Source organism: Duganella sp. GW821-FHT07G03 (genome assembly GCF_059418605.1).
The window spans coordinates 415,816-472,872 of record NZ_JBWKQE010000001.1 but is presented as its reverse complement, the minus strand read 5'-3'; the positions used below and the strand labels follow the sequence as shown (position 1 = coordinate 472,872).

Below are 57,057 nucleotides of genomic sequence, written 5' to 3'. Positions count from 1 at the left end.
CTTCAGCTCGCCTGCGGGTGAAAAAAAATCCCTGGGGATTTGAGGATTTCCTCGGAAGTGACGGCGATGCCACACCAGCAGGGGACTGGCTTGCTTATTGTTGATGGGATGTTACTACTTTGCCCGGTTTCCGTTACTTTTGGTGATAAAGCCGGCGGGGCCGTGGGCGGCGAGCGCCGCCCACGGAGGTGCGATGTCTTAGATCTTGGCGGCGATCAGCTTGCCCAGGATCTCGATGCCGGTGCGGATGCGGTCCGGCGCCACAGTGACGAAGGACAGGCGCAGCGTGTTGGTTTCCGGCTCGTTGGCGTAGAACGGCGAGCCGGGCACGAAGGCGACCTTCTGGGCGATGGCTTCGTCGAGCAGCTTCATGGCGTCGATGTGCTTAGGCAGCGTGACCCAGATGAACATGCCGCCTTCCGGCTTGGTCCACTCGACGCTGGCCGGGAAGTGCTGGGCCATGGCGTCCAGCATGACCTGGCACTGGTCGCCGTACAGGGTACGGATTTTCGGGATGTGGCGCTCCAGGAAGCCGTCCTTGATCACTTCGTGCACGACCATCTGGGTCAGCTGCGAGGTGTGCAGGTCGGCGGCCTGCTTGGCCAGCTCCAGGCGGCGCACCAGCGGCAGCGGGGCGACCACGTAGCCCAGGCGAATGCCGGGGGTCAGCACCTTGGAGAAGGAGCCCATGTAGATCACGCCGTCCGGGTTCATCGCCACCATCTTCGGCAGCGGGTCGCCCTTGTAGCTCAGGGCGCCGTACGGGTCGTCCTCGATCAGCGGCAGGCCGAGGCGGGCGCAGGTTTCCACCAGCTCCAGGCGGCGCTCGACGGACAGGGTGCGGCCGGTCGGGTTCTGGAAGTTCGGCAGCGCGTACAGCAGGCGCGCGCCCTCGGCGACGGCGTCCAGCGACGACGGCACCAGGCCGTGTTCGTCGGTGGCGACCGATTTGAATTCAGGACGGTAGACCGAGAACGCCTGCAGCGCGCCCAGGTAGGACGGCGTCTCAACCAGCACGCGGCTGCCTTCGTCGATCAGCACTTTGCCCAGCAGGTCCAGCGCTTGCTGGGAGCCGGAGGTCATCAAGACCTGTTCCGGCACGATCTTGGCGCCGTTGGTCGACAGCGAATCGGCGATCCACTGGCGCAGCGGCAGGTAGCCGTCGGTCGGGCCGTATTGCAGGGCGACCTTGCCGTTTTCGCTCAGCACCTTGTCGAAGGCGGCTTTCATTTCGTCGATCGGGAAGGTCAGCGGCGACGGCAGGCCGCCGGCGAAGGAGATGATCTCCGGTTGCTGGGTGATCTTCAGGATCTCGCGGATGAACGACGATTGCAGCTGGTCGGCGCGTTCGGAGAAGCGCCACTGGATCGGATTGGGGTTTTCGATTTTCATACATGTCTCACTAGAGGATGCCGGCGCTGCCGGCTATTCAACAAGCTCGCTTGTGGCGTGCTCTTATAAAAGGAACGACCTCGGATAAGAGGCCGCCCGCTTACGCGACTTCCGCGATCAGTTCGATTTCGACGCAGGCGCCAAGCGGGATTTGGGCGACACCAAAGGCCGAGCGGGCGTGCTTGCCGGCTTCGCCGAAGACTTCGCCCAGCAGCTCGGAGGCGCCGTTGGTGACCAGGTGCTGTTCGGTGTAGTCGGCCGTGGAGTTCACCAGGCTCATGACCTTGACGATGCGCTTGACGCGGGTCAGGTCGCCGCCGACGGCCGCTTGCAGCGTGCCCATCAGGTCGACGGCGATGGCGCGCGCGGCGGCCTTGCCTTCGGCGGTGTCGATATTCTTGCCCAATTGGCCGACCCACACGCTGCCGTCGGCGCGCTTGGCGATATGACCCGACAGGAACACCAGGTTGCCGGTTTGGGCGTACATGACGTAGGCGGCGGCCGGGGTGGCGGGTGCGGCCAGGGTGATCTCGAGCGCTTTCAGTTTTTCGTAGACAGACATGTGCTTATCCAAAGAGTAAGTGGGAAATTCGGGTTCAAGACCGATATTGTACGTCAGCGGCAGGGGCTGCCCACAATCGCGGCGAAATCAAGATAGTCTACGGTTTTAGCCCCGTTTCACCTGCATTTTGCGGCCGGCACCCACCACGGCGATGACGGCGATTGCAAAAACGACAGTGGGCCATTCCAGCGCCTCGCCCAAAACCACGGCCGCGCCGAGCAGCGACAGGAAGGGCTGGACCAGCTGCACCTGGCCGACCCGGGCCACGCCGCCCAGCGCCATGCCGCGGTACCAGAAGAAGAAGCCGATGAACATCGAGAACACCGAGACGTAGGCGAAACCGGACCAGGCGGCGGCGCCGGCGGCGGCCAGCTGCGGGCCTTGCTGCCAGCACAGCCAGCCCACCAGCGGCAGCAGCAGCGGCGCGGACAGCACCAGCGCCCAGCAGATGGTCTGCTGGCCGCCCAGGGTTTGCGACAGGCGGCCGCCGGCGGCGTAGCCCATGGCGGCCAGCAGCACGGCCAGGAAGATGGCCAGGTCGGCCAGGTGCAGGCTGCCGCCGCTCTGGCCCAGCGCGAAGCCGACCACCAGCGCCGAGCCCACACTGGCCATGACCCAGAAGCCGGCCGACGGCTTTTCGCCGGCCAGCAGGGCGCCGAAGACGGCGGTGGCCAGCGGCAGGATGCCGACCAGCACGGCGCCGTGGGCGGCCGGCAGGCTGCGCATGGCGATCGAGGTCAGCCAGGGGAAGCCGATGATGCAGCCGACGGCCACCATCGCCAGCGCCGGCAGGGCGGAACGCGGCGGCAGCGGCGCGCGCTTCCAGGCCAGCCAGCCGCCGGCCAGCACGGCGGCCACCAGCGCGCGGCCGAGGGCGACGAAGGTGGGGGACAGGCCGAGGCCGTGGCTGGCCAACGCGCCGCCCACCGCCAGCCGGGTGAACGGCAAGGTCAGGCTGAAGATGGCGACCGCGATCAGGCCGAGCAGCATGCCGGTGGTTTCGTCGCTCAGCCCGGGCCGGGTGGCGATGGTGGCGGCGGGCGGCGGGGCGCTGTGGGTCATGCGGGTCTCCGGTGGTGTTGTCAATATGGTTATAGGCGGTATGGATGTATGCTACGTGACAAAACCAGTACAGTGCCAGTACACTTGTGCACATAATTTCTCATACTGTGACGGTAAAATGACCAATACACGCTCGCGCACTTCACTTTTGGGCGCCGCCGCGTCGGCCGCGGCGGAGGCGGTGGCCGATGCGCTGGCGGCGGCCGACGCCCGCGCGGCGGCCAAGCTGGCGCCCGGCCGGGCGGTGGCAGCGGCCGCGCCGGGACCGGCGGTGGCGACGGTGATTCCGACTCCGGCGCCACGCGGCGCCGGCAAGGGCGCGCAGAAGGCGGCGCAGCCAGGGATGGTGCTGGGGCTGCTGTCGCGCGAGTCGGGCGAGACGCTGATCGACCAGATCGTGCGCTCGGTGACGGCGCGCATCGACGACCGCCTGCTGCGCGGCGGCGCGCGCATGCCGTCGATCCGCGCGTTCGCGGCGGCGCACGCGGTGTCGGCGTTCACGGTGGTGGCGTCGTACGACAAGCTGGTGGCCTCGGGCTACCTGGAGTCGCGCCGGGGCGCCGGTTTCTTCGTGCGCGAGCCGGCGGCGATGGAGCTGAACCTGGCGCAGCGCCGCCCTGGCGCGCGGCGCCGGCCGGCCGAGGGCGAGCGCGAACACGCCGGCGCCAAGCCGATCGACGTGGTCTGGCTGGTGCGCAATATGTTCCGCCAGATGCCGCACGCGCAGATGCCGGGCACCGGCGTGCTGCCGCCCGACTGGCTGGACGGCGCGGCCATCGCCAACGCGCTGCGCTCGGTCAGCCGGCAGCACCCCAACCTGCTGGTCAGCTACGGCGTGCCGCAGGGCTTCCTGCCATTGCGCCAGCAGCTGCAGCTGAAGTTCGCCGAGCTGGAGATCGCCGCCGCGCCGGAGCAGATCGTCACCACGGCCGGCGTGACGCAGGCGCTGGACCTGGTGGCGCGCGAGTTCACGCGGCCGGGCGACACCATCTTCGTCGACGATCCGGCCTGGTTCCTGATGTTCGGCTCCTTCGCCGCGCTGGGCGCCAAGGTGGTGGGCATCCCGCGCCTGGCCGACGGTCCGGACATCGCGCAGCTGGCGGAGCTGGCGGCGCTGCACAAGCCCAAGCTGTACATCATCAACTCGGTGCTGCACAACCCCAGTTCGACCTCGCTGTCGGCGGCCAAGGCCTTCCAGGTGCTGCGGTTGGCGGAGGAACATGATTTTCTGATCGTCGAAGACGACATCTATTGCGACCTGCATCCGGGCAGCGCGGTGCAGCCGGCCACGCGGCTGGCGGCGCTGGACCAGCTGCAAAGGGTGATCTACCTGGGCGGCTTTTCGAAGACGATGGCGGCCAACCTGCGGGTGGGCTATATCGCGGCCTCGCCGGAACGGGCCGAGCGCCTGGCCGACCGCAAGATGCTGACCATGCTCACCACCAGCGATATCGGCGAGCGGGTGGTGTACAAGGTGCTGTCGGAGGGCCTGTTCCGCAAGCATACGGACCGGGTGCGCGCGCGGCTCGATGCGATCCGCGCCAAGACCATCCGCCAGATGGAGCGGGTGGGGCTGACGGTGGATGTGGCGTCGCCGGCCGGGATGTTCGTGTGGGCCGATGCCGGCTGCGACACCAATGTGCTGACCGAGAAGGCGATGGCGCACAACCTGCTGCTGGCGCCGGGCAGCCTGTTCTCGCCCAAGCAGCTGCCGTCGACCCGCATGCGGCTCAATGTGGCGGCGATGCAGGAGCCGGCGGTGTGGCGCTTCCTCGAAAGAGAGCTGGGCCGCTCTTGAAATCCCTCTTATAATCCCCACTTTCGTCAAACCCTTGCATCAACCACAAGACTATTGAGGCTTCTAAAATGGCAGACAACGACAAGCAAACCCTGGGTTTCCAGGCCGAAGTGAAACAGCTGTTGCAGCTGATGATCCACTCGCTGTACTCGAACAAGGAGATTTTCCTGCGCGAGCTGATCTCGAACGCGTCCGACGCGTCCGACAAGCTGCGCTTCGAGGCGATCAACAACGACGCCCTGTACGGCAACGACCATGAACTGAAGATCAAGGTCTCGTTCGACAAGGCCGCGCGCACCATCACCATTTCCGACAACGGCATCGGCATGAGCCGGGACGAGGCGATCTCGCACCTGGGCACCATCGCCAAGTCGGGCACCAAGGAGTTCTTCGGCAAGCTGTCGGGCGACCAGCAGCAGGACGCGGCCCTGATCGGCCAGTTCGGCGTGGGCTTCTACTCGGGCTTCATCGTGGCCGACAAGATCACCGTTGAAACCCGCCGCGCCGGCGCGGACGCCGCCGAAGGCGTGCGCTGGGAATCGGCCGGCGAAGGCGATTACTCGATCGAGCAGATCGAGAAGACCGGCCGCGGCACCGACATCATCCTGCACCTGCGCGAAGGCGAGGACGAGCTGCTGTCGTCGTGGAAGATCAAGTCCATCATCCGCAAGTACTCCGACCACATCTCGCTGCCGATCGTGATGGCGAAGGAAGAGTGGGACGAGGAGAAGAAGGAAACCGTCGTCAAGGACGAACTGGAAACCATCAACCAGGCCAGCGCGCTGTGGGCCCGCAACAAGTCGGAGATCACGCCGGAGCAGTACGAAGAGTTCTACAAGCACGTGTCGCACGACTTCCAGGCGCCGCTGACGCATACGCACAACCGCGTCGAAGGCCGCAGCGAGTACACGCAGCTGCTGTACATTCCGGCCAAGGCGCCGTTCGACCTGTGGGACCGCAACAAGCGCGGCGGCATCAAGCTGTACGTCAAGCGCGTGTTCATCATGGACGATGCCGAGCAGCTGATGCCGGCCTATCTGCGCATGGTCAAGGGCGTGATCGATTCGGCCGACCTGCCGCTGAACGTGTCGCGCGAGATCCTGCAGGAGTCGCGCGATGTGAAGGTGATCCGCGACGGTTCGACCAAGCGCGTGATCGGCATGCTGGAGGAGCTGGCGAACGCCGACGAGCAGGAGAAGAAGGACAAGTACGTCACCTTCTGGACCGAGTTCGGCCAGGTGCTGAAAGAGGGCATCGGCGAGGACGCGACCAACAAGGACCGTCTGGCCAAGCTGCTGCGCTTCGCCTCGACCGCCAACGAGAACGACGAGCAGAGCGTCTCGCTGGAGCAGTACGTGGCGCGCCAGAAGGAAGGCCAGGACAAGATCTACTACGTCACGGCCGATAACTACGTCGCCGCGAAGAACTCGCCGCACCTGGAGATCTTCCGCAAGAAGGGCGTGGAGGTGCTGCTGCTGACCGACCGCGTGGACGAGTGGATGCTGTCCTTCCTGACCGAGTTCGAAGGCAAGGAGCTGGTGTCGGTGGCCAAGGGCGGCCTGGACCTGGGCGCGCTGGAAGACGAAGCCGAGAAGAAGGAACACGAGGAGACCGAGACTTCGTACAAGGATTTGGTCGGCAAGATGAAGGAAGCCTTGACGGACAAGGCCAAGGACGTGCGCGTGACGTTCCGCCTGACCGATTCGCCGGCCTGCCTGGTGGCGGACGAGCATGAGCTGTCGGGCAACCTGCTGCGCATGCTCAAGGCCGCTGGCCAGAGCGCGCCGGAGTCCAAGCCTATCCTGGAGATCAACCCGAATCACCCGCTGGTGACGCGCCTGAAGTACGAAGAAGCTGGTAGTTCCTTCAGCGACTGGGCCAACATCTTGTTCGACCAGGCCTTGCTGGCGGAAGGCGGTTCGCTGAGCGATCCGGCCACCTTCGTCAAGCGCCTGAACGAGATGCTGCTGAACGGCGCGAGCAAGTAAGGCAATCAGGTAGGACCGGTTCCGGGAGTTGTGCTATTTTTAGGTTTCACTGGCACACTCCCGGGATATACATGAACAAAATCCTTTGGGCGCTGATTGGCGCCCTTGTTGTTTCCGCTCCCGCCGTTCTGGCCCAGCTGCCGGCGTCGACGCCGGGCGTCGCGGCCGCCCCCCTTTATCCCGCCTTGCCCAGCGAGACGCCGGACGAGTTCAAGGCGCCGATCGACGGGCTCGACTACGTCAAGCGCAGCGTGATGGTGACTATGCGCGACGGCGTCAAGCTCAACACCGTGATCATCGTGCCGCGCAAGGCGCGCAACGCCCCCATCCTGCTCACGCGCACGCCCTACAACGCGGCCGAGCTGACCAGCCACAACGAGAGCTCGCAGATGGAGTCCATCCTGCAGGGCTATGACAACGCGGCCGACGTCATCGCCGAGGGCGGCTACATCCGCGTGGTGCAGGATGTGCGCGGCAAGTACGGTTCCGAGGGCGATTATGTGATGAACCGGCCGCTGAGCGGCAGCGCGCTCAATCCGACGCCGGTCGACCACTCCACCGATACCTGGGACACCATCGAGTGGCTGACCAAGAATATCCCCGAGACCAATGGCAAGGTCGGCATCATCGGCATTTCCTACGACGGCTTCCTGCCGCTGATGGCGCTGGTCCATCCGCATCCGGCGCTGAAGGTGTCGGTGCCGATGAACCCGATGGTGGACGGCTGGCGCGGCGACGACTGGTTCCACAACGGCGCGTTCCGGCAGATCAATCTGTCGTATGTGCTGGAGCAGGTGGTCACGCGGCGCAACGAGGCCAAGTGGTACAACAGCCATTTCGACGATTACGATACCTTCATCCGCGCCGGCTCGGTGGGCGAGCTGGCGCGCCAGCGCGGGGTGGAGCAGAGCGGCTTCTGGCGCAAGATGGTCGCCCATCCGAGCTATGACGCGTTCTGGAGCGGGCAGGCGATGGACCAGATCCTGGCGCGCCAGCCGGTCACGGTGCCGACCCTGCTGGTGCACAGCCTGTGGGATGCCGAGGATATCTATGGCGCCATCGCGGTGTACAAGGCGATCAAGCCGCAGGACAGGGACAACAAGGTGTTCCTGGTGCTGGGGCCGTGGAACCACGGCGGCGGCATCGGCGACGGCAGCCGCCTGGGCGCGCTGCGCTTCAACAGCGATACGGCGCTGCACTTCCGGCAGGAGATCTTGCGGCCCTTCCTGGACCGCTATCTGAAGGACGACGCGCCGGCGGCGCAGATCGCGCCGGTGTCGGCGTTCGAGACCGGGACCAATAAGTGGCGTTCGCTCAACAGCTGGCCGAGCGGCTGCGTCAGCGGCTGCGCGATCGCGCCGGCCACGCTGAAGCTGGCGGCCAATGCCCGGCTGACGTTGAGCAACGAGGCGTCGCGGCCGGCCTCCGCGCCGGCGCAGCGCAGCGCGTTCGATGAATATGTGTCCGATCCGGGCAAGCCGGTGCCGTTCCGCGCGCGGCCGATCGCGCCGTATGGCTATGACGAGGCCAAGGGCCAGACCTGGCCGCGCTGGCTGGTGGACGACCAGCGCGAGGCGTCCGGCCGCACCGATGTGCTGAGCTACACGAGCGACGTGTTGACGGCGCCGGTGAAAATCAGCGGCGAGCCGGTGGCGCACCTGCTGGCCTCGACCAGCGGCAGCGATGCCGACTGGGTCGTCAAGCTGATCGACGTCTATCCGGACCAGGTGGCGGCGCAGCCGGAGATGGGCGGCTACCAGCTGATGGTGTCGGCCGATATCTTCCGTGGCCGCTATCGCGAGAGCCTGGAGACGGCCAGGCCGATCGCGGCCAACATGGCCTTGCCCTATACCTTCGCCATGCCGACCGCTAACCACGTGTTCCTGCCGGGCCACCGCATCATGGTGCAGGTGCAGTCCAGCTGGTTCCCGCTGTATGACCGCAACCCGCAGACTTTTGTGCCGAATATCTTCTTCGCCCAGCCATCCGATTACAAGAAGGCGACCCAGCGGATCTACCACGACAGCTATATCGAGTTGCCGCTGGTTGGCGCGAGCCGTTAGTTATGTCTTGCGGCGGCGCCGCGCCATCAGCAGCACGGCCGGCAGGCCCAGGCCCAGCATGCCGAACATGGCCGGTTCGGGCACCGGCGGGGCGGCGGCCGTCAGGAAGCCGCGTATTTCTCCGGTAGGGTAGAGGCTGCTGTGGATGTTGAGATAGGCCTCGCCGCTGGCCAGGCCGGCGGCGAAGGCCGATTCGGCGCCGGCCGTGGTGCCGCCGTGGCTGCTGATGAAGGCCGGGTTCCAGCTGGCCGCCAGCGAGGTGTTGTAGGTGTTGGCATAGGCGCCGCTGGTCACGCCCAGCGGGAAGCCGCCGAAGGTGGGTGTTTCCGTGGCGATGCCGGCGGTGCCGGTGTCCGCCGTGGCGGTGCAGCAGTGGATGTGCGAGGCGGTGGTGGGGCCGAGCAGGCCGCCGAAGGCGACGTCCACTTCAAGGATGTGGCTGGTGGCATCGAATTTGACGAACGCCGCGCCCATGCCGGTCGAGCTGTTGGGCGGTGCTTCCTTCGGGCCGGTGAGGATGGCCGTGTAGTTGGCGGCACTGGCCGTCATGGCGGTGAGCAGCAGGCTTGCGGCCGCCGCGCAATTGCGGATACGCTGGTTCATTTTTATTCCCTCCTTGGTGCGTGATGCACAGGTTAGAGGGGGAGACCTGCGCAGAAGTTCAACAGCATTTGTTCGCCTTCGGGCCAGGGGCCGTAGCCGGCGTCGCCGTTGATGTGGCCGGCGTTGCCGATTTCGACGTAGTCGCTGCCCCAGGCTTGCGCGAACTGGCGCGCGCGTTGCGGGCTGACGTACTGGTCGTCGCTGCTGGCGATCACCAGGCTGGGGAAGGGCAGGCGCTCCAGCAGCATGGGCTGGAAGCCGGTGGTGCAGTCGGGATAGCTGGGGGCGTCGGTGTCGCTGGGGGCGACCAGGAAGGCGCCGGCGATCTTCAGCGGCGAGCCGGAGGCGGCCCAGCGACCCACCAGCGAGCAGCTCAGGCTGTGTGCGGCCAGCACCGGCGGGCGTTTGCAGCGGGCGATGGCGGCTTCGAGGTCGGCCACCCAGTCGTCGCGGTCTGGCGTTTCCCAGTCGCGGTGCTGCATGCGGACCCAGCCGGGGTGCTTGCCTTCCCACTGCGTTTGCCAGTGGGCGGGGCCGGAATTCCACAGGCCGGCCAGGGTCAGTACTTCGTAGTCCATGCGTTTTCCTTGCTGGGTAAGATGGTATTGATCTTACCTCGGCCGGGCGCGTGATCCTTGCCGGCGCTGGCAGTATGCGCAAGCGTGGACAATTGGCAGAGAGGGAGGGGAGACATTTACGCTCCTTCTAGCAAACCTACTGAGTTATTTACTGAATTCTGCTGAATTGAACTTCGTCGGGCTGCTGAGGCCTGACTCAGTAACGCCAAGCAGAACTCAGTAGGATTCAGTAAAAAATTCAGCAGGTTTGCTAGAAGGAGAGCGGGGGTACACCCATGGTGTGTATTCCCGCAGCAATCTTACAGGGCGGTGCGCAGCGCGAACAGTTCGGGGAACAGCACCACGTCGAGCATTTTGCGCAGGTAGCTGACGCCGGCCGTGCCGCCGGTGCCGGTCTTGAAGCCGATGATGCGCTCGACCGTGGTGACGTGGCGGAAGCGCCAGAAACGGAACGCGGTCTCCAGGTCGACCAGCTTCTCGGCCAGTTCGTACAGCGCCCAGTGGCGGGACGGGTCGCGGTAGACTTCCAGCCAGGCGTTCTGGACGGACGCGTCGGCGGCGGTCGGCAGGGTCCAGTCGGCGTTGAGGCGCTCGGCGGAGACCGGCAAGCCGTCGCGGGCCAGCAGCTTGATCGCTTCGTCGTACACCGAGGGTTCGCGCAGCGCCTTGTCCAGCACGGCAAAGGCGTCCGGCGCGGTGGTGTGGACGTTGAGCAGCGCGGCGTTCTTGTTGCCGAGGATGAATTCGATCTCGCGGTACTGGTAGGACTGGAAGCCCGACGACGCGCCCAGATAGGGGCGGATGGCCGTGTATTCGGGCGGCGTCATCGTCGCCAGCACATCCCATGCGTGCACCAGCTGGTCCATGATGCGGGCCACGCGGGCCAGCATCTTGAAGGCCGGGGCCAGGTCGTCGGACTGCAGGTGGGCGCGCACCGCGTGCATTTCGTGCAGCATCAGCTTCATCCACAGTTCGCTGGTCTGGTGCTGGACGATGAACAGCATCTCGTTGTGGTTGGGCGACAGCGGGTGCTGGGCGGTGAGGATCTGGTCCAGGCCCAGATAGTCGCCGTAGCTCATCTTGTTGCTGAAGTCCATTTGCGCGCCGTGCCATTGCGCATCGGCGTCGGTGGCGGGCGCGGCGGCGTGCATTGGGCAGCCGCTGGCGGTGTCTTTGGTATCGCTCATATTGTTTATCTCGTTATTAGGTTACTGCGTCGCGCTTGGCGTCGACGTTGTAGTCCTTGCGGTCCAGGATGTCGCGCAGGATGTCCACCGCGTCCCAGACATCGGCATAACTGGTGTACAGCGGCGTGAAGCCGAAGCGCATGATGGCCGGTTCGCGGTAGTCGCCGATGACGCCGCGCGCGATCAGCGCCGACATCACCGCGTAGCCGTGCGGATGGGTGAAGCTGACCTGGCTGCCGCGGCGCGCATGCTCGCGCGGCGTGACCAGGCCCAGCGGATGGTCGGCGCAGCGCTGCTCGACCAGTTCGATGAACAGGTCGGTCAGCGCCAGCGACTTGGCGCGGATGGCGGCCATATTGGTCTGGCCGAACACGTCCAGGCCGCACTCGACCATCGCCAGCGACACCACCGGTTGGGTGCCGCACAGCGCGCGGCCGATGCCGTCGGTGGGGGCGAAGTCGGGCGCCATGGCGAACGGCGCGGCGTGGCCCCACCAGCCCGACAGCGGCTGGCGGAAGCGCGCCTGATGCTTGCGCGGCACCCAGATGAAGGCCGGCGAGCCGGGGCCGCCGTTCAGGTATTTATAGGTGCAGCCCACGGCCAGGTCGGCGCCGTCGGCGTTGAGGTCGACCGGCAGCGCGCCGGCCGAGTGCGCCAGATCCCAGACCGCCAAGGCGCCGGCGGCGTGCACCAGGGCGCTGGTGGCGCGCATATCGTGCTGGTAGCCGGTGCGGTAGTTGACATGGGTCAGCATGACGACGGCGGTGTCGGCGCCTATGGCGGCCGGCAATTCCTCCACGCTGTCGACCAGCTTGACGGTGTAGCCGCGTTCCAGCCAGCCGCTCAGGCCCTGGGCCATATAGATGTCGGTGGGGAAGTTGGAGCGTTCGGTGACGATCACGCGGCGCTCACGTTGAGCCGGGGCCGGGTCGTTGGCCTGCATGTGCAGCGCGGCGGCCAGCGCCTTGAACAGGTTGACCGAGGTGGTGTCGGTGACCACCACTTCGCCGTCGGCGGCGCCGATCAGCGGGGCTAGGCGGTTGCCCAGGCGCTTGGGCAGGTCGAACCAGCCGGCGCTGTTCCAGCTGCGGATCAGGTCATGGCCCCATTCCTGGGCGATCACCTGCTGGGCGCGGGCCAGCGCGGCCTTGGGGCGGGCACCTAAAGAGTTGCCATCCAGATAAATCACATGGGCGGGCAGGTCGAACTGGTCGCGCAGGGCGGCGAGCGGATCTTGCGCGTCGCGGCCCAGGCAGTCGTTGCGAGTTGTCATTATGTAACTTTCTTGCGAGGTGGTGGAATGCTTTAGGCTTCAATAAGTTGCCAGTGTAACCTGAAAAACCCGGAGCCGGACCCCGAACACGGCCCGCGCTCCAGCCGCAAACCCGCATGAATACTGGCTTGGCGACTTTTTTAAATTATTTTCGATTTTTTTTCAAAAAAACCCTCAAGTTCCCCAAAACGCTGCCGTTACCAGTTTCATGATGAGCGGAAAAGGGCCATCGGGTAGCAAGATGGAGTCGAGAATAATTCAAATTATTTTCACCGGAACCCTAAAGTTCCTCAAATTGCTGCCGTTACCGGGTTAGATGTAGCAAAAAAGAGTCGCTGAACTGCACTATTTTTCGTTTCATGACAGGACTTTTTTGAAGAACTGGAACCTTACAAAGCCTGCGCCGCAAGGGCGTGGATGAGCGATCTGCGAGTGTTTGTCAGACAAACACCGACGGGTCGTGTCCGCTATTTCCGGACGGAAAATACGGAGTACATCCTCTACTCGTATTTTTGTTGCTCCCGCAGAATGTATCTCACTGGAAACGCAAATGTGTTCCGCAGTGCAGATAACGGACTAGGAGATGGAAATGACCGCTAACGATATGATGGCTGAAATTCGCGACGCCAACCTGAGCTACCTGATGTTGGCCCAGCAGATGATACGCGCCGACAAAGTCACCGCGATCTTCCGCCTTGGCATCGCCGCCGACATCGCCGAGCTGATCGAAGGCATGAGCAACGCGCAAATCCTCAAGCTGGCAGGCGGCAACATGATGCTGGCCCGCTTCCGCTTCGACGACAGCGCCATCTTGTCGATGCTGACCAACTACAATAAAGACCGCGTGCTGGCCCAGTCGCACGCCGCCATCCTGATGGCCGGCCAGGCCGTCGAAGAAATCGCCTGACCACCCAGCCGGAGCCGCATCATGTCCAAGAAAAGCGTAGTGACGGAAGCCCAGGAAATCCAGCTGGCCATCGAACTGATCCAGCTGGGCGCGCGCCTGCAGCTGCTCGAATCGGAGGTGTCGCTGTCGCGCGAGCGCCTGCTCAAGCTGTACAAGGAGTTGCGGGGCGTGTCGCCGCCTAAGGGCATGCTGCCGTTCTCCACCGACTGGTTCCTGACCTGGCAGCCGAACATCCATTCCTCGCTGTTCATCAATATCCATAAATTCCTGACCGAGCACGCCGGCGCCAGCGGCATCGAGGCGGTCATGAAAGCCTACAAGCTGTACCTGGAGCAAATGCCGCCGGAAGCGGGCGAGGAGCCGCTGCTGTCGCTGACGCGCGCCTGGACCCTGGTGCGCTTCTTCAGCGGCAAGATGCTGGAGCTGGCCCCGTGCGGCAAGTGCCAGGGCAAGTTCGTGGTCAACTGCATGGACTTGAACGGCAGCTATGTCTGCGGCCTGTGCCACATGCCCTCGCGCGCCGGCAAGACCAAGAAGGCGCGCGACGCCGACGCCCTGGCCGCGTGAGCCGGCCCGGCCCCGACCCCTACCTGAAGCGCATCGCCCGCGCCCCCGCCGTGCGGGCGCTGCTGATCCAATGCGGCGCCGCGCCGCTGACGCTGGCCATCATCTATGTGATGGCCAGTTGTCGTTTGCCGGTCGACTATTGGAGCGTGGCCGCGGTGCAGGGCTTGCTGGCGGCCGGCCTGAGCTGGAAGCTGGGCCTGGCCGTGTGGTGGCGCGCGATCCAGTTGCTGTTCCCGCTCGCGCTGCTGGCCGCGCAGACGCTGCACTTGCCGCCGTCGCTGTTCCTGGCGGTGTTCCTGGTTTTGCTGGGCTGCTATTGGTCGACGTTTCGCACGCAAGTGCCGTACTACCCGTCCACGCCGGCGGTGTGGGATGCGGTACGTCAAATCCTGCCGCCGCCGGCGGCCGGCCGGCCGTTGCGCGTGATCGACATCGGCAGCGGCCTGGGCGGGCTGGTGCTGTACCTGGCGCGCCAGCGGCCGGACGCCGAGTGCAGCGGCATCGAACTGGCGCCGCTGCCGTGGCTGGCGAGCCGGCTGCGCGCCGCCGCCAGCGGCAGCCGCGCCCGCTTCACCCTGGGCGATTACGAGCGCCTCGACTTCGGCCGCTACGACCTGGTGTTCGCCTATCTGTCGCCGGCCGCGATGGCCGGCCTGTGGCGCAAGGCGGCGGCCGAGATGCGGCCCGGCGCCATGCTGGCCAGCTACGAATTCGCTATCGACGCCCGTGCGCCCGACCGGACCATCCGCGCCACAGAGGCCGAGGATGCCCTCTACATATGGTACTTTTAAGCATCATTTCGCGTTAATCACTTGCCCGCTCCCCCCTAGTCACGCTATTGTAGTTCTACATGTAAATTTATTGAAATCGGGCGATTGTTAGGTGAAGGCCGGCCGAGCTCATACCGGGGAGTCAGGGCACTTTGTTAGTCATAATTGGATATGTGGTGGTCTGCGTCGGCGTGTTCGGCGGCTTCGCCATGAATGGCGGGCACCTGGCCGCGCTGCTGCAGCCGCTGGAGCTGGTGATGATCGGCGGCGGCGCGCTGGGCGCCTTCCTGGTCGGCAACAACGCCAAGGCGATCAAGGCCACGCTGGCCGCGATCCCGACGCTGTTCAAGGGCTCGCGCTACACCAGGGACTTGTACATGGAGCTGATGTCGCTGCTGTTCGACGTCCTGTCCAAGGTGCGCAAGGAAGGCTTGATGTCGATCGAAGGCGATATCGACAGCCCGGACCAGAGCCCGCTGTTCAGCAAGTATCCCAGCGTGCTGGAAGACCATCACATCGTCGAGTTCATGACCGATTATCTGCGCCTGATGGTGTCGGGCAATATGGATGCGTTCCAGATCGAGAACCTGATGGACAACGAGATCGAGACCCACCACCACGAACACGCGGTGCCGGCGCACGCGCTGGCCAAGCTGGGCGACGGCATGCCGGCCTTCGGCATCGTGGCGGCGGTGATGGGCGTGGTGCATACGATGGAATCGGTGGGCTTGCCGCCGGCCGAGCTGGGCATCCTGATCGCGCACGCGCTGGTCGGCACCTTCCTCGGCATCCTGCTGGCCTACGGCTTCGTCGGCCCGCTGGCCAGCCTGCTGGAACAAAAACTGGATGAATCGACCAAGATGTACCAGTGCGTCAAGGTCACCCTGCTGGCCAGCCTGAACGGTTACGCGCCGGCGCTGGCGGTCGAGTTCGGCCGCAAGGTCTTGTACTCGACCGAGCGCCCCAGCTTTGCCGAGCTGGAAGACCACATCAAGAAATCGAAGGCCAAGTGAGCGCGCCCATGACAGGCGGCGCCGCAGCAACCATAAGGAATCGCCATGGCTGAAGAAGGCTTGCGGCCGATTATCGTCAAGCGCATCAAGAAGAGCGGCGGCGCCCACCACGGCGGCGCCTGGAAGATCGCGTACGCCGACTTCGTGACGGCGATGATGGCCTTCTTCTTGCTGATGTGGCTGCTCGGCTCGACCACCAAGGGCGACCTCAACGGCATCTCCGAATACTTCAAGACCCCGCTCAAGGTGGCCTTGCAGGGCGGCTCGGGCAGCGGCGACAGCTCGTCGGTGATCCCCGGCGGCGGCAAGGACTTGACCCGGCGCGACGGCCAGGTCAAGGCCAGCGACGACCCGGTGGTCAAGAAAACCTTCAACCTGACCGCCGCCAAGGCCGCGCTGGAAGCCGAGGAAAACCAGCGCCTGAAGGCGCTCAAGGATAAGATCGAAGCCAAGATCGAGGCCAACCCGCTGCTGAAGAAATACAAGGAGCAGCTGCTGCTCGACATCACCAGCGAAGGCTTGCGGATCCAGATCGTCGACGAGCAGAACCGTCCGATGTTCGCGTTGGCCAAGGCCGAGCTGCAACCGTACACGCGCGAGATCCTGCATGAAATCGGCTTCGTGCTGAACGAGGTGCCCAACAAGATCGGCCTGTCCGGCCACACCGACTCGACGCCCTACCTGAGCGATGCCGGCTACAGCAACTGGGAATTGTCGGCCGACCGCGCCAACGCCTCGCGGCGCGAGCTGATCGCCGGCGGCATGGCCGACGGCAAGGTGCTGCGGGTGGTGGGGCTGGCCTCGGCCGCCCACCTGGACAAGGCCGACCCGTTCAACCCGATCAACCGCCGCATCAGCATCATCGTGATGAACAAGCGCACCGAGGAAAACGTGATGCGCGACGGCGCCCGCCAGCTGGAGGTGGGCGCGGAAGAAGCTGCCGCGGCCGCGGCGGCCCAGGCGCCAACGCCGGCCGGACCGCCGGTGCGCAAATAGGCAAGGGTGGCAGTAGGTGAAAGACAAGCGCGGAACAACGAGACTGTTATGACGAGAAAAAAAATCCTGGGCTCACATGTAAAACGCCTGCTGTCCGGCGTGTCGGACCACGGACGCAAGCATCTGACCGAAGTCGAGACCGATCTGATCCAGACCGGCCTGCTGCTGGAGGAGGCGATCGAAAAGCTGTCCTTCAACTTCATGGCCATCCATCAGGCGGTCGAGGCCGAGCAAGCCACCATCCAGCTGTTGCTGGAGGGCGGCACCGCCACGCCCGAGCAGCGCAGCCAGCTGGAAGCCTTGCAGGGCCAGGTGGGCGGCTATGTCAACGCCGCCATCACCAGCCTGCAATTCCAGGACATGACCAGCCAGCTGCTCGACCGCACGCTCAAGCGGGTGACCGGCCTGCGCGAATTCCTCGGCACGCTGGGCGCGCACGGCGCCGAGATGCTGCCCGAGAGCGACAACGAGGAAATCGTCGCGCTGCTGGGCAAGGTCAGCATGGCGCTGGCGATCCAGAGCCTCGAGCTGCGCAGCGTGCTGCGCAAGGCCGTCAGCCAACAACACCTGGAGAGCGGCGACATCGAACTATTCTGAAGCGCCGCAACCTGCCGATTGATACCAACGGGGCCGTGTCCCGCATTTAATGAGTGAGAGCAAAGATGGCCAAGACAATACTTGCAGTTGATGATTCCAGTTCCCTGCGCCAGATGGTGGCCTTCAGCCTGAAGGCCGCCGGCTACCTGGTGGTGGAAGCGGTGGACGGCCAGGACGGCCTGGAAAAAGCCAAGCTGCAAAGCGTCGACCTGGTGCTGACCGACCAGAACATGCCGCGCATGGACGGCTTGCAGCTGATCAAGCTGCTGCGCGAACTGCCGACCTACCAGAAGACTCCTATCCTGATGCTGACCACCGAATCGTCCGACGAGATGAAAGCCAAGGGCCGCGCCGCCGGCGCCAATGGCTGGCTGGTCAAGCCTTTCGATCCGCAGCGGCTCATCGAGGTAGTGAAGAAGGTCATCGGCTGATAAGGCGCATGCAATGAAGCTGAGCGAAACTTACGGAGTATCCCCATGACCATCGATATAAGCCAGTTCTTCCAGGTCTTTTTCGATGAGGCCGAGGAGCTGCTGGCTGAAATGGAGCGCCTGCTGCTGGCGGTCGACGTCGCGCAGCCGGACGCCGAAGACCTCAACGCGATCTTCCGCACCGCCCATTCCGTCAAGGGTGGCGCCTCCACGTTCGGCGTGACCGACATGACCGAAGTGACCCACATCCTCGAGACCCTGCTGGACCGCGTCCGCAAGGGCGAGATGGCGCTGACCTCGGAGCACGTGGACGCCTTCCTGGCGGCCAAGGACATCCTCAAGATGCAGCTCGACGGCCACCGCCACGGCAGCACCGTCGACCAGGACGCGGTCGGCGACGTGCGCATGATGCTGCAGTCGCTGGCGCAGGACGTGCCGCTGGCGGCCATGGCCGCCGTCGCGCCCTCGTTCCACGCGGCCGAGACCAAGGTGGTCGACCACAGCGGCGGACGGCGCTACCGGCTCGAACTGCCGGTCATGGTGCACCGCGAAGTGACCGCCCTGGGCGCCGAGCTGGGCCTGATGGGCCATGTGGCCATCACGCCGCTCGACAAGGACCGCAACGCCATGCTCGTCACCACCCACGAGAGCCTGGACGACATCATCGCCATCTGCTCCTTCGTGCTCAACCCGGACGACATGGTGGTGACCGAACTGCCTCCGTTGGACGCCAAGCAGGCCAAGCTGGAAAACGCCGAGCGCTCCAAGGTCGAGAAGGACCTGGGCTACGGCTTCTTCGACGAGGCCGAGCTGCACCCGGCCGCCGCCGGCGGTGCGCAGGGCTACGGCTTCTTCCAGCCGCTCGACGAGATCCGCGCCGCCGCCCAGGCCGGCAGCGAGGACGCCCAGGGCTACGGCTTCTTCCAGCCGGTCGAGCAGATCCGCGCCGCCGCCGGCATCGTCATCGAGGCGCCGGCGGTGCAGCAGGCCGCCGTCGACGAGGAAAAGAAAGCGGCCAAGAAGGAAGAGAAGGGCGGGGGCGGGGGCGGCGCCGAATCGTCGTCGATCCGCGTGTCGATCGAGAAGGTCGACCAGCTGATCAACCTGGTGGGCGAGCTGGTCATCACGCAGGCGATGATCGAGCAGCGCGTCGACACCCTGGACCCGATGGCGCACGAGCGGCTATTAAATAGCGTCAGCCAGCTGACCCGCAACACCCGCGACTTGCAGGAAGCGGTGATGTCGATCCGCATGATGCCGATGGACTTCGTGTTCTCGCGCTTCCCGCGCATGGTGCGCGACCTCGCGGCCAAGCTGGGCAAGAAGGTCGACTTCATCACCAACGGCGCCGCGACCGAACTGGACAAGGGCCTGATCGAGCGCATCGTCGACCCGCTGACCCACCTGGTGCGCAACTCCATCGACCACGGCATCGAGATGCCCGAGGTGCGCCGCGCCGGCGGCAAGAGCGACGCCGGCCGCTTGTTCCTGTCGGCCTCCCACCAGGGCGGCAACATCATCATCGAAGTGTCGGACGACGGCGGCGGCCTGAACCGGGAGAAGATCCTGGCCAAGGCCGAGCAGAGCGGCCTGCCGCTGCACGAGAACATGAGCGACGCCGAGGTCTGGCAACTGATCTTCGCGCCCGGCTTCTCGACCGCCGAGCAGGTCACCGACGTCTCCGGCCGCGGGGTCGGCATGGACGTGGTCAAGCGCAACATCACCGCCATGGGCGGGGTGGTCGACATCCGTTCGGCCAAGGGCTTCGGCACCACCATCTCGATCTCGCTGCCGCTGACCCTGGCGATCCTGGACGGCATGTCGATCCGGGTCGGCGAGGAGGTCTACATCCTGCCGCTGGGCTTTGTCATCGAATCGTTGCAGCCGGCGCCGGAAGACGTCAAGGAAATCTCCGGCAAGGGCCGGGTCATCAAGGTGCGCGGCGAATACCTGCCGCTGGTGCCGCTGTACCAGATGTTCGGCATCGCGCCGCGCTTCACCGACCCCTGCCAGGGCATCGTGGTCATCATCGAGACCGACGGCCGCAAGGCCGGCCTGTTCATCGACGACCTGGTCGGCCAGCAGCAGGTGGTGGTCAAGAACCTCGAATCGAATTACCGCAAGGTGGCCGGCATCTCCGGCGCCACCATCCTGGGCGATGGCGGCGTGTCGCTGATCCTCGACGTGGCCGCCTTGATACGCTCATCCCGTCAGCTCGCTGACGAACAGATTTTTAGCTAATCCCACCAAGGAAACCATCATGGCAGACGTACTAACCACCGGGGCCAACGAGATCGCCGGCCACGAATACCTGGCGTTCACGCTCGGTTCGGAGGAATACGGCATCGACATCCTCAAGGTGCAGGAAATCCGCGGTTACGAAACGGTGACCCGGATCGCCAACGCCCCCGCCTTCATCAAGGGCGTGATCAACCTGCGCGGCATCATCATTCCGGTGGTCGACATGCGCATCAAGTTCAATCTGGGCGCGCCGGTGTACGACCAGTTCACCGTGGTCATCATCCTCAACATCGGCGGGCGCATCGTCGGCATGGTGGTCGACTCGGTGTCGGACGTGACCACCCTGACGCCGGAGCAGGTCAAGCCGGCGCCGGAAATGGGCACCGCCTTCAGTTCCGACTACATGATAGGCCTGGGCACCATTGATGAGCGTATGCTGATCCTGGTGAACATCGACAAACTGATGTCGAGCGCCGAGATGGGCTTGATGGAGCAAATCGCGGCCTAGGCCGGGCCGCAACCGAAGCACGGCAGCGCCCGACAGAGTGCGCGCCCAGCCACCTACACAAGAACGGGGTCCGCAGGCAGTTCCCGGCGGACGATAGAACAGACAGCATAGGGGAGAAAACCACATGAATTTACGCGACTTCAAAATTGGCGCACGACTGCGCATCGGCTTCGGCAGCATCCTGGCGATCCTGGTGGCCATGGTCTTGATGACCAACTACCTCAACTACAGCAACAAGAGCAAGCTGACCGCCGGCCTGGAGCTGTCCAACGCCAAGAACCTGCAGGCCGGCACGATGAAGAGTTCGATGCTCGAGACCGGCATCGCGATGCGCAACATCGGCCTGCAATCGGACGTCAGCCTGATGCAGAAGGAAGAGCAGAAGGTCAAGGACCAGCGCGCCCGCTACGACAAGGCGCTGGCCGACCTCAAGGCGCTCGGCCTGAACGACGCCGAGAAGAAGGCGCTGGCCGACATCGCCGCGCTGGACGCCGACGTCGACAAGGCCTTCAAGGAAGCCATCGGCCAGGTGCTGGCGTTTAACAGCGAAGGCGCGGCCAAGGTCATTTCCGGCCGCATCGACCCGCTCAACCAGCAGACCCTGACCCTGATTAACAAGCTGGTCGACATGCAGCGCGCCAACGCCAAGGACGTGATGGACGGTTCCGTCACCGCCGACCGCAGCCTGATGATGGTGCTGTTCGTGCTGGGCGCGGTGGCCGTGGCGCTGGGCGTGGTGTGCGCGATGGTCATCACCCGCTCGATCACGGTGCCGCTGTCGGGCGCGGTCGAAGTGGCGCAGAAAGTGGCGGCCGGCGAGCTGACCTCGCAAGTCCAGGTCGAAGGCAAGGACGAGACCAGCGAACTGCTGCAGGCGCTCAAGGACATGAACGACAGCCTGGCCAAGACCGTCGGCGACGTCCGCACCGGCACCGACCTGATCTCGACCGCCTCGCAGGAAATCGCCTCCGGCAACGCCGACCTGTCGGCGCGCACCGAGTCGCAAGCCAGCTCGCTGGAAGAGACCGCCTCGTCGATGGAAGAACTGACCTCCACCGTCAAGCAGAACGCCGACAACGCCCGCCAGGCCAACCAGCTGGCCGTGACCGCCTCGTCGGTGGCGGAAAAGGGCGGCACCGTGGTGTCGCAGGTGGTGGAAACCATGGGCTCGATCAAGGCCAGCTCCAGCAAGATCGTCGACATCATCGGCGTGATCGACGGCATCGCGTTCCAGACCAACATCCTGGCGCTGAACGCGGCGGTCGAGGCGGCCCGCGCGGGCGAACAGGGCCGCGGCTTCGCGGTGGTCGCCTCCGAGGTGCGCAACCTGGCGCAGCGCTCGGCCGGCGCCGCCAAGGAAATCAAGGAGCTGATCGGCGACTCGGTCAACAAGGTCGACGCCGGCAGCAAGCTGGTCGACGAGGCCGGCCAGACCATGGACCTGATCGTCACCTCGATCCGCCAGGTGGCCGACATCATGGGCGAGATCACCGCCGCCACCCAGGAACAGAGCAACGGCATCGAGGAAGTCAACCAGGCCATCACCCAGATGGACGAGATGACCCAGCAGAACGCCGCGCTGGTGGAAGAGGCCGCCGCGGCGGCCGAGAGCATGCAGGAGCAGGCCGAGCTGCTGGCGCAGGCGGTCAGCATCTTCAAGCTGACCCAGGACGACGTCCGTCGCCCGGCCGCCCGCGTGGCCGCGCCGGCGGCCCGTCCGGCGCCCAAGCTGAACGCCCGTCCGGCGCCGCGCGCGGCGGTGACGGCCGCCAAGCCGGCCGCGCCCAAGAAGCTGGCCAGCGCCGCGCCGGCCGCCGGCGACGAGTGGGAAGAGTTTTAAGTAGTCCGCAGCAAAACGGCGCCACCGGCGCCGTTGCAGGCATTGTTAGTTTTAAATGAAGGAATACAGAACATGCCGCAAACCAAAGACACCGTCAAAGAGTTTGATTTCAACCCCAAGGACTTCGAACGCGTCCGCGGCCTGATCTACAAACGGGCCGGCATCTCGCTGGCCGACAGCAAGCAAGAGATGGTGTACAGCCGCCTGGCGCGGCGTTTGCGCGCCACCGGCATCGGTTCGTTCGGCAAGTACCTGGACGATCTGGAGGCGGGCCGCCTGGGCGAGGAATGGGAGTCGTTCACCAACGCGCTGACCACCAACCTGACCTCGTTCTTCCGCGAGGCGCACCACTTTCCGCTGCTGGCGGAGCACGTCAAGCACAAGCGCGAGCCCATCACCATCTGGTGCTCGGCCAGCTCGACCGGCGAGGAGCCGTACTCGATCGCCATGACCGTGTGCGAGGCGTTCAACACGCTCACGCCCAACTGCCACATCATCGCCACCGACATCGACACCAATGTGCTGGCCACGGCCGCCAACGGCGTCTACACGATGGACCGGCTGGACAAGATGTCGCCCGAGCGCTCGCGCCGTTTTTTCCTGAAAGGCAAGGGCGACCGCGAGGGCATGGCCCGCGTGCGGCCCGAGCTGCGCAATATGATCACCTTCAAGCCGCTCAACCTGCTGGCCGACAGCTGGCCGCTGAGCGGCCAGTTCGATGTGATCTTTTGCCGCAACGTCATGATTTACTTCGACAAAGCCACACAGCGTAAAATACTGTCCCGCTTTGTCCCGCTGATGAAACCGGACGCCCTGCTGTTCGCGGGCCATTCGGAGAATTTCCTCTACGTGTCGGAGTCGCTCAAACTACGCGGCAAGACGGTGTATGAGCTGGACGAACAACACCGTGGCGCTGCCCTCAAAGCATCGCAACGCACATGAGAGTAAAACATGGACCTCGAACAATTTGCCACGAACGTATATTTCGATAGAACGTTCGACTGTGAAGCCGCCAAGATCCTGCCGGGCGAGTATTACTTCACCAACAAGGACATGTTGATCGTGACCGTGCTCGGTTCCTGCGTGTCGGCCTGCATCCGCGACCGCGTCACCGGCCTGGGCGGCATGAACCACTTCATGCTGCCCGACGGCGGCAGCGACACCAACAGCCCGGTGTCGGCCTCGGCCCGCTACGGCACCTACGCGATGGAGATCCTGATCAACGACCTGCTCAAGGCCGGCGCCAAGCGCGAGAACATGGAGGCCAAGGTGTTCGGCGGCGGCGCGGTCTTGAAAGGCTTCACCGCCATCAATGTCGGCGAACGCAACGCCGCCTTCGTGCTGAACTTCCTCAAGGTCGAGAAAATCCGCGTGGTGGCCGAAGACTTGAACGACATCCATCCGCGCAAGGTGTATTTCTTCCCGCGCAGCGGCAAGGTGCTGGTCAAGAAGCTGATGCAGACCCACAACGACACCCTGGCCAAGCGCGAGATCGAATACGCCAGCCGCCTGAAGAAGGCGCCGGTGGGCGGCGAGATCGACCTGTTTTAACTTATTTTGAATGTGTAGTCAGGGCCTATTGCCCGGAAAGTAGCGTTTTATGAAGATCAAAGTCCTGATCGTCGACGACTCCGCGCTGATCCGCAGCGTGATGAGCGAGATCATCAACAGCCAGCCCGACATGGAAGTGGTGGGCGCGGCCCCCGATCCCCTGGTCGCGCGCGAGCTGATCAAGCAAACCAACCCCGACGTGCTGACCCTGGACGTCGAGATGCCGAAGATGGACGGCCTCGACTTCCTGGAAAAACTGATGCGCCTGCGGCCGATGCCGGTGGTGATGGTGTCTTCGCTGACCGAGCGCGGCTCGGAGATCACCATGCGCGCGCTGGAGCTGGGCGCGGTCGACTTCGTCACCAAGCCGAAGATCTCGATCCAGGCCGGCATGCGCGAGTACACCGAGCTCATCACCGACAAGATCCGCGCCGCCTCCAAGGCGCGCGTGCGGGCCCGCACCCTGCCGCAGCCCGGCGCCGACGGCCAGGGCGGGCAAACCCAGCTGCCGCAGCTGCGCAATCCGCTGACCTCGTCGGAAAAACTGATCATCATCGGCGCCTCCACCGGCGGCACCGAGGCGATCCGCGAATTCCTGATGCAGATGCCGTCCGACTGCCCCGGCATCCTGATCACCCAGCACATGCCGGAAGGCTTTACCCGCTCGTTCGCCAAGCGCCTCGATTCGCTGTGCAAGATCTCGGTGCAGGAAGCGGCCGGCAACGAGCGGGTGCTGCCCGGCCACGCCTACATCGCGCCCGGCCACTCGCACCTGTACCTGACCCGCAGCGGCGCCAACTACATGACCAAGATCGACCAGGCCGAGCCGGTCAACCGCCATCGGCCCTCGGTCGACGTGCTGTTCCGTTCGGCCGCCCAGTGCGCCGGCAAGAACGCGGTCGGCGTGATCCTGACCGGCATGGGCAAGGATGGCGCGGCCGGCATGCTGGAGATGAAGGGGGCGGGGGCGTATAATTTCGCCCAGGACGAGGCCAGCTGCGTGGTGTTCGGCATGCCGCGCGAGGCGATCGCCATCGGCGCCGCCCATGAAGTGGGGGCCTTGCAAGCCTTGCCGGGCATGGTGCTGGGCTACCTGGCGGCCCACGGCATGCGCGCATTGCGGGTGTAAAAAGCTTTAAATCGTCAAGTGTGACGTTTTACTGCTACTTTGTTCGCCTTAAAGCAACGAAAATGCTATCCTACAACTTGCTGGCACGTAGAACTTATTAACAACCACCGCGTAGAGAAACAACGGAGTAATTCATGGCTGATCCAAAGATGAAATTTTTAGTCGTTGACGATTTTTCGACGATGCGCCGCATTGTCCGAAATCTGTTAAAAGAACTGGGTTATGCCAATGTCGACGAGGCGGAAGACGGCGTGATGGCGCTGGCGAAGCTGCGCGCCGAAACCTTCGACTTCGTCGTGTCCGACTGGAACATGCCGAATATGGACGGCCTGACGATGTTGCAGAACATCCGCGCCGATCCCGCGCTGGCCAAGCTGCCGGTGTTGATGGTGACCGCCGAAGCCAAGAAGGAAAACATCATCGCCGCGGCCCAGGCCGGCGCCAACGGCTACGTGGTCAAGCCGTTCACCGCCGCCACGCTGGATGAAAAGCTGAACAAGATCTTCGAGAAGCTCGGAGCTTGATGATGGTTGAGCAACAAAACGGCGCCATCGCGGCTGCGGTGGAGCCGAATGAAGAGTTTTTGTCGCGCATCGGTCACATGACGCGCGCCTTGCATGAAAGCCTGCGCGGCCTGGGCCTGGACAAATTGATCGAGAAGGCGGCGTCGGACATCCCGGACGCGCGCGACCGGCTCGACTACGTGGCGCGCCTGAGCGAAGACGCGGCGCAGAAGGTGTTGAACGCCACCGACGCCGCCAGTCCCTTGCAGGACCAGATCGCCGGCGACGCGAAGCAATTGAGCGCCTCGTGGACCGGCCTGCTGGCGGCCGGCGCCTCGGACGAGCAATGGCGCGCGCTGGCGCAGCAAACCGTCGCCGCGCTGGACGGCGCATCGGCCGGGACCTCGCAGACCAAGGCGCATCTGATGGACATCATGATGGCGCAGGACTTCCAGGACCTGACCGGGCAGGTGATCAAAAAGGTCACGTCGATCGCGCAGAACCTCGAAAAGCAGCTGGTGCAGATGCTGATCGATTTTGCGCCCGAACAGATGAAGAAGGAAATCGACAACGGCTTGCTGAACGGACCGCAAATCGATCCGACCCGCGAGAACGTGGTGGCTGACCAGGAGCAGGTGGACGACTTGCTGGATAGTCTGGGCTTCTGATCTGTACCGGCCCGTTCGCCGCGGGCCTACTCCGATACGAGCATCATGCATCAATCCAATTTCCTCGTCCGTGAGCCGCTGCTCGACCCCAAGCAGCGTGTGGTTGGGTATGAACTCTGCTGGCAACGGCAGGGCGCGGCCCCGTCCACGCCGGCCGAGCTGGAATTGCTGGTGGCCTTCGTCGCCGGCCAGATGGTCGACGACGACGGCAATTGGCTGCTGCGCGACAAGACCCTGTTCCTCGAAGCGGTGCCGGCCATGCTGTCGACCGATGCGCTGCACCAGCTGCCGCCGGAACGCACCGTGCTGTCGATCAAGACCTCCGAACTGGCCCAGCCCGACACCCTGGCCGCGGTGCAAGCCTTGCGCGCCGGCGGCGTCGGCATCCTGCTGCGCGAGGCCGACCTGGCCCGCATCGGCGCCCGCCTGCCGACCATCGCCTCGTATGTGGAAGTGCGCTTTTCCGGCGCCGACGTCGGCAGCCAGGCGCGCGCCTACGCGGCGCTGAAGCAGTCGGCGGTGGCGATGGTGGCGCGCCCGGTCAGCAACTGGGCCGATTTCGACGCCTGCGCCGCGCTCGGCCTGAACGCCTTCGTCGGCAAGCTGCACCTGACGCCGCGCCCCAGCAGCGACAGCAAGGGCATGAACCCGGCCCAGACCATCATCATGCAGCTGATGCAGATGGTGCGCCAGAACGCCGACCTGCCGCAGCTGGAGGCGGTGCTCAAGCGCGACGCCACGCTGTCCTACAAGCTGCTGCGCTTCATCAACTCGGCCGGCTTCGGCGCCGGGCGCGAGATCCAGTCGCTCAAGCAGGCGCTGACGCTGCTGGGCTACACGCCGCTGTACCGCTGGCTGACCTTGCTGCTGGCCACGGCCAGCACTTCGGGCTATTCGCCGGTGCTGCTGGAGACGGCGGTGGTGCGCGGCCGCCTGGCCGAGCTGCTGGCGCTGGCGGCGCTGGGCAAGAGCGAGGCGGAAAACGTCTTCGTGGCCGGCATGTTCTCACTGCTGGACCGGCTGCTGGGGATCGCCATGCAGGAAGTGCTGGCCAACATCCAGCTGTCCGACGACGTGGTCGCCGCGCTGCTGACGCGCAGCGGCAAGTACGGGCCGTACCTGGCGCTGGCCGAGGCCTGCGAACTCAATTCCGACCTGGTGGCCTCGCTGGCCGCCTCCCTCAAGCTGAGCCCGGAAGAGGTCAACCAAGCCCACCTGTCGGCGCTGGCCTGGGCGCAAAACGTCGCGGCCTGATCGGTCGCAAGCGGCGTCCGAGCGGGCGTTGACAGCGCCGATGGTGAGGCGGATGATCGGCGCATGAACGCCAATTCCGACAAAGACTATATCGACGCCAAGGTGGCATCGTTCGACTCGAAGCTCGATGCCGGGTTTGGTGCCACCAATGCCAAGATCGACGCCACCAACGACAAGCTCGATGCCGGGCTTGCCGCCACCAACGCCAAAATCGACGCCACCAACGACAAGCTCGATGCCGGGCTGGCCGCCACCAATGCCAAGATCGACGCCACCAACGTCAAGATCGATGCCGGACTTGCCGCCACCAATGCCAAGATCGACGCCACCCACGACAAGCTCGATGCCGGGCTTGCCGCCACCCACGCCAAGATGGATGCCGGTTTCGCCGCCATCCACGCCAAGTTCGACGCCAAGTTCGAAGCCACCGACGCCAAGCTCGCAGCCATCGTTGCGATGATGATAGAGACGCGCGCGGCGCTGGAGGCGAAAATCGACAGCGCTTTCGAACGGGCGACGTCGCAGTCCGTCAAATGGATGGTGGGCGTGCTGGTCGCGGCGATCACCATTGTGGTGACGGTCATGACCTTCGTGCTGAACAACGCGATCCCCAAGGCGCAGCCGGCCGCGGCGGCGGTGCCGGCCATGATCATCCAGCTGCCGCCCCAGGGCATCACCGTGTTGCCGGTGGCGCCCGCAGCGCCCCCCAAACCTTAAATTTCCAGATTGTCGATCAAACGGGTCGAGCCCAGCTTGGCGGCGGCCAGCACCACCAGCGGCGTGCCTTGCGCCAGGTCGCCGGCGCTCGGCGGTTGCAGGTCGATGCGGCGGCGGATCGAGATGTAGTCTGGCTGCCAGCCGCGCTGGGCCAGGTCGTCCATCGCCTTGTGCTCCAGCTGGAACACGTCCAGGTGGCCGGCGCGCACTTCGGCCGCGACCGAGTTCAGGCTCTGGTACAGGGCCGGCGCCTCGGCGCGTTCGGCCGGCGACAGGTACATATTGCGCGACGACAGCGCCAGGCCGTCGTCGGCGCGGTAGGTCTCGGCGGCGATGATCTCGGTCGGCAGCGCGAACTGGCGGCTCATGTTACGCACGATCATCAGCTGCTGGTAATCCTTCTTGCCGAACACCGCCACGCGCGGCTGCACGCAGGAGAACAGCTTGAGCACCACGGTGGTCACGCCGGTGAAGAAGCCGGGACGGAACTCGCCCTCCAGCGTGTTGCCCAGGTCGTCAGGCGGGCGCACGCGGAATTCCTGCGGCTCCGGGTACAGGTCTTTCTCGGTCGGCGCGAACAGCACGTACACGCCTTCCTTCTCCAGCTTCTCGACGTCGGCCTGGAAGGTGCGCGGGTATTTGTCGAAGTCTTCGTTCGGGCCGAACTGCAGGCGGTTGACGAAGATCGACGCCACCACCGGGTCGCCGTGCTTGCGCGCCAGGCGCATCAGCGACAGGTGGCCTTCGTGCAGGTTGCCCATGGTCGGGACGAAAGCGGTGCGCAGTTGGCCGCTGAGTTGGTCGCGCAATTCTTCTATGGAGGTGACGATTTTCATGTCGTGGTCGCTCTGGACGTAATGGGAATGGGGGGATTCAGGCAGGCGAGTACGCCAGCCGCACGTAGATGGGCGCGAACGGCTCGGCCTGGGTAATTTCGATCAGCGTTTCCTTGGCCAGCTCCAGCAGCGCGACAAAGTTCACCACCACCACCGGCACGCCGCCGGCGATGTCGAACAGGTCGGCGAACTCGACGAAGCGGCTCGATTGCAGGCGCCGCAGGATGCCGGTCATGTGCTCGCGCACCGACAGTTCCTCGCGGCTGATCTTGTGGTGCTGGGTCAGCTTGGCGCGCTTCATCACGTCCAGCCAGGCTTGCTGCAAGTCGATCGCCTCGACCTCCGGCCAGGCCGGCACCAGGCTTTGCTCGATGAAGATCTGGGTGCGGACGAAATCGCGGTCCAGCTGCGGGATCGTGTTCAGGTCGTAGGCGGCCAGCTTGATCTGCTCGTATTCCAGCAGGCGGCGCACCAGCTCGGCGCGCGGGTCGTCGCTCTCGATGTCGAGCTCGGACGGGCGCTGCGGCAGCAGCATGCGCGACTTGATCTCGATCAGCATGGCCGCCATCAGCAGGTACTCGGCGGCCAGTTCCAGGTTGGACAGGCGGATCTGGTCGACATATTTCAGGTATTGCAGCGTCAGCTGCGCCATCGGGATGTCGAGGATGTTGAAGTTTTGCTTGCGGATCAGGTAGAGCAGCAAGTCCAGCGGACCCTCGAAGGCGTCGAGGAAGATTTCCAGCGCGTCGGGCGGGATGTACAGGTCGTTGGGCATCTTGAGCAGCGGCTCGCCGTACAGGCGGGCGAGGGCGGCGACCTCGGTGGTCACGGCGACCGCCTCGTTCAATGCCTCGGGCAACGGCTGCGCGTCCGCCTCGGCGATGCCGTGGTCGGCCACAGTCGGCTGGGCTTCAGCCGTATCGTCTGGCAACATCCTTGCCGCCCCGGTGCTTAGACTTTGTTTTGGTAAACGTAAGCTTGTTGCTTGATGGCCGATTTCAGCTGGCGCTCCTGTTCATCCAGCGACACCGGCGGACGGTCCCACAGCAAGGCGCGGCCTTGTTGCTGGCCAGCTTCCATGCCCGGATTCTGTTCCTTCAGCGCCTTGATGAACAGGGTGTGCTCGGATTCGTACATCGAATGTTGTTTGGAGAGTTTCATATTTTTTAAGTGGGTGGATCAGCAACGCGTATTTTACCGCGCCGCGGCGGCCGGCGGTAATTCTATCGTTGACCGCCGCGTCCGCCGGGGCTACAGGGTGTGCAAAAAGTGGTCGATGATGCTTTGCTTGATGTGCGGCGCCAACTCCTGGCTGAAACCGTGGCCGGTCGGGTAGCTGTCGTGCGTCACCGCGTGCGGGAAGTGTTGCGCCTTCAAATCGGCCGCGATATCGTTGGACATCTGGAAAGACGGCCATATCTGGTCGTTTTGCGCAGAAATCAGCAGGATAGGGCCGTTGATCTTCTCCACCGCGATGCGCGCCTGACGCACGACCTGCCGCTGGTCCAGCGCCGCCAGGAAGCGGCCGACCTGGGGCAGGGTCTGGTCCTGCGCGGGACTCATGGCCGGGATATCCTTGCCCTCCCACGTCCAGGCCGACCTCGGCAGGGTGCGACCAAACCATGCCACCGAGCTGGGCGTGGTCGCCACCACCGACTTGATGCGCTGATCCAGGGACGCCACCAGCAAGGCCGCTTCGGCGCCGCGCGAACCGCCGACGAAGCCGATGCGCGTGGCGTCCACTTCGGGCTGGGTCTGCAGGAAGTCCAGGGCGCGGATGAAATATTCCAGCGGGATCTGGTCCAGCGTGGCCGGCAGCCCCGGCGCGCTGAAATAGGCCAGGCCCAGCACGGCGATACCGTGCGGGGCCATCATTTGGCCGTTGGCGTCGCCGGTGCCCAGCCCGCCCTCCGAACCGCCGATCGCCACCACGACGGGCACTTTGGCGTGTGTCTTGGGCAGGTAGAGATGGGCCACTAGGTCGCGGTAGACAACCTGCCGCATCTCAACCTCGTAGCCCGCGGCGCGCGCCGTTCCGAAAAAAGATACATACAGTATCAAAATACCCATCACTATGCGTTGCATCGCGTTCCCCGGTATGATTGCATGCCTTGGCAAATCAGCAAGGCGCCATGCTAGCAGTGCGTTGGCACAGCAGCAATTCATTTCTCAACAACTGTCCGCCATCGATGACCCAGCGCCTGACGCCCCGCACCGTATTCCTGCTGACCCTGCCGCCGCTGCTGTGGGCCGGCAATTCCATCGTCGGCCGGCTGGTGCACGACCAATTGCCGCCGGTATTGCTCAACTTCCTGCGCTGGGCGTTGGCCGGCGTCATCCTGTTGCCGCTGGCCGGGCCGGTGTTCGGACGGGCGGCGGGCATGTGGCGCTATTGGAAACAGTATGCGCTGCTGGGCCTGCTCGGTATCGGCCTCTACAACACCCTGCAGTACATGGCGCTGCAAACCTCGACGCCGATCAACGTCACGCTGGTGGCCTCGGGCATGCCGGTGTGGATGATGCTGACCGGCTGGCTGTTCTTCGGCGTGCCGGTCGGCCGGCGCCAGGTGGCCGGCGCCGTGCTGTCGATCGCCGGCGTGCTGCTGGTGCTGGCGCGCGGCGAATGGGACCATCTGCTGGCGCTGCGGCTGGTGGCGGGCGACCTGTTCATGATCCTGGCCACCATCGCCTGGTCGTTGTACAGCTGGCTGCTCACGCGCGCGCGCGAACCGGCCGCGCTGCGCGCCGACTGGGCCGGCTTCCTGCTGGCGCAGGTGGCGTTCGGCGTGCTGTGGTCGGGCGGCTTCGCGCTGGGCGAGCAGGCGCTGGGCGCGATGCCGGTGCAATGGAGCTGGACCCTGGCGGCCGCGCTGGCCTACGTGGCGGTCGGGCCGGGGGTGATCGCCTTCCGCTGCTGGGGCGAGGGCGTGCAGGCGGCGGGGCCGTCGGTTGGCGCCTTCTTCGTCAACCTGACGCCCTTGTTCACCGCCGTGCTGTCGGCCGCCTTCCTGGGCGAGGCGCCGCACGGCTACCACGTGGCGGCGTTTGCGCTGATCGTCGGCGGCATCGTGGTGTCGGCGCGGCGCTAGCGCAAGAAATATTGACGGAACGTAACAAGCAGCAAAACCGGCCGCCTTACACTGCAGCTTCGCCATCACCCAGCGGAGCGACATCATGCGGCATTATCCATTCAGCCCCAGCGGCATCCTGGCGGCAGCGGCCCTGATCGGCGCCGCGCTGCCGTGGCAAGCGGCGCAAGCCGTCGATTCCAGCGTGCGCGACGCGCTCGCGCCAGGCTTGCTGGGCCTCTATCCCAGCGACCGCTTCAAGCTGGCGACCGGCCGCTGCCAGGATTGCGCCGCGCCCGGTCAGGCGCTGTGGTACTTCAGCGACGACATGATCGCCGTGGCCAAGGCCGACGGCGCCGGCTATGCGCCCCGGCTGCGGGCCCAGGAGGACGTCAAGACCTGGCTGGCCGCAGGCGGCGCGCGCGCGCGCGACCAGGCGCCGCCGCTGGTGTGGATAGGTTCGCCCCATGTGGCCGAGGGACGGCTGGAGCCCGATGCGCGGCTGACACGCCCCGGCGGCGCCGCGCCCCTGAATGTCGAGTTCACGCCCAGGTTATCGACCAACCGCTCGTATGTGGACCGCAGCAGCCTGGCGTTCTTTGCCGGCGGCGAGGTCAAGGCCCGTGGCGCCCTGACCGAGGAACGCTTCGTGATGCGCACGCTGTGGCCCAGGCGCTACGCGCTCGGCGCGGCCGCGCCCAGCGCGCCGCTGGCCGCTGGCGAGACCATCGAAAGCCTGGTCCGCGCCCAGCACGGCGGCGCCACCGCCCCCTACGCCAGCCGGACCCTGTGGCGCCGCGACGGCGGCCGCGTGCCCTTGCCGCTGGCGGGCAAGCCGGTGCTGGCCTTCATGCTCAACGGCGCGCAGGGCGACGACGATGAATCCTATGGCGGCCACTTCGCCGTCGCCACCGGCCGCTTCGGGGCCGCCGGCGAATGGGACAACTGGCTGGTGAACAATTTCTACAGCCTGGCCTCGATCAGCGAAAAAGGCATCGTCGCGGCTATCCTGCCGATGGACGCCTACATGGGCGACCTCAACAGCGGCCAGGCCTGGTACCGCCCATCCTACATGCTGGTGGCGGTGCTGAAAGACCAGCGCGCGCCCGCCTTGGTCCAGGAGGCGATAGGCCGCGTGTTCAACCACTTCTACCGGCAGGATTTCCATTACCGCCACGCCAGCACCAATTGCGCCGGCATCAACGTCGAAACCCTGCGCACGCTGGGCTGGAACATTCCGCGCCTGGGCGGCGAAAGCCCGCTGAAGGCTGCGGTGGCCCTGCCGTACATGGCGTTGAAGGAAGTCAGCCTGGCCAGCGGCCAGAGCGCCTACGACTACCTGAAGACCGAACGCACCGAGTTGCTGCCCTTCGTCGCCTTCAACACCATTGCCGATGATTTGCTCAAGCGCCTGGCGGCGCCGGGCAGGGCGGCCGGCGGCACGCTGGAGTCGCAGCTGAGCGAAGATCTGGAGGCGCTGCTGTTCGTGCGGATACCGCAGTTCCCGTCGTCGCGCGCCTTTGGCCACGATCCGGTGCTGTCGCTGCGCGAATACCAGCGGCGCGCCCCGGCCAACCACGCGGACTGGAAGATCGTGCCGGTGGCGCCGCGTGTGCTGCCGGCGGCGTTCACGGACGGCGCCGCGCCCAGCGAGCGCAAACCGCCGTCGGTGATCGCGACCTGGCTCTGGTTCGGCTTCGCGGCGGTGCTGGCGATGGCGCTGCTGACACGCTGGCGCCGCTGGCTGGCTAGTCGCCGGCCGCCAGCTTGAGCGCGTCGATGAACACGCGCACCTTTTGCGGCAGGTGCGGCGTGGCTGGAAACACGGCATGGATATCGCCCTCCGGCAGCGACCATTCCGGCAGCAGCCGCACCAGCCGGCCCGCCGCCAAGTCCTCCCGCACCGAAAACCAGGTGGCGCGCAGCACGCCGTCGCCGGCCAGCGCGGCGGCGCGGCAGGCGGGGGCGGTATTTGTCGAGAACACGATGTTGCGCATCCGGACTTCGCTGTGCTGGCCGGTGCCGTCCCCCAGTGTGAAGCTGTTCGGCTGGGTCAGCACCGTCAGCGAAATGTAGGGCAACTGGGCCAGCGCCTGCGGATGCTCCGGCATGCCGTAGCGCGCCACGAACTCCGGGCTGGCCACCAGCAGCCGCACCATGCGGCCGACGCGCGCCGCCATGTAGCCCGAATCGGCCAGCTTGCCCAGCCGCACCGTCACGTCGATGCCTTCGGCGATCAGGTCGATCAGGCTGTCGCCGCACACCAGCTCCACCTTCAGCGCCGGATAGCGCTGCCGCAATTGCGACAGCACCGGCGCCACCACCATCACCCCGTAGTCGATCGGCGCGGCCACCCGCAGCGTGCCTTGCGGGACGGCGCGGCCGCTGCGGGCCTGCTCGATGGCCAGCTCGGCCTGCTGCAATAGCTGGCGGCTGGCGTCGTAAAAGTCGCGGCCGGCCTCGGTCAGCGACAGCTTGCGGGTCGAGCGTAGCAACAGGCCGACGCCGACCTCGGCCTCCAGCAACTGCATGTGCTTGCTGACCATGGACTTGGCCAGCCCCAGGCGCTCGGCGGCGGCCGTCAACGAGCCGGCATCCACCACGGCGACGAAGGTAATCAGGCGGTTCAGGTTGACGTTGCTTAAATCGGCCATGGCGTGTGCGGAGAGTGATTGTTCACCTAGAGTGAACTTAGTGTCCGGTTTTGTCCAGCTTATCAGCACGATTGCGGCTCAATATACTGGCCGGACTATCCAACGTCACAGGAGATTGATCATGAAGCTATACGGTTCCCCCCTTTCCGGCCACACCCACCGCGTGCGCCTGTTCCTCAGCCTGTTGAACGTGCCGTACGAATTCGTCCAGCTCGACCTGCGGGCCGGCGAGCACCGCGCGCCCGAGCATCTGTCGCGCAGCCCCTTCGGCGAAATACCGGTACTGGAAGACGGCGACGTGACCTTGCCCGATTCGACCGCGATCCTGGTCTATCTGGCCTCGAAATACGACGACAGCGGCCGCTGGCTGCCGCGTGAACCGCTGGCGGCGGCCACAGTGCAGCGCTGGCTGTCCAACGCCTCGGGCAAGATCGCCTACGGCCCGTGCGTGGCGCGGTTGGTGGTGGCGTTCGGCATGCCGTTCGATCTTGAGCGCGCCAAGAGCATCGCGGTGCGCCTGTTCGATGCGATGGAGGTGGAACTGGCCGGCCGCCGCTACGCGCTGGGCGAGCAACCCAGCATCGCCGACATTGCCGCCTTCAGCTACATCGAACATGCGCCGGAAGGTGGCGTGTCGCTCAAGCCGTATCCGAACATCCGCGCCTGGCTGGCCAACGTCCGCGCCTTGCCCGGCTTCGTGCCGATGGTCGCCACGGCATGCGGTCTGGCGCCCGAAACCTACTGAACGGAGGCCATCATGAGCGCCACCCCTTTCCATGCGGGCGAACTGGCGATCCAACAGCGGGTGGGCGTGCGCGAGCAGATGGCCGGCGCCGGCGCCGCCGGCGTGCGCGACTACATGCCGGACCAGCATCGCCAGTTCTTCGGCGAGCTGCCGCTGTTCTTCATCGGTGCACTGGACGGAGCGGGCCAGCCGTGGGCCACCATGCTGGTCAACGATGCGGGCTTCGTTTCGACGCCGGATGCGCGCACGCTGCACATCGCCGGCGGCATGCTGGCCGGCGATCCGCTGCAAGGCCAGTTGCGTGAGGGCGCCCACATCGGCGGGCTGGGGCTGGTGCCGACGACGCGGCGGCGCAATCGCGTCAACGGCGTGATCGCGGCAATTGACGAAGCCGGCATGCGCGTTGCGGTGACGCAGAGCTTTGGCAACTGCCCGCAGTACATCCAGGACCGGGTGCAGACGCCGGTGCCGGCCGCGCCTGTGCCGCAGGTGCTGCGTGGCACCGTGTTGAGCGCGCAGGATCGCGAGCTGATCGCCCGCGCCGACACCTTCTTCATCGCCAGCGCCAACCTGGAGACCGAATCAGGGCGGGGCGTCGATGTCTCGCATCGCGGCGGCCGGCCCGGCTTCGTGCGGGTGGACGACGGGCGCACGCTGACGTCGCCCGAATTCGTCGGCAACTTCTTCTTCAACACGATGGGCAATCTGCTCGGCTATCCGCGCGCGGGCTTGCTGTTCATCGACTTCGAGCGCGGCGACATGCTGCATGTGGCGGTGGAGGCGGAGATCATCTGGGAAGGCGCGCAACTGCGGGCCTTCGCCGGCGCCGAGCAGCTGCTGCGCTTCCACGTGCGCGAAGTGGTGCGCAATGTGGGCGCGCTGCCGTTCCGCTGGAGCGCGCCCAAGCCGGCCGCGCAAGTGGCGCGCACCGGCGTCTGGGAGGAGGCGGACCGCGTGCTGCAAGCGGCCGCGTTGACCAGCGCCTGGCGGCCCTACACCGTCACCGACGTGGTGCGGGAGAGCGCCACGGTGCAATCGTTCCATCTGGAGCCGGCCGACGGCATGGGCGTGGCCGCGCATGTGCCGGGCCAGTTCGTCTCGCTGCGCGTGCCGGCCGACGGCGCGTCGCGCATCCGCAGCTACACCCTGTCCGACGCGCCGAACGGCCGCAGCTACCGCATCAGCGTCAAACGCGACGGCGCCGTATCCGGCTGGCTGCACGAGCATCTGGCGCCTGGTGCGCGCATCGAACTGCTGGGTCCTGGCGGCGATTTCACGTTCGAGCAGGGTACGCGGCGGCCGGCGGTGCTGCTGTCGGCCGGCATCGGCATCACGCCGATGATCGCCATGCTGAATGGTCTACTGGTGAACGGCAGCCGCACGCGGCACCGCCATCCCATCCACTTCTTCCACGGCGCCCGCAACCGCGGTGAACACGCGTTTGCCGAACGCCTGCAAACGCTGGCTGCTGGACATCGCAACCTCAACGTCCACATACGTTACAGCGGCGGCGAGGCCGAGGCCAGCGACATCGCCAACTGGCAGTCCAGCGCCGGCCGCATTGACCTCGATTGGTTGAAGTCCCAGCTACCGTTCGACGATTACGATTTCTACCTGTGCGGCCCGGCCGCGTTCATGCAGCAGATGTACGACGGTTTGCGCAGCCTGAACATCGCCGACGCGCGCATACGCTTCGAGGCTTTCGGTCCGGCCAGCGTGCGGCGCGATGTGCCAGTGGCCATTGGCGCGGCCAAGCCGGCCGCGCCGGTGCCGGTGCAGTTTGCGCAATCGGGCATGGCTGCGCTATGGGACGGCAGCGCCGCCAGCCTGCTGGAACTGGCTGAAGCCAAGGGCGTGCCGGTGGAATCGAGCTGCCGTTCGGGACTATGCGGTTCGTGCGCGGTCGGCCTGGTCTCCGGCTCCGTCGAATACACGCGCACCTGCGGCGCCGAGGTCGCGGCGGGGCAGGTGCTGATGTGTTCCGCCGTTCCCGCCGCCGGCAGCGCGGCCGTCGTGCTGGCGCTGTAACGCCTCAGGGACAGGCGCCGACCACGTAATAACCGGCCGACGTCTGTGCCAGCACGGTGGTGAAGAACAGGTTGTCCAGTCCCATGTTCTGGTTGGAGCCGTTGGCCAGCGCGTAGCCGCCGCTGTCGTGCGCGCGGCCCGCGTGCACATGGGCGTAGTTGCTGGCGTTGACGGCGGTGCAGCTCCACGCCGACGCGGTGGTGACGTTGATCGCCGCCGACAGCGCACTCTCGCCCGCAGCGCCGACCGCCGACACCGCGAAGCTGTAGCTGGTGCTGGCCGCCAGCCCGCTGGCGGTGTAATTGGTGGCGTTCAGCGGCGATGCGGTCACCTTGGCGCCGTTGCGATACACGTTGTAGCCGGTGGCGCCGTTGACGGCGTTCCAGGTCAGTGCCACCGCGCTGGCGGTCGGCGTGCCCGCGCTCAAGCCGGTCGGAGGCGGCAGCACCGGCGCGCTGCCGACCAGGAATTGCGCCAGCGGGCAGGCGGTCGAAACCTGGCCCAGCGTGTCGGAGGCGGTGACGCCGCCGGTGTAGTAACCGCTGGCGACGTTGTAGCCCTTGCTGAAGCTGGCGCCGCTGCCGGCCGCCGCATCGTTGATCGCGGTGGGACCGTTCAGCTGCACCGCATAACTGGCCACGGCGCCGCTGGCCGTGGCCGCGCCGCTGATGGTGACGCCGCTGCCGCTGATCACCGTGGTCCCGCAGGAAGTCATCACCGGCCCCGGCGTCGCCGAAGCGCGCAGATTATTCTTGAACCAGAAATCCATGACGAAGGCCGGGTAGTTGACCTTGGTGTTGTCGACATAATTGGTGTTCTGGCCGCCGCTGCCGGCCGGCCACGCGTGGCCCATATTGGTCACCGTGATCTCGTGCGTGCGCAGCTTGCCGTTGCTGTCGGTGTAGGGCACGTTGCTGCCGCCGCCCGCCACCTGGACCGCGCCGCCCTTGCTGTAGCTGCCGCCGTAGGCCAGGCGGATGCCGGCCGTGTCGATCGGACCGTAGCCCTGCGCCACCGTGAAGTCGGAAGTGCCCCAGACGGCGCCGGCGATCTGCGTGGCGAAGGCGCCGGCGTTGGCGCCCGCCATCGCCTTGCACTGGTTACCGGCCGTGGTGGCGGTATAACCGGGCGGTACAGCACCGATCTGCAAGGTGGTGGTGCCCGGCGGCGGCCCGGCGTTGATGCCGACGCCGGCGAAGACGTCCGGCGCCAGGCAGCCCAGCACCATGGTCTCGCCGCCGCCGGACGACAGGCCCGTCACATACACCTGCTTGGGATCGATGGCGTACTGCGGATCGTTGACGAAGCGGCTCACCAGGTCCAGCAGGATGGCGTCGTGGCCGGCCGCGCTGCGGGTGTGGGTGGTGTTGGCGTAGTCCCAGCAGTGGTTGTTGTAGACATTGCCGGTGGCGTTGGGCGCGAGGATCACAGCGCCGTATCGATCGGCCATCGCCTTCCAGTTGTAGCCGCCGTCGCCGCCGCTGTCGATCACGTCGCCGCCGGCCGTTTGCAGGCAGCCGTGCAGCACCAGCACCAGCGCGCGCTTGCCGCCCAGCGTGGGCTGCGAGGCGGGCCAGTAGAAATAGCCGGTGAGGTTGCCGCCGTTGACGCTGTCGGCGGCCCAGGTCTGCTGCGCGCTCCATGTGCCGGGGCCGGCCGTCACCGCCTGCGCCGGGCAGGCCGCCGCCAGCAGGATGGTACAGACGATACAGACGAACGCGTGCCCCATCAATCGCTTGATGTTGATAGCCATGATATGTCTCCGTTGTTGTTGGTGGGTGCGCCGGCAGCAGGAAAATAGTAGATCAAAACCGCGCGCGCACGCGCACCCCAGTATTTTTACTGTTGTGCAATCAGCAGGAAAAGGCTCAGCCCAGCGACTTGATGTAGCGGGGATCGATCTGCGCGCAGTAGCCGGCGCAAGCTTGGCGGGCGGCGTTGGCGGCGGCGTGCACCAGCATCTCGGCATTCGAGTGGAAGCACATCGAGACGATGATGGCTGGTGGCTCCGGCTGCACCGGCAGTTCGATGAACTCGCCGTTCTTGAGCGCGTCGACCACGAACAGGCTGGGGATGGCGGCCACGCCGTAGCCGTCCTTCACCAGCTGGACGATGGCCGCCACCGACGGCGAGCAGGTGATGCGGGTCTGCTCCAGCGGCACCATCGCCAGGTTGGCCATCTTGCTGACGATCTCCTCGATCATGCGTTGCGGCGCCGTGCCGCGCCCGAAGGTCAGGATGGGCAGCGCCAGCAGACGCTGGTTCAGGCCTTCCTTGCGGGTGTCGATCAGGCCCTTGCGGGCGATCCAGTGCAGCGGATACACGGCCAGCGCCTCGGAGACGATGTCGCTGCTCTCGACGCCCTCGACCTGGATCACCAGATCGAGCTCGCGCGCGCGCAGGCGCCGCTCCAGCACATTGCTCATGTCGACGGTCAGGTCGACCTCCAGCTCCGGGTACATGGTGTTCAACTCGCGGATGTACTGCGCCAGCCAGCTGTGCACCACCGATTCGATCACGCCGACGCGCAGGCGGCCGCGGATCGCGCTGTCCTTCTGCGCCGCCGCCATCAGCCGGCGCGTGGCGTCGACCACCGCCTTGGCGTGGCCCAGCAGGTATTCGGCGTTGGCGGTGAGGCGGAACTCCTTGCTGGCGCGGTCGATCAATTCCGTTTGCAGTTCCTCCTCCAGCGTCTTGATGCGCAGCGAGATGGCGGCCGGCGTGGCGTGCAACGCGCGGGCGGTGGCGCGGAAGCTGCGCAATTGGGCGAGGGTGACGAAAGTCTCCAGGAAGCGGATGTTCATAGCAAACAAGAATACCTTAACCTGACGCACCAAGATAGCGCAGAGTGGTAAGAAAAACTATACAACAACAGCAAAAATAACTAGATGGCGTGTAGGGTTATTCAAGTTTATTCTTAACTCATGCAAGTTATTCACGATTTGATGAACGAGACCAGCGCCATGACCCCACTCGAATTACGTCACAAAGTACGCAGCGGCGAATTCCGCCTGCCGACCTCCGGCTACTGCGGCGCCTACGCCCAGGCCAACCTGGTGATCCTGCCGCAGGCGCATGCCGACGAGTTCCTGCGCTTCTGCCAGCGCAACCCGCGCGCCTGTCCGCTGTTGGCGGTGGGCGAGCCTGGCCAGTGGAACCTGCCGCGCCTGGGCGCCGACATGGACCTGCGCAGCGACATCCCCGGCTACAACATCTATCGCGGCGGCCAACTGGCGTCGCAAACCCACTCGCTGCACGACGTCTGGCGCGACGACCTGGTGGTGTTCGCGATCGGCTGCTCGTTCTCGTTCGAGCAAATGCTGATCGAGGCCGGCATCAAGCTGCGCCACATCGAGCAGCGCCGCAACGTCGCCATGTACCGCACCAATATCCGCAACCAGAGCGCCGGCCCGTTCGGCGGCGAGATGGTGGTGTCGATGCGGCCGATGAAGGCCGCCGACGCCATCCGCGCGATCCAGATCACCAGCCGCTATCCGGCGGTGCACGGCGCGCCGGTGCACTTGGGTGACCCGTCGCTGATCGGCATCGCCGACATCGCGCGGCCCGAATACGGCGATCCGGTCGAGATCATGCCGGACGAAATACCGGTCTTCTGGGCATGCGGCGTCACGCCGCAGGAAGCCATACGCCACGCGCGCCTGCCGCTGGCGATCACCCACCAGCCGGGCTACATGCTGGTAACCGACATACTCAATGCATCGTTAGCCGCGTTCTGATTTAAAACCAAAGTAGCACCCGCGACGGACCCGCACAGCGCGTCCGCAGGGGAGTGCTACGCCAGACAAAAAGGGGACCACCATGAATACCAGAGCACTATCAACCACCCAGCCGGAGGGATTCTTCTCCTGGTTCCACGCCTTGACCGGCAAGGAACGCCGCACCTTCTGGAGCTGCAAGATCGGCTACGCGCTCGACGCGATGGACACGCAGTTCCTCAGCTTCGTGATCCCGACGCTGATCGCCACCTGGGGCCTGTCCAAGGGCGACGCCGGCTTGATCGGCACCGTCACCTTGCTGACCTCCGCCCTCGGTGGCTGGATCGCCGGCATCCTGTCGGACCGCATCGGCCGCGTCAAGACGCTGCAACTGACCATCCTGTGGTTCGCCTTCTTCACCGTGCTGTGCGGACTGGCGCAGAACTTCACCCAGCTGCTGGTGGCGCGCGGCCTGATGGGCTTTGGCATGGGCGGCGAGTGGACCGCCGGCGCCATCCTGATCGGCGAGGTCATACGCGCCAAGGATCGCGGCAAGGCGGTCGGCATGGTGCAGGCGGGATGGGCGATCGGCTGGGGCGTCTCGGCGTTGTTGTATGCGCTGATGTTCTCGCTGCTGCCGCCTGAGTGGGCATGGCGTTCGCTGTTCCTGCTGGGGATATTGCCGGCGTTGTTCGTGATCTTCATCCGCCGCTTCGTCGATGAGCCGGAAGTGTTCGTGGCGCAGCAGAAGGCGGTGGCGCCGGAGGACCGCGCCTCGTTTGCCGCGATCTTCGCGCCCAAGATGCTGAGCACCACCGTGCGCGCCGTATTGCTGACCACCGGCGCCCAGGGCGGCTATTACGCCATCACCACCTGGCTGCCGACCTTCCTCAAGACCGAGCGCCACCTGACGGTGCTGGGCACCGGCGGCTACCTGGCGATGGTGATCGTCGGCTCGTATGTGGGCTATATCGTCAGCGCCTTCCTGACCGACTACCTGGGCCGCAAGAAGAACTTCATCCTGTTCGCCACCGGCTCGCTGTGCATCGCCCTGGCCTACACCCGCTTGCCGGTGACGGACGGCGTGATGCTGTTCCTCGGTTTCCCGCTGGGCTTCTGCGTGTCCGGTGTGTTCAGCGGCATGGGCGCCTTCCTGACCGAGCTGTTCCCGACCTCGATCCGCGGTTCGGGCCAGGGCTTCAGCTACAACATGGGGCGCGCCATCGGCTCACTGTTCCCGCTGATGATAGGCCTGAGCAGCCAGTCGATGGCGCTGGGCGAGGCGATCGGCATATTCGCCGGCACCGCCTACGGCGTGATGATCCTGGCCGCCCTGACGCTGCCCGAAACCGCCGGCAAACAACTTGAATCTTGAATCAAAAAGGTAAGACCATGAAAAACGACATCCCCGCCCAACAACTTCGCTGGCAGTTCTGGGTCGATCGCGGCGGCACCTTCACCGACATCGTCGCGCGCCGTCCGGACGGCAAGCTGGTCACGCACAAGCTGCTGTCCGAATACCCGGAACGCTACGACGACGCCGTCACGCAAGGCATGCGCGACCTGCTTGGACTGAAGACGGGCGATCCGCTGCCGGCCGATCAGATCGAAGTGATCAAGATGGGCACCACCGTCGCCACCAACGCGCTGTTGGAGCGCAAGGGCGCGCGCACCGCGCTGGCGATTACGCGTGGTTTCGCCGACCAGCTGCGCATCGGCTACCAGGACCGGCCGGACATCTTCGCCATGCACATTGAGCTGCCGGACCTGATCTACGAAGAAGTGATCGAGATCGATGAACGCATCGGCGCACGCGGCGAGGTGCTGAAAGCGCCGGATGAAGAGGTGTTGCGCGGCCAGTTCGTCGCGATGCGCGCCAAAGGCATCGACGCCATCGCCATCGTGTTGATGCACGCCTACCGCTATCCGCAGCACGAGCAGCGGCTGCGGGTGCTGGCCGAGGAGGTCGGCTTCACGCAGATCTCCGTCAGCCACCAGGTCAGCCCGTTGATGAAGATCGTCGGCCGTGGCGACACCACGGTGGTGGACGCCTACCTGTCGCCGGTGCTGCGCGACTACGTGTCGCGGGTATCGGCCGATGCGGGCGATGTGCGCATCATGTTCATGCAGTCCAACGGCGGCCTGACCGACGCCGGCCGCTTCCAGGGCAAGGACGCGATCCTGTCCGGTCCCGCCGGCGGCATCGTCGGCGCGGTCAAGAGCTGCGAGGCGATCGGCCTGAAACAGGTGATAGGCTTCGACATGGGCGGCACCTCGACCGACGTCGCCCACTACGACGGCGCCTACGAGCGCGTGTTCGAGACCGTGGTGGCCGGCGTGCGGGTGCGCGCGCCGATGATGCACATCCATACCGTGGCGGCGGGCGGCGGTTCTATCTGCAGCTTCGAGAACGGCCGCTTCAAGGTCGGGCCGGAATCTGCCGGCGCCAATCCGGGACCGGCCAGCTACCGCAAGGGCGGCCCGCTGACCGTCACCGACTGCAATGTGATGCTGGGCCGTATCCAGCCGGAGCACTTCCCGCGCGTGTTCGGTCCGAACGGCGACCAGCCGCTGGACCGGGATGTGGTGGTGCGCGCTTTCGGCGAATTGTCCGAGAAGATCGCCCACGAAACCGGCACCCGGCTATCGCCTTCCGCCGTGGCCGACGGCTTCCTGGCGGTGGCGGTCGATAACATGGCGCAGGCGATCAAGTCGATCTCGGTGGAACGCGGTTATGACGTCAGCCGCTACGCCATGTGCTGCTTCGGCGGCGCCGGCGGCCAGCATGCCTGCCGCGTGGCCGACGTGCTGGGCATGACCAAGATCGTCATCCACCCGTTCGCCGGCGTGCTGTCGGCCTTCGGCATGGGCCTGGCCGACATCCGCGCCATGCGCGAAGGCGCGGTCGAGCAGCCGCTCAGCGACGCCACGCTGGCCGAACTGGGTCCGCAACTGGTGGCGCTGGCGCGCGACGCCGCCACCGAACTGCTGGAGCAGCAGGTGGCGCAGGAGGATATCCGCGTCGAACTGTGCGCGCGGCTGAAGTACCAGGACAGCGATTCCGCCTTCGTGATCCCGCTGGCCGACATGGCCGACATGAGCGAGGCCTTTGCGGCGCTGTATCGCGGCCGTTTCGGCTTCGTCATGGAAGGCCAGCCGCTGGTGATCGAATCGGTATCGGCCGAAGCGATCGGCGCGGGCGATGGCGCCGACTTCGTCATCGAAGTGCCGGCCGGCGGTGGCGCAGATTCGCCGGGACGCGTCTACAGCTACGTCGACGGCCAGACCGTGCCGATCGCGCTGCACGTGCGCGCCGAACTGCCGGTGGGCAGCCGCGTCGCCGGTCCGGCGCTGATCCGCGAGGAGATTGCCACCACCGTGGTGGACGCCGGCTGGAGCGCGCGCGTGCTGCCCGACCACTCGCTGCTGCTGGAGCGCAGCGTGGCCGCCGGCAGCGCGCACAAGATGACCACCGACGTGCATCCGATCCACCTGGAGATCTTCAACAACCTGTTCATGGCGATCGCCAAGCAGATGGGCACCACGCTGGAGAACACCGCCTACTCGGTCAACATGAAGGAGCGGCTGGACTTCTCCTGCGCCATCTTCGACCGCGACGGCAACCTGATCGCCAACGCGCCGCACATCCCGGTCCATCTGGGCTCGATGAGCGACAGCGTGCTGTGCGTGATCCGCCAGCACGCGGCGACGATGGCGCCGGGCGACGCCTATGTGCTCAACGTGCCTTACAACGGCGGCACCCACCTGCCGGACATCACCATCGTCTGCCCGGTGTACGGCGACGGTGACCAGCCGCTGTTCTACGTCGCCGCGCGCGGCCACCACGGCGACGTCGGCGGCATCACGCCCGGCTCCATGCCTCCGAACAGCACCAGCATCCTGGAAGAGGGCGTCCTGCTCGATAACATCAAGATCGTCGACAAGGGCGTGTTCCTGGAGCCGCTGGTGCGCGAGCTGTTCGGCGCCGGCCCTTGGCCGAGCCGTAACATCGACCAGAACATCGCCGACCTGATCGCCCAGTTGGGCGCCTGCGAAACCGGCGCCAACGAGCTGCTGAAGGCCACCGCTTGCTACGGCGAGGACGTGGTGCTGGCCTACATGCAGCACGTGCAGGACAACGCCGAAGCGGCGGTGCGCAAGGCCATCGGCGGCCTGCGCGACGCCAGCTTCGCCTACGAGATGGACGATGGCGCGATGCTGAAGGTGAAGCTGACCATCGACCACGCCAGCCGCAGCGCCACGGTGGACTTCACCGGCACCAGCGAGCAGCGGCCGACCAACTTCAACGCGCCGCTGTCGGTCTGCAAGGCCGCCGTGCTGTACGTGTTCCGCACGCTGATCGACAGCGACATCCCGATGAACGAGGGTGTGCTCAAGCCGCTCAAGCTGATCATCCCGGAAGGCTCGATGCTCAACCCGCGCTATCCGGCGGCGGTGGTGGCTGGGAATGTGGAAGTGTCGCAGTACGTCACCGATGCGCTGTATGGTGCGCTGGGCGTGATGTCGGCCTCGCAGGGCACGATGAACAACTTCACCTTCGGGAACGCCGAGCACCAGTACTACGAAACCATCGCCGGCGGTTCCGGCGCGGGGCCGGGCTTCGACGGCACGGCCGCCGTGCAGACCCACATGACCAACTCGCGCATGACCGATCCGGAGGTGCTGGAGTGGCGCTTCCCGGTGCTGGTCGAAACCCACGCCATCCGTCGCGGCAGCGGCGGCGAGGGCGCGCAGCGGGGCGGCGACGGCGCCTTGCGCCGCATCCGCTTCCTGGAGGCGATGACGGCCAACATCCTGGCCGGCCACCGCCGCATCGCGCCGTTCGGGCTGGAAGGCGCGGAGCCCGGGGCGTTGGGCCGCAACTGGGTCGAGCGCGGCGACGGCACGGTCGAGGAGTTCGGCGCCACGCACACCGCCGAAATGCAGGCCGGTGATGTCTTCGCCATCGAGACGCCGGGCGGCGGCGGCTTCGGTATCAAATAAGCAAAGTGGCGGGGTAGCCAGGGCTCGTTATCCCGCCTCCAACATCAGAGCCTGTACAACTGGGGACAAAAAATGAATAAAACTATGTTTGCGCTGGCGCTGAGCGCATTGGCCGGTACGGCTGCGGCCCAATCCAATGTGACGGTGTACGGCATCGTCGACGTGGCGGTGGTGCGCGAAAGCGGCGGCGTCGGCACGGCCGCCTCCAGCACCAAGCTGACCAGCGGCGTTGAATCGGGCTCGCGCCTGGGCTTCAAGGGCACCGAGGATCTGGGCAGCGGCCTGTCCGCCATCTTCCTGCTGGAGAACGGCTTCCAGGCCGATACCGGCGCGATGGGGCAGGGCGGCTTGCTGTTCGGCCGCCAGGCCTACGTCGGCCTGCAGAGCAAGACGGCCGGCACGCTGACGTTGGGCCGCCAGTACACGCCGCAGTACCTGGCGGTGGCGGCGGTCGATCCCTTCGGCTCCGGCACGGCGGGCGACACCAAGAACCTGATGGCCTCCACCGGCAATAGCGCCAGCCGCATGGACAACGCGGTCAAGTACGCGTCGCCGGTGGTCAACGGCTTCAATGCGGAACTGGTCTACGGCGTCGGCGAAGTGGCGGGCGACAGCACGGCGCAGCGCCAGTTCGGCGGCGCGCTCGCCTACACCAGCGGCCCGCTGGTGGTGCGCCTCGCGCATCACAACCGCAATAACGACACCGCCACGCTGAAGAACACCAGCAGCGCCAAGAACACCGTGCTGACCGCGCTGTACGACTTCGGCGTGGCGAAGGCGCACTTTGCCTACGGCGTCGACAAGGGTTTGAACAGCGCCTTGCCGCGCAACCTGAACAACCCGTTCGGCTACGCCGTCGCGCCGACGCCGTCCATCGACAGCAGCGTGGTGCTGCTGGGCGTGACGGTGCCGCAGGGGATGGGCACGTGGCTGGCCTCCTACATCCGCAAGAACGACAAGACCAGCTTCAACCAGGATGCGCAGCAGCTGGCGGCGGGCTATCGCCACTACCTGTCCAAACGCACGGACTTATACGGGGTGTATGCTTACATCCGCAATAAAAACGGCGCGGGCTACACGGTCGGCAGCGCGATCGAAGGCGGTAGCGGCAATCGCGGCCTCAATCTCGGCATTCGTCACGTTTTCTAAGGAGCGGTCATGAAAAAACTATTCACGGGTTTGTTTGCTGGACTGATGATGTTGGCGGCGCTGGGGGCGGGCGCGGCGGAGAAGGGTACGGCCGATGAAGCGGTGGCGATGGTCAAGAAAGCCAGCGAGTTCCTGAAGAAGAACGGCAAGGAAAAAGCCCTCGCCGAGTTCAATAATCCGAAGGGGCAGTTTATCCAGAAGGATCTGTACATCTTCGTCTTCGGCGCCAACGGCGACGGCGTGGAGCTGGCCAACGGCGCCAACATCAAGCTGGTCGGCAAGAACGTGCTGGAGATGAAGGATGCAGACGGCAAGTTCCTGATCAAGGACATCCTGGCGCTGGGCATGGGCAAGGAAGGCAAGGGCTGGGTCGATTACAAGTGGCCCAACCCGAGCACCGGCACCGTCGACGGCAAGCGCACCTACGTCGAGCGCGTGGAGGACGTCGTGATCGGTTGTGGTATTTACAAGTAAGAATAGGGGGCGGGGGTGGGTTGTTCTCACTCCTATATTTCAAGTTATAAAAAATAGGTTGCCACGGAGCAAATCACAAACTATGATTAAGTTATAAAGAGACCCAAATAACGTCTACATATAGGTGGTGACATGCTACTCACTGAGCACACTGCCGTCACGATCCGCAAAGGACCGCCACGGCCACAAGACGCAATAGGCGCTATCCCAGCCGCCGCCAACACGTATGACATGACGACCGAAGACGATATCGGCGATGCATTCACGTCCCTGGCGGCAAGCGGTGAAGCGATCTCGATGTACACCAGCGGCGTCCGTGAGCCGGTGCTTGGGCGCATACTGTCAGTCGATCCCGAACAGCCGCATTTCGTGATGGAATTGAACGAAGGCATGACCCTGCCGCCCGGCAAAGTCAACTTTGTCACCGTCATGAGCAATGCAAAGATTCAGTTTCGCCTGTCCGATCCGGATTGGAAATCGCTGCCCGGCCAGCCGCACCTGATCCCGATGAAATTCCCGGAAACCTGCGCAGTGCTGAACCGGCGCGCATCGGAGCGCGTGGAAACGCCGCTCGGCGTCACGTTCATGGCCTCGTTCGAGGTGAACGGCAGGATGTATGAGCTGCCCATCTACGATTTCGCGATGGGCGGAATGGGCCTGCGCTGCACCAAGAGCGCCACTAAGGGTTTGCTCAAGGGCCGCAAGGTGGTGGAGGTGCGCCTGGAACTGGAGACGGAATCGGAGTCGGAATCCGTGGTCGTCACGGAAATGGAAATCCGGGTCACGCGCGGCGTCCGTTCCTTCCTGCTGGGCGAACAGCTCCATGTCGGCTGCATGTTCACCCAGGTGTCGCCGGAGGCGGAAGCCGATATCAAAACCCTGCTCAAGCACATCAACCACGCCACGACCTAGCGGTTTAGTACTTGAGCGAACGCCGCATCACCAGCGGCGGCGGTTCCATCGGATTGGCGTGCGAGTATTCAAGCTCTTCGGCCAGTTCGAATTCAAAGGCGGTGTAGAAGTCGATCAGCTTGGGCTGGTCGCTGCGCACGGCCAGCCGCACTTCCTCCACGCCGCTCGCCAGGCCGTGATGGATCACCGCCTCCAGCAGATGCTGCGACAGATTGCTGCCCCGATATTGCGGCAGCACGCCCATGCGGCAGATTTCCCAGACATCCGGCTCCGCATCGAGCGGCAGCCAGCGCACCGAACCGACCGGCTGTTCATCGACCAACAAAACAAAACCGCCGCCATCGCGCAGATGTTCTGCAACGAGGACGGCGGTTTCGCGGTGGCCGCTGGACGTGACGCTGACCTTGCCGGCCCACGCAGCGCGCGTGAGTTCGGCAATCAGCTTGGCATCGTCATCCCTTGCTTCCCGAACCACGATGTTCATCGTCCGGCCCTTAGCGGATGCGCATGCCTGGCTCAGCGCCCGGCCATGGGTTGAGGATGTAGATGCCTGGATTGGCTTTCTCGTCTTTCGCCGAACCGGCCAGCACCATGCCTTCGGACACGCCGAACTTCATCTTGCGCGGCGCCAGATTGGCGACCATCACGGTCAGCTTGCCGACCAGTTCTTCCGGCTGGTACATGGACTTGATGCCCGAGAAGACATTGCGCAGGCGGCCTTCGCCCACGTCCAGGGTCAGGCGCAGCAACTTGTCCGAACCGTCGACGTGTTCGCAGTTGACGATCTTGGCCACGCGCAGGTCGATCCTGACGAAGTCGTCGATGCTGATTTGCGGGGCCAGTTCTTCCACGCCTTCCGGCATCGGCAGCGCCGGCGCGGCTGGCGCGGTGGCCTGCTTGGCAGGCTTGGCGGCGACCGCCGGAGCGGCTGCCGCGGCAGCTTGCTGGGCCGGCGCATCGAACAGGTCTTCGATCATCTTGGCGTCGACGCGCGTCATCAGGTGCGCATAGGCGCCGATGGTGCGGCCCAGCATCGCGTTCGACACCACGCCGCTGGCGACATCGGTATCGGCCCACAGCAGCTGCTCGTCGTTGAGGAACTTCGACACATTGGCGGCCACGCCCGGCAGCACCGGCGACAGCAGGATGGTCAGCTGGCGGAACAGGATCAGCGCGGTGGTGCAGACGTCGTGCAACTCGGCCAGTTTGGCCTCGTCCTTGGCCAGTATCCACGGCTTGTTCTCGTCGACATACTGGTTGGTGATGTCGGCGATCTCCATGATCTCGCGCAGCGCCTTGCCGAACTCGCGCGCCTCGAAATTGGCGGCGATGCTGGCCTGGCGCTCGACGCCGTCAGCGGTGATCAGCGCGCGCTTGATCCAGCCCTGCGCGCCCTCGGACAGCGACGAGGCCAGCTTGCCGTCGAATTTCTTGGCGATGAAGCCGGCGCAGCGCGAAGCGATGTTGACGTACTTGCCGATCAAGTCGCTGTTGACGCGGGCCACGAAGTCGTCGCCGGTGAAGTCCAGGTCTTCGACCTTGGAGTTCAGCTTGAAGGCGATGTAGTAGCGCAGCCATTCCGGGTTCATGCCCAGGTTCAGGTAGCGCAGCGGCGAGATGCCGGTGCCGCGCGACTTCGACATCTTCTCGTTGTTGACGGTCAGGTGGCCGTGCACGTTGACCTTGAGCTTGTCGATCACCGGATGGCCGGCGAAGTTCAGCATGGCCGGCCAGAACAGCAGGTGGAAGGAGACGATGTCCTTGCCGATGAAGTGGATCTGCTCGGTGCCCGGATCGTTCAGCAGCGCGTTGAAGTCGATGCCCTTTTTCTCGCAATAGTTCTTCAGGCTGGCCAGGTAGCCGACCGGCGCGTCCAGCCAGACGTAGAAGAACTTGCCCGGCGCGTCGGGAATCGGGATGCCGAAGTAGGGCGCGTCGCGCGAGATGTCCCAGTCGGCCAGCTTTTCGCCGGCTTCGCCCAGCCACTCGCTGACCTTGTTGACCATTTCCGGCTGCAGGCGGCCGGGCGTGTTCAGCCAGTCCTTGAGGAACTGGTAGCAGCGCGGGTCGGACAGCTTGAAGAAGTACTGCTCCGAATCCTTGAGGATGGGCGTGGCGTTGGTGAACACCGAGAACGGGTTGATCAGCTCGGTCGGCTGGTAGGCCGCACCGCACACTTCGCAGTTGTCGCCGTACTGGTCCTTGGCGTGGCAGGTCGGGCACTCGCCCTTGATGTTGCGGTCCGCCAGGAACATGCCTTTGACCGGGTCGTAGAAGCGCGGCACGATCTTGGTCTGGATCAGGCCGTTATCGCGCAGCTTGCGGTAGATGCCCTGCGACAGTTCGACGTTTTCCGGGGAGTCGGTCGAATACCAGTTGTCAAAGGCGATATGAAAACCGTCCAGGTACTGGGCGCGGCCGGCGGCGATCTTGGCCACGAATTCCTGCGGCGTGATGCCTTCCTTTTCGGCGGCGATCATGATCGGCGTGCCGTGGGTGTCGTCGGCGCCGACAAAGTGCACGACACGTTGCGCATCGCCGTCGCGCTGCATTCGCTGGAACCGGACCCAGATGTCGGCCTGGATGTATTCCATCATGTGGCCAATATGGAAAGCGGCGTTAGCGTAGGGCAGGGCAGTGGTGACGAACAGCTTGCGGGTCATGGTTGATGCACTTTGTGGGTGGAAAAAGAACATTTTAACAGTGGAAGCCGCAACTGCACACGTCTGAGGGGTTTTCTGTCGCTATGCGCTAGAATGAGGGCACATTTTACGGAGAGAGTTACATGAGCATCACAGTAGAAGACGTCAAAGCCGCGCTGTCCCAAATCGTTGACCCAAATACAACGAAAGACTATGTGTCCGGCAAGGCCGTGAAGAATTTGAAGGTCGAGGGCGGCGATATCTCCCTCGATATCGAGCTGGGCTACCCGGCCAAGAGCCAGTTCGACGCCATCCGCGCCAGCGTCATCGCCGCGCTGCGCGTGCTGCCGGGCGCCGGCAATGTCAGCGTCAACGTGCACAGCAAGGTGATCTCGCACACCGTGCAGCGCGGCCTGAAGCTGATGCCCAATGTGAAGAACATCATCGCCGTGGCCTCCGGCAAGGGCGGCGTGGGCAAATCGACCACCGCCGTCAACCTGGCGCTGGCGCTGGCCGCCGAGGGCGCCTCGGTCGGCCTGCTGGACGCCGACATCTACGGCCCGTCGCAGCCGATGATGCTGGGCGTGTCCGGCCGTCCGGAGACCAAGGACGGCAAGACCATGGAGCCGCTGGAAAACTACGGCGTGCAAGTGTCGTCGATCGGCTTCCTGATCGACCCGGACGAGCCGATGGTGTGGCGCGGCCCGATGGTCACCCAGGCGCTGCAGCAGCTGCTGGAGCAGACCAACTGGCGCGACCTCGACTACCTGATCGTCGACATGCCGCCGGGCACCGGCGACATCCAGCTGACCTTGTCGCAGAAAGTGCCGGTCACCGGCGCCGTCATCGTCACCACGCCGCAGGACATCGCGCTGCTGGACGCACGCAAGGGCCTGAAGATGTTCGAGAAGGTCGGCATTCCTATCCTCGGCATCGTCGAGAACATGAGCACCCACATCTGCTCCAACTGCGGCCATGCGGAAGAGATCTTCGGCGCCGGCGGCGGCGCCAAGATGTGCAAGGATTTCAACGTCGAGTTCCTCGGCGCCTTGCCGCTGACCTTGTCCATCCGCGAGCAGGCCGATTCCGGCAAGCCGACCGTGGTGGCCGAGCCGGACGGCCAGGTGGCCGCCATCTACAAGGACATCGCCCGCAAGATTGCAGTACAGGTCGCTGAGAAGGCCAAGGATATGACCAGCAAGTTCCCTAGCATCGTCATCAAGAACGACTAACCGGAGATTAACCATGATGAAAAAAATTATCGCCGCCGCAGCCTTCATGGCCGTGGGCGCCAGCGCTTATGCCCAGCAGTCGGTGGCCTTCGTCGAGCCTTTCGATGGCTCCACCGTCACCAGCCCGTTCCGGGTCAAGTTCGCCGTCACCGGCATGGAGGTCAAGCCGGCCGGCGACATGACGGCCAACACCGGCCACCACCACCTGCTGATCAACGCTGCGCCGGTCAAGGCGGGTGAAGTGGTGCCGGCCGACGACCAGCACATCCACTTCGGCAAGGGCCAGACCGAGACCGAAGTCAAGCTGGCGCCCGGCACCTATGTCCTGTCGCTGCAGTTCGCCAACGGCTTGCACCAGTCCTATGGTCCGGGCATGAGCACGTCCATCAAGGTCACCGTCAAGTAAGCGTTTACGTCGACGGATTGGTTGCGTGCGGCCCACACTGCACGCACTATTCCAAAAAAGATACTAAAAAACGCAACACCATGGGTTAGCATGCGGTTTTGTTTTGCCGAGAGCATGCCTTGACGTCGTCCCATCTGCACGCGGCCCCCGCGCCGGCCGCACACCACGCCGCCCCTGAATTCTGCCCCAGTTGCAAGACCCGCCTCGGCGCCAATTTCTGCCCGCAATGCGGCCAGGAAGCCATACTGCATCCACCCAGCATGGGCGAGTTCGTCGCCGAGTTCATCGGCCACTATGTCGCCATCGAAGGCAAGCTGTGGCGCACGATGGTCCAGTTGCTGCTGCGTCCGGGCGGCCTGACCAAGGCCTATATGGCCGGCCTGCGCGTCAACTACATGCAGCCGCTGCGGCTGTTCCTGACGTTGAGCGTGATCCTTTTTTCGCTATTGCAGTTCGGCGGCTTCAAGATCGACAGCAACGACGTCAAGCCTGCATCGGGTGAGATGGTCTTCACTGCCGACATGAAGCAGACCGATTCCACGGCCGCTCCGGCGCCAGTGGTCGCCGGCGCCACCAGATATACGGCCTCGCTTGGCTACTATAGTGTCACCCTGCTGCGCGATGGGAAATCGACCGAGTTCGGGGTCAATTTCAGTGTTCCGAATAGCGAACAATCCTCCATGCTGCACTCGGCGATATTGTTGGTCATCCCCAAGTACGATGACAAGGTCAAGCGCTTTGGCGAATTGCCGGCGGAGACCAAGGCCGAACTGATGACGCACGGCTTCTTTGTCCGCATGCCGTACGTGATCTTCTTCATGGTGCCGGTGTTCGCCCTGTTCCTCAAGCTGCTGTACCTGCCGTCGCGCCGGCCCTATGGCGAATACCTGCTGTTCGCGCTGCACGTCAACGCTTTCGCCTTCTTCGTCATGGCGCTGATGCATGCGATGCCGTGGCTGTGGGGCGTGGGTGCGCTGGCGCTGGTGCTGCTGGCGTACCTCGGCCGCGCCATGCAGAACGTGTATGGGGGCGCGGCGCTCGCCACGCTGGCCAGGTGGCTGCTGCTGGTGGCGGCCTATCTGTTGACGTTGCTTGTGCTGGTCATGCAGGTGATGCAAGTGCTGGCGATCACGTCGGTCTGAAAGGTGAGCGATGAATCAGCCAGTCTTGAAGTCCGTTCCGCACGCGAGCCCCGAATTCTGTCCCGGTTGCGTCCGGGCGCGCTGACCAAGGCCTATATGACCGGCAAGCGGGTCAACTACATGCGTTGCCCGATAGCGAACATCCTTCCCTGGGACTGTCGGCGTTGCGTGCCGTGTTCCCGACCTTCCAGCAATCGCTCGACCGTTCGTTCGCCTTCTTCATCATGGCGCTGGTGCATCTGACGCCCGTGTGGGGCACCCGCCTGCTGTTGGGTGTGCTGGCCTTGTATGTCGCCAGGGCGATGCGGAATGTCTACGGCGGCTCGCCGCTGGTCATGAACATCCTTCAGGTGGCGCTGTTCACTTCGCTGACGTCGGCCTGAGTTCAAAAAAGCGAATGGCGCCGCCAGGGATTTGTTGATCTAAGCCGTAAGCCCTTGTTTTAACACCATCTATACGCCGCGGCGCAGCTGCACTGCGGCGAATAGCCGGCGCCCGGCCGGCTCCGTATGCTGTGGTCTCTACCAACCCACGCAACCGGAGTCCACCATGCGTTTAAATCATCTGAGTTTCCCTTCCAACGACGTCGCCGCCAGCGTTGCCTTCTTTGAGCGCCAGCTGGGCTGCCGGGTCGAGCTGGCCGGCCCGACCAGCATCCTCAAGCGCGACGGCTTCGACATCGTCATCGAAGACTGCGGCGACCGCACGACCGTCTGGCCGCACAACTTCCATCTCGGCTTCGAGCTGCCGAGCGCCGACGAGGTGCGTGCCCTGCATGCCCGATTCAAGGAGGAGGGCGTGACCATGAAAACCGAGGTCTTCCACCACGAGCGCGGCTCGCGCTTCTTCTGCGAGGCGCCGGGCGGGCTGCTGTTTGAGATCAACACCCGGTCCGATGCGGAAGAGCGCTATCGCCGCACCTTCGCCGACGCGGTAAAATAGCTTCTTTTACACATAAGCACTCCTACTTCGATGACTACTGCAACAGCCAAGCCAGTCCGCACCCGTTTCGCGCCGAGCCCGACCGGCTACCTCCACCTGGGCGGCGCCCGCACGGCGCTGTATTCCTGGGCCTACGCCCGTCACTTCGGCGGCACCTTCGTGCTGCGCATCGAAGACACCGACCTCGAGCGTTCGACCCCGGAAGCGGTGCAGGCCATCATCGAAGGCATGGAGTGGCTGGGCCTGAGCCATGACGAAGGCCCGTTCTACCAGATGCAGCGCATGGACCGCTACCGCGAAGTTCTGGCGCAGATGCTGGAGGCGGGCACAGCTTACCATTGCTACTCGTCGCAGGAAGAAGTCGAGGCGATGCGCGAGCGCATGCGCGAAGCCGGCGAAAAGCCGCGCTACGACGGCACCTGGCGTCCGGAGCCGGGCAAGACCTTGCCGGCCATCCCGGCCGACCGCAAGCCGGTGGTGCGCTTCAAGAACCCGCTGGACGGCGAAGTGAGCTGGGACGATTTCGTCAAGGGCACCATCACCATCGGCAACAAGGAGCTGGACGATCTGGTCATCGCCCGTCCCGACGGCACTCCGACCTATAACTTCTGCGTGGCGGTCGACGACTGGGACATGGAAATCAGCCACGTGCTGCGCGGCGACGACCACGTCAACAACACGCCGCGCCAGATCAACATCCTGCGCGCCATCGGCGCGCCGCTGCCGCTGTACGGCCATCTGCCGATGATTTTGGGCGCCGACGGCCAGAAGATGTCCAAGCGTAAGGACGCGGTCAATGTCATGGACTACCCGGCGCAAGGCTATCTGCCGGAAGCGATCCTGAACTACCTGGCGCGCCTGGGCTGGAGCCACGGCGACGACGAGGTGTTCTCGATGGAGCAGGTGTGCAGCTGGTTCGACGGCACCCACCTGTCGAACTCGGCGGCGCAGTTCAACATCGAAAAACTGAACTGGCTCAACAACCACTATATCAAGCAGGCCGACAACGAACGCCTGGCCACGCTGGCCCAGCCGCGCATGCTGGCCGCCGGCGCCGTGTTCGACGGCGCGCCTGCGCTGCCGGCCGTGCTGGCGCTGATGAAGGAGCGCGTCAACACCGTCAACGAACTGGCCGACGCCGCCATGCTGTTCTACCGCGCACCGCAGCCGGACGCCGCGCTGATGGCCCAGCACCTGACCGACGCCGTCAAGCCGGCGCTGGCGCAGTTCGCCGAGCGTTGCGCCACGGTGGAGTGGACCAAGGAAGCGCTGGCCGCGATGATCAAGGAAGTCTTGGCGGCCAACACGCTGAAGATGCCGCAGATGGCGATGCCGCTGCGTTTGATCGTCACCGGCCAGCTACAAACGCCGGCCATCGACGCCGTGCTGCAGATCTTCGGCCGCGACGCGATTGTGGCGCGCCTGGCGAAATTTCTCTGATTCTGAATTGAATCCTGAGCAAAGTTGCAAAAGGGTATTTGCATAGTCCAGCTTCTTTGCTATACTCTTGTTTCTGCAGCAAACGGGGGTATAGCTCAGCTGGGAGAGCGCTTGCATGGCATGCAAGAGGTCAGCGGTTCGATCCCGCTTACCTCCACCACGTTGCAGAATTGGTTGTTCGCAGTCCCCATCGTCTAGAGGCCTAGGACATCACCCTTTCACGGTGAGTACGGGGGTTCGAATCCCCCTGGGGACGCCAAGGTTGTGATGAGTTGTAGATGTTGTAGTTGACGTTGTTTGTACTGATTTGTTTGATGTTTGGCTTTATGCTGGATAGATACAAGTAGTGAAAACAAAAGTCGCGCAAGCGGCTTTTATTATTTCTGCGCCCGGGGGGTATAGCTCAGCTGGGAGAGCGCTTGCATGGCATGCAAGAGGTCAGCGGTTCGATCCCGCTTACCTCCACCAC

Annotated in this window: 52 protein-coding genes and 3 tRNA genes; 39 read left to right on the top strand and 16 right to left on the bottom strand. The window is 64.9% G+C overall.

The features are described 5' to 3' along the window. Positions 1–198: 198 nt before the first annotated feature. The 3 genes from AC07OK_RS02085 to AC07OK_RS02075 form a co-directional block, all read right to left on the bottom strand. Complete coding sequence (locus AC07OK_RS02085; protein WP_494688732.1) at positions 199–1,392, bottom strand: aminotransferase-like domain-containing protein; 1,194 nt, start codon at positions 1,390–1,392, stop codon at positions 199–201. 100 nt (positions 1,393–1,492) lie between these two features. Beyond that, the gene (locus tag AC07OK_RS02080) at positions 1,493–1,954 is read right to left on the bottom strand and encodes a RidA family protein (protein ID WP_494688731.1); all 462 of its coding nucleotides are present in this window, start codon (positions 1,952–1,954) and stop codon (positions 1,493–1,495) included. A gap of 105 nt (positions 1,955–2,059) precedes the next feature. After that, complete coding sequence (locus tag AC07OK_RS02075; RefSeq protein ID WP_494688730.1) at positions 2,060–3,016, bottom strand: DMT family transporter; 957 nt, start codon at positions 3,014–3,016, stop codon at positions 2,060–2,062. Between the two features lie 118 nt (positions 3,017–3,134). Between AC07OK_RS02075 and AC07OK_RS02070 the strand changes: the two genes are divergently transcribed. The 3 genes from AC07OK_RS02070 (at position 3,135) to AC07OK_RS02060 (ending at position 8,865) form a co-directional block, all read left to right on the top strand. Then, the gene (locus AC07OK_RS02070; protein WP_494688729.1) at positions 3,135–4,814 is read left to right on the top strand and encodes an aminotransferase-like domain-containing protein; all 1,680 of its coding nucleotides are present in this window, start codon (positions 3,135–3,137) and stop codon (positions 4,812–4,814) included. Positions 4,815–4,882: 68 nt separating this feature from the next. Next, positions 4,883–6,802, top strand: a complete 1,920-nt coding sequence (gene htpG / locus AC07OK_RS02065) for a molecular chaperone HtpG (protein WP_494688728.1) — start codon at positions 4,883–4,885, stop codon at positions 6,800–6,802. A 71-nt stretch (positions 6,803–6,873) separates the two neighbouring features. Next, positions 6,874–8,865, top strand: a complete 1,992-nt coding sequence (locus tag AC07OK_RS02060; RefSeq protein WP_494688727.1) for a CocE/NonD family hydrolase — start codon at positions 6,874–6,876, stop codon at positions 8,863–8,865. Here the strand turns inward: AC07OK_RS02060 and AC07OK_RS02055 are convergent, their stop codons facing one another. From AC07OK_RS02055 to kynU, 4 genes are all read right to left on the bottom strand, one after another. Then, entirely contained in the window at positions 8,866–9,468 is a 603-nt protein-coding gene (locus tag AC07OK_RS02055) for a CHRD domain-containing protein (protein ID WP_494688726.1), read from the bottom strand. 32 nt (positions 9,469–9,500) lie between these two features. Further along, a complete protein-coding gene (locus AC07OK_RS02050) occupies positions 9,501–10,046 on the bottom strand; it encodes an RBBP9/YdeN family alpha/beta hydrolase (RefSeq protein ID WP_494688725.1) in 546 nt (181 codons plus the stop codon). Positions 10,047–10,345: 299 nt separating this feature from the next. Beyond that, positions 10,346–11,233 carry a tryptophan 2,3-dioxygenase gene (gene kynA / locus AC07OK_RS02045; RefSeq protein WP_494688724.1) on the bottom strand — a complete coding sequence of 296 codons (888 nt, stop codon included), beginning with the start codon at positions 11,231–11,233 and terminating at the stop codon, positions 10,346–10,348. A 16-nt stretch (positions 11,234–11,249) separates the two neighbouring features. Continuing rightward, complete coding sequence (gene kynU / locus AC07OK_RS02040; protein WP_494688723.1) at positions 11,250–12,506, bottom strand: kynureninase; 1,257 nt, start codon at positions 12,504–12,506, stop codon at positions 11,250–11,252. Positions 12,507–13,095: 589 nt separating this feature from the next. Between kynU and flhD the strand changes: the two genes are divergently transcribed. From flhD to AC07OK_RS01955, 17 genes are all read left to right on the top strand, one after another. Next, the gene (flhD, locus tag AC07OK_RS02035; RefSeq protein ID WP_020702278.1) at positions 13,096–13,413 is read left to right on the top strand and encodes a flagellar transcriptional regulator FlhD; all 318 of its coding nucleotides are present in this window, start codon (positions 13,096–13,098) and stop codon (positions 13,411–13,413) included. Positions 13,414–13,434: 21 nt separating this feature from the next. Further along, entirely contained in the window at positions 13,435–13,980 is a 546-nt protein-coding gene (flhC, locus tag AC07OK_RS02030; protein WP_494688722.1) for a flagellar transcriptional regulator FlhC, read from the top strand. Continuing rightward, complete coding sequence (locus AC07OK_RS02025; RefSeq protein ID WP_494688721.1) at positions 13,977–14,771, top strand: class I SAM-dependent methyltransferase; 795 nt, start codon at positions 13,977–13,979, stop codon at positions 14,769–14,771. The genes flhC and AC07OK_RS02025 overlap by 4 nt, the downstream gene beginning before the upstream one ends. Positions 14,772–14,902: 131 nt before the next feature. Beyond that, a complete protein-coding gene (gene motA / locus AC07OK_RS02020; RefSeq protein WP_026334353.1) occupies positions 14,903–15,763 on the top strand; it encodes a flagellar motor stator protein MotA in 861 nt (286 codons plus the stop codon). A 45-nt stretch (positions 15,764–15,808) separates the two neighbouring features. Next, entirely contained in the window at positions 15,809–16,759 is a 951-nt protein-coding gene (motB, locus tag AC07OK_RS02015) for a flagellar motor protein MotB (RefSeq protein WP_494688720.1), read from the top strand. Between the two features lie 48 nt (positions 16,760–16,807). Continuing rightward, positions 16,808–17,356 carry a chemotaxis protein gene (locus tag AC07OK_RS02010; RefSeq protein WP_116988165.1) on the top strand — a complete coding sequence of 183 codons (549 nt, stop codon included), beginning with the start codon at positions 16,808–16,810 and terminating at the stop codon, positions 17,354–17,356. Between the two features lie 65 nt (positions 17,357–17,421). After that, complete coding sequence (locus tag AC07OK_RS02005) at positions 17,422–17,787, top strand: response regulator (RefSeq protein ID WP_026334355.1); 366 nt, start codon at positions 17,422–17,424, stop codon at positions 17,785–17,787. Positions 17,788–17,832: 45 nt separating this feature from the next. Next, positions 17,833–20,028 (top strand): chemotaxis protein CheA, encoded by a 2,196-nt coding sequence (gene cheA / locus AC07OK_RS02000; RefSeq protein WP_494688719.1) that lies wholly within the window; start codon positions 17,833–17,835, stop codon positions 20,026–20,028. 19 nt (positions 20,029–20,047) lie between these two features. After that, on the top strand, positions 20,048–20,536 hold the full coding sequence (locus AC07OK_RS01995) for a chemotaxis protein CheW (protein ID WP_494688718.1): 489 nt from the start codon (positions 20,048–20,050) through the stop codon (positions 20,534–20,536). 124 nt (positions 20,537–20,660) lie between these two features. Continuing rightward, positions 20,661–22,376, top strand: coding sequence for a methyl-accepting chemotaxis protein (locus AC07OK_RS01990; RefSeq protein ID WP_494688717.1), 1,716 nt, complete (start codon positions 20,661–20,663; stop codon positions 22,374–22,376). 72 nt (positions 22,377–22,448) lie between these two features. Continuing rightward, positions 22,449–23,318: a CheR family methyltransferase gene (locus AC07OK_RS01985; RefSeq protein ID WP_494688716.1), complete on the top strand. Its 870-nt coding sequence runs from the start codon at positions 22,449–22,451 to the stop codon at positions 23,316–23,318. Positions 23,319–23,327: 9 nt separating this feature from the next. Next, positions 23,328–23,927: a chemoreceptor glutamine deamidase CheD gene (gene cheD, locus AC07OK_RS01980; protein ID WP_020702289.1), complete on the top strand. Its 600-nt coding sequence runs from the start codon at positions 23,328–23,330 to the stop codon at positions 23,925–23,927. A gap of 49 nt (positions 23,928–23,976) precedes the next feature. Continuing rightward, positions 23,977–25,056 carry a protein-glutamate methylesterase/protein-glutamine glutaminase gene (locus tag AC07OK_RS01975; protein WP_494688715.1) on the top strand — a complete coding sequence of 360 codons (1,080 nt, stop codon included), beginning with the start codon at positions 23,977–23,979 and terminating at the stop codon, positions 25,054–25,056. 134 nt (positions 25,057–25,190) lie between these two features. Then, positions 25,191–25,580 (top strand): chemotaxis response regulator CheY, encoded by a 390-nt coding sequence (gene cheY, locus AC07OK_RS01970; protein WP_026334356.1) that lies wholly within the window; start codon positions 25,191–25,193, stop codon positions 25,578–25,580. Continuing rightward, positions 25,580–26,227: a protein phosphatase CheZ gene (cheZ, locus tag AC07OK_RS01965; protein ID WP_494688714.1), complete on the top strand. Its 648-nt coding sequence runs from the start codon at positions 25,580–25,582 to the stop codon at positions 26,225–26,227. The genes cheY and cheZ overlap by 1 nt, the downstream gene beginning before the upstream one ends. 45 nt (positions 26,228–26,272) lie before the next feature. Continuing rightward, positions 26,273–27,481: an EAL and HDOD domain-containing protein gene (locus AC07OK_RS01960; RefSeq protein ID WP_494688713.1), complete on the top strand. Its 1,209-nt coding sequence runs from the start codon at positions 26,273–26,275 to the stop codon at positions 27,479–27,481. A gap of 63 nt (positions 27,482–27,544) precedes the next feature. Further along, positions 27,545–28,198 carry a hypothetical protein gene (locus AC07OK_RS01955; protein ID WP_494688712.1) on the top strand — a complete coding sequence of 218 codons (654 nt, stop codon included), beginning with the start codon at positions 27,545–27,547 and terminating at the stop codon, positions 28,196–28,198. On the opposite strand, the gene panC is transcribed toward AC07OK_RS01955, so the two are convergent. The 4 genes from panC to AC07OK_RS01935 form a co-directional block, all read right to left on the bottom strand. Further along, on the bottom strand, positions 28,195–29,034 hold the full coding sequence (gene panC, locus AC07OK_RS01950; RefSeq protein ID WP_116988173.1) for a pantoate--beta-alanine ligase: 840 nt from the start codon (positions 29,032–29,034) through the stop codon (positions 28,195–28,197). The two genes, AC07OK_RS01955 and panC, sit on opposite strands and share 4 nt — an antisense overlap. A gap of 37 nt (positions 29,035–29,071) precedes the next feature. Continuing rightward, entirely contained in the window at positions 29,072–29,968 is an 897-nt protein-coding gene (locus AC07OK_RS01945; RefSeq protein WP_494688711.1) for a segregation and condensation protein A, read from the bottom strand. Between the two features lie 17 nt (positions 29,969–29,985). Then, the gene (locus AC07OK_RS01940; RefSeq protein WP_494688710.1) at positions 29,986–30,195 is read right to left on the bottom strand and encodes a DUF3460 family protein; all 210 of its coding nucleotides are present in this window, start codon (positions 30,193–30,195) and stop codon (positions 29,986–29,988) included. A 90-nt stretch (positions 30,196–30,285) separates the two neighbouring features. Beyond that, on the bottom strand, positions 30,286–31,038 hold the full coding sequence (locus AC07OK_RS01935) for an acyl-CoA thioester hydrolase/BAAT C-terminal domain-containing protein (RefSeq protein WP_494688709.1): 753 nt from the start codon (positions 31,036–31,038) through the stop codon (positions 30,286–30,288). Positions 31,039–31,223: 185 nt separating this feature from the next. Here AC07OK_RS01935 and AC07OK_RS01930 point away from each other — a divergent pair, with 185 nt between their 5' ends. Both AC07OK_RS01930 and AC07OK_RS01925 read left to right on the top strand, forming a co-directional pair. Then, on the top strand, positions 31,224–32,123 hold the full coding sequence (locus tag AC07OK_RS01930) for a DMT family transporter (RefSeq protein WP_494689022.1): 900 nt from the start codon (positions 31,224–31,226) through the stop codon (positions 32,121–32,123). Between the two features lie 85 nt (positions 32,124–32,208). Further along, positions 32,209–33,873, top strand: a complete 1,665-nt coding sequence (locus tag AC07OK_RS01925) for a hypothetical protein (protein WP_494688708.1) — start codon at positions 32,209–32,211, stop codon at positions 33,871–33,873. Here AC07OK_RS01925 and AC07OK_RS01920 read toward each other — a convergent pair. Next, positions 33,851–34,756 carry a LysR family transcriptional regulator gene (locus AC07OK_RS01920; protein ID WP_494688707.1) on the bottom strand — a complete coding sequence of 302 codons (906 nt, stop codon included), beginning with the start codon at positions 34,754–34,756 and terminating at the stop codon, positions 33,851–33,853. The two genes, AC07OK_RS01925 and AC07OK_RS01920, sit on opposite strands and share 23 nt — an antisense overlap. 121 nt (positions 34,757–34,877) lie before the next feature. Here AC07OK_RS01920 and AC07OK_RS01915 point away from each other — a divergent pair, with 121 nt between their 5' ends. Next, complete coding sequence (locus tag AC07OK_RS01915; RefSeq protein ID WP_494688706.1) at positions 34,878–35,501, top strand: glutathione S-transferase family protein; 624 nt, start codon at positions 34,878–34,880, stop codon at positions 35,499–35,501. 12 nt (positions 35,502–35,513) lie between these two features. Further along, entirely contained in the window at positions 35,514–37,529 is a 2,016-nt protein-coding gene (locus AC07OK_RS01910) for a 2Fe-2S iron-sulfur cluster-binding protein (protein ID WP_494688705.1), read from the top strand. 4 nt (positions 37,530–37,533) lie between these two features. Here AC07OK_RS01910 and AC07OK_RS01905 read toward each other — a convergent pair whose 3' ends face one another. After that, a complete protein-coding gene (locus AC07OK_RS01905) occupies positions 37,534–39,258 on the bottom strand; it encodes an extracellular catalytic domain type 1 short-chain-length polyhydroxyalkanoate depolymerase (protein ID WP_494689021.1) in 1,725 nt (574 codons plus the stop codon). Positions 39,259–39,397: 139 nt separating this feature from the next. Continuing rightward, a complete protein-coding gene (locus tag AC07OK_RS01900) occupies positions 39,398–40,333 on the bottom strand; it encodes a LysR family transcriptional regulator (RefSeq protein WP_494689020.1) in 936 nt (311 codons plus the stop codon). A gap of 141 nt (positions 40,334–40,474) precedes the next feature. On the opposite strand from AC07OK_RS01900, the gene AC07OK_RS01895 reads away from it, so the two are divergent. The 6 genes from AC07OK_RS01895 (at position 40,475) to AC07OK_RS01870 (ending at position 48,784) form a co-directional block, all read left to right on the top strand. Then, a complete protein-coding gene (locus AC07OK_RS01895; RefSeq protein WP_494688704.1) occupies positions 40,475–41,266 on the top strand; it encodes a putative hydro-lyase in 792 nt (263 codons plus the stop codon). An 82-nt stretch (positions 41,267–41,348) separates the two neighbouring features. Beyond that, positions 41,349–42,620, top strand: coding sequence for an MFS transporter (locus AC07OK_RS01890; protein WP_494688703.1), 1,272 nt, complete (start codon positions 41,349–41,351; stop codon positions 42,618–42,620). A gap of 17 nt (positions 42,621–42,637) precedes the next feature. After that, positions 42,638–46,249, top strand: a complete 3,612-nt coding sequence (locus tag AC07OK_RS01885; RefSeq protein ID WP_494688702.1) for a hydantoinase B/oxoprolinase family protein — start codon at positions 42,638–42,640, stop codon at positions 46,247–46,249. A 72-nt stretch (positions 46,250–46,321) separates the two neighbouring features. Next, positions 46,322–47,398 (top strand): porin, encoded by a 1,077-nt coding sequence (locus AC07OK_RS01880; RefSeq protein WP_494688701.1) that lies wholly within the window; start codon positions 46,322–46,324, stop codon positions 47,396–47,398. Between the two features lie 9 nt (positions 47,399–47,407). Further along, positions 47,408–47,872, top strand: a complete 465-nt coding sequence (locus tag AC07OK_RS01875; protein ID WP_494688700.1) for a cache domain-containing protein — start codon at positions 47,408–47,410, stop codon at positions 47,870–47,872. A gap of 231 nt (positions 47,873–48,103) precedes the next feature. Further along, positions 48,104–48,784, top strand: coding sequence for a PilZ domain-containing protein (locus AC07OK_RS01870; protein WP_494688699.1), 681 nt, complete (start codon positions 48,104–48,106; stop codon positions 48,782–48,784). 4 nt (positions 48,785–48,788) lie between these two features. Here the strand turns inward: AC07OK_RS01870 and AC07OK_RS01865 are convergent, their stop codons facing one another. Further along, entirely contained in the window at positions 48,789–49,268 is a 480-nt protein-coding gene (locus AC07OK_RS01865) for a GNAT family N-acetyltransferase (RefSeq protein ID WP_494688698.1), read from the bottom strand. A 10-nt stretch (positions 49,269–49,278) separates the two neighbouring features. After that, entirely contained in the window at positions 49,279–51,447 is a 2,169-nt protein-coding gene (gene metG, locus AC07OK_RS01860) for a methionine--tRNA ligase (protein WP_494688697.1), read from the bottom strand. A gap of 122 nt (positions 51,448–51,569) precedes the next feature. On the opposite strand from metG, the gene apbC reads away from it, so the two are divergent. From apbC to AC07OK_RS01815, 9 genes are all read left to right on the top strand, one after another. Further along, positions 51,570–52,658 carry an iron-sulfur cluster carrier protein ApbC gene (apbC, locus tag AC07OK_RS01855; RefSeq protein ID WP_116988190.1) on the top strand — a complete coding sequence of 363 codons (1,089 nt, stop codon included), beginning with the start codon at positions 51,570–51,572 and terminating at the stop codon, positions 52,656–52,658. A gap of 13 nt (positions 52,659–52,671) precedes the next feature. Beyond that, positions 52,672–53,064, top strand: coding sequence for a DUF4399 domain-containing protein (locus tag AC07OK_RS01850; RefSeq protein ID WP_494688696.1), 393 nt, complete (start codon positions 52,672–52,674; stop codon positions 53,062–53,064). Positions 53,065–53,183: 119 nt separating this feature from the next. Further along, on the top strand, positions 53,184–54,206 hold the full coding sequence (locus AC07OK_RS01845; protein ID WP_494688695.1) for a DUF3667 domain-containing protein: 1,023 nt from the start codon (positions 53,184–53,186) through the stop codon (positions 54,204–54,206). 125 nt (positions 54,207–54,331) lie between these two features. Beyond that, positions 54,332–54,589 (top strand): hypothetical protein, encoded by a 258-nt coding sequence (locus AC07OK_RS01840; RefSeq protein WP_494688694.1) that lies wholly within the window; start codon positions 54,332–54,334, stop codon positions 54,587–54,589. Positions 54,590–54,755: 166 nt separating this feature from the next. Continuing rightward, a complete protein-coding gene (locus AC07OK_RS01835; RefSeq protein ID WP_494688693.1) occupies positions 54,756–55,148 on the top strand; it encodes a VOC family protein in 393 nt (130 codons plus the stop codon). Positions 55,149–55,178: 30 nt separating this feature from the next. Then, on the top strand, positions 55,179–56,588 hold the full coding sequence (gltX, locus tag AC07OK_RS01830; RefSeq protein WP_494688692.1) for a glutamate--tRNA ligase: 1,410 nt from the start codon (positions 55,179–55,181) through the stop codon (positions 56,586–56,588). 84 nt (positions 56,589–56,672) lie between these two features. Then, a tRNA-Ala gene (locus tag AC07OK_RS01825) sits at positions 56,673–56,748 on the top strand. Between the two features lie 23 nt (positions 56,749–56,771). Continuing rightward, positions 56,772–56,847: transfer RNA gene (locus AC07OK_RS01820), tRNA-Glu, on the top strand. A 133-nt stretch (positions 56,848–56,980) separates the two neighbouring features. Next, positions 56,981–57,056 (top strand) — tRNA-Ala (locus AC07OK_RS01815). The last annotated feature ends 1 nt before the right edge of the window (position 57,057 follow it).

Coding starts and splice junctions, on each gene's coding strand:
- AC07OK_RS02085 (WP_494688732.1), bottom strand. CDS start 1,392: ATGAAAATCGAAAACCCCAATCCGATCCAGTGGCGCTTCTCCGAACGC.
- AC07OK_RS02080 (WP_494688731.1), bottom strand. CDS start 1,954: ATGTCTGTCTACGAAAAACTGAAAGCGCTCGAGATCACCCTGGCCGCA.
- AC07OK_RS02075 (WP_494688730.1), bottom strand. CDS start 3,016: ATGACCCACAGCGCCCCGCCGCCCGCCGCCACCATCGCCACCCGGCCC.
- AC07OK_RS02070 (WP_494688729.1), top strand. CDS start 3,135: ATGACCAATACACGCTCGCGCACTTCACTTTTGGGCGCCGCCGCGTCG.
- htpG (WP_494688728.1), top strand. CDS start 4,883: ATGGCAGACAACGACAAGCAAACCCTGGGTTTCCAGGCCGAAGTGAAA.
- AC07OK_RS02060 (WP_494688727.1), top strand. CDS start 6,874: ATGAACAAAATCCTTTGGGCGCTGATTGGCGCCCTTGTTGTTTCCGCT.
- AC07OK_RS02055 (WP_494688726.1), bottom strand. CDS start 9,468: ATGAACCAGCGTATCCGCAATTGCGCGGCGGCCGCAAGCCTGCTGCTC.
- AC07OK_RS02050 (WP_494688725.1), bottom strand. CDS start 10,046: ATGGACTACGAAGTACTGACCCTGGCCGGCCTGTGGAATTCCGGCCCC.
- kynA (WP_494688724.1), bottom strand. CDS start 11,233: ATGAGCGATACCAAAGACACCGCCAGCGGCTGCCCAATGCACGCCGCC.
- kynU (WP_494688723.1), bottom strand. CDS start 12,506: ATGACAACTCGCAACGACTGCCTGGGCCGCGACGCGCAAGATCCGCTC.
- flhD (WP_020702278.1), top strand. CDS start 13,096: ATGACCGCTAACGATATGATGGCTGAAATTCGCGACGCCAACCTGAGC.
- flhC (WP_494688722.1), top strand. CDS start 13,435: ATGTCCAAGAAAAGCGTAGTGACGGAAGCCCAGGAAATCCAGCTGGCC.
- motB (WP_494688720.1), top strand. CDS start 15,809: ATGGCTGAAGAAGGCTTGCGGCCGATTATCGTCAAGCGCATCAAGAAG.
- AC07OK_RS02010 (WP_116988165.1), top strand. CDS start 16,808: ATGACGAGAAAAAAAATCCTGGGCTCACATGTAAAACGCCTGCTGTCC.
- AC07OK_RS02005 (WP_026334355.1), top strand. CDS start 17,422: ATGGCCAAGACAATACTTGCAGTTGATGATTCCAGTTCCCTGCGCCAG.
- cheA (WP_494688719.1), top strand. CDS start 17,833: ATGACCATCGATATAAGCCAGTTCTTCCAGGTCTTTTTCGATGAGGCC.
- AC07OK_RS01995 (WP_494688718.1), top strand. CDS start 20,048: ATGGCAGACGTACTAACCACCGGGGCCAACGAGATCGCCGGCCACGAA.
- AC07OK_RS01990 (WP_494688717.1), top strand. CDS start 20,661: ATGAATTTACGCGACTTCAAAATTGGCGCACGACTGCGCATCGGCTTC.
- AC07OK_RS01985 (WP_494688716.1), top strand. CDS start 22,449: ATGCCGCAAACCAAAGACACCGTCAAAGAGTTTGATTTCAACCCCAAG.
- cheD (WP_020702289.1), top strand. CDS start 23,328: ATGGACCTCGAACAATTTGCCACGAACGTATATTTCGATAGAACGTTC.
- AC07OK_RS01975 (WP_494688715.1), top strand. CDS start 23,977: ATGAAGATCAAAGTCCTGATCGTCGACGACTCCGCGCTGATCCGCAGC.
- cheY (WP_026334356.1), top strand. CDS start 25,191: ATGGCTGATCCAAAGATGAAATTTTTAGTCGTTGACGATTTTTCGACG.
- cheZ (WP_494688714.1), top strand. CDS start 25,580: ATGATGGTTGAGCAACAAAACGGCGCCATCGCGGCTGCGGTGGAGCCG.
- AC07OK_RS01960 (WP_494688713.1), top strand. CDS start 26,273: ATGCATCAATCCAATTTCCTCGTCCGTGAGCCGCTGCTCGACCCCAAG.
- AC07OK_RS01955 (WP_494688712.1), top strand. CDS start 27,545: ATGAACGCCAATTCCGACAAAGACTATATCGACGCCAAGGTGGCATCG.
- panC (WP_116988173.1), bottom strand. CDS start 29,034: ATGAAAATCGTCACCTCCATAGAAGAATTGCGCGACCAACTCAGCGGC.
- AC07OK_RS01945 (WP_494688711.1), bottom strand. CDS start 29,968: ATGTTGCCAGACGATACGGCTGAAGCCCAGCCGACTGTGGCCGACCAC.
- AC07OK_RS01940 (WP_494688710.1), bottom strand. CDS start 30,195: ATGAAACTCTCCAAACAACATTCGATGTACGAATCCGAGCACACCCTG.
- AC07OK_RS01935 (WP_494688709.1), bottom strand. CDS start 31,038: ATGCGGCAGGTTGTCTACCGCGACCTAGTGGCCCATCTCTACCTGCCC.
- AC07OK_RS01930 (WP_494689022.1), top strand. CDS start 31,224: ATGACCCAGCGCCTGACGCCCCGCACCGTATTCCTGCTGACCCTGCCG.
- AC07OK_RS01925 (WP_494688708.1), top strand. CDS start 32,209: ATGCGGCATTATCCATTCAGCCCCAGCGGCATCCTGGCGGCAGCGGCC.
- AC07OK_RS01920 (WP_494688707.1), bottom strand. CDS start 34,756: ATGGCCGATTTAAGCAACGTCAACCTGAACCGCCTGATTACCTTCGTC.
- AC07OK_RS01915 (WP_494688706.1), top strand. CDS start 34,878: ATGAAGCTATACGGTTCCCCCCTTTCCGGCCACACCCACCGCGTGCGC.
- AC07OK_RS01910 (WP_494688705.1), top strand. CDS start 35,514: ATGAGCGCCACCCCTTTCCATGCGGGCGAACTGGCGATCCAACAGCGG.
- AC07OK_RS01905 (WP_494689021.1), bottom strand. CDS start 39,258: ATGGGGCACGCGTTCGTCTGTATCGTCTGTACCATCCTGCTGGCGGCG.
- AC07OK_RS01900 (WP_494689020.1), bottom strand. CDS start 40,333: ATGAACATCCGCTTCCTGGAGACTTTCGTCACCCTCGCCCAATTGCGC.
- AC07OK_RS01895 (WP_494688704.1), top strand. CDS start 40,475: ATGAACGAGACCAGCGCCATGACCCCACTCGAATTACGTCACAAAGTA.
- AC07OK_RS01890 (WP_494688703.1), top strand. CDS start 41,349: ATGAATACCAGAGCACTATCAACCACCCAGCCGGAGGGATTCTTCTCC.
- AC07OK_RS01885 (WP_494688702.1), top strand. CDS start 42,638: ATGAAAAACGACATCCCCGCCCAACAACTTCGCTGGCAGTTCTGGGTC.
- AC07OK_RS01880 (WP_494688701.1), top strand. CDS start 46,322: ATGAATAAAACTATGTTTGCGCTGGCGCTGAGCGCATTGGCCGGTACG.
- AC07OK_RS01875 (WP_494688700.1), top strand. CDS start 47,408: ATGAAAAAACTATTCACGGGTTTGTTTGCTGGACTGATGATGTTGGCG.
- AC07OK_RS01870 (WP_494688699.1), top strand. CDS start 48,104: ATGACGACCGAAGACGATATCGGCGATGCATTCACGTCCCTGGCGGCA.
- AC07OK_RS01865 (WP_494688698.1), bottom strand. CDS start 49,268: ATGAACATCGTGGTTCGGGAAGCAAGGGATGACGATGCCAAGCTGATT.
- metG (WP_494688697.1), bottom strand. CDS start 51,447: ATGACCCGCAAGCTGTTCGTCACCACTGCCCTGCCCTACGCTAACGCC.
- apbC (WP_116988190.1), top strand. CDS start 51,570: ATGAGCATCACAGTAGAAGACGTCAAAGCCGCGCTGTCCCAAATCGTT.
- AC07OK_RS01850 (WP_494688696.1), top strand. CDS start 52,672: ATGATGAAAAAAATTATCGCCGCCGCAGCCTTCATGGCCGTGGGCGCC.
- AC07OK_RS01835 (WP_494688693.1), top strand. CDS start 54,756: ATGCGTTTAAATCATCTGAGTTTCCCTTCCAACGACGTCGCCGCCAGC.
- gltX (WP_494688692.1), top strand. CDS start 55,179: ATGACTACTGCAACAGCCAAGCCAGTCCGCACCCGTTTCGCGCCGAGC.